Origin of the sequence: Luteibacter sp. 22Crub2.1 (genome assembly GCF_900167995.1) — a bacterium.
GTDB classification, from domain to species: domain Bacteria; phylum Pseudomonadota; class Gammaproteobacteria; order Xanthomonadales; family Rhodanobacteraceae; genus Luteibacter; species Luteibacter mycovicinus.
Map to the genome: position 1 here is coordinate 1 of NZ_FUYT01000023.1, position 57,350 is coordinate 57,350.

The 57,350-nt window shown below is 64.8% G+C and carries 53 protein-coding genes and 4 tRNA genes (1 of these 57 running past the window's edge); 23 read left to right on the plus strand and 34 right to left on the minus strand.

Features of this window, described 5'->3' with window-relative positions; all coding sequences use genetic code 11:
• From B5X73_RS19215 to B5X73_RS19255, 11 genes are all read right to left on the minus strand, one after another.
• The coding region (locus B5X73_RS19215) for a hypothetical protein (protein ID WP_139382848.1) at positions 1–677 on the minus strand (677 nt) is incomplete at its 3' end.
• Positions 674–1,108: a hypothetical protein gene (locus tag B5X73_RS19220; RefSeq protein WP_079522930.1), complete on the minus strand. Its 435-nt coding sequence runs from the start codon at positions 1,106–1,108 to the stop codon at positions 674–676. The genes B5X73_RS19215 and B5X73_RS19220, both read right to left, overlap by 4 nt.
• Before the next feature lie 341 nt (positions 1,109–1,449).
• Positions 1,450–1,911 carry a hypothetical protein gene (locus B5X73_RS20795; RefSeq protein ID WP_139382849.1) on the minus strand — a complete coding sequence of 154 codons (462 nt, stop codon included), beginning with the start codon at positions 1,909–1,911 and terminating at the stop codon, positions 1,450–1,452.
• An 11-nt stretch (positions 1,912–1,922) separates the two neighbouring features.
• A complete protein-coding gene (locus tag B5X73_RS20800) occupies positions 1,923–2,324 on the minus strand; it encodes a hypothetical protein (protein WP_139382850.1) in 402 nt (133 codons plus the stop codon).
• Between the two features lie 4 nt (positions 2,325–2,328).
• Positions 2,329–3,861 carry an RHS repeat protein gene (locus tag B5X73_RS19225; protein WP_079522931.1) on the minus strand — a complete coding sequence of 511 codons (1,533 nt, stop codon included), beginning with the start codon at positions 3,859–3,861 and terminating at the stop codon, positions 2,329–2,331.
• 76 nt (positions 3,862–3,937) lie between these two features.
• The gene (locus B5X73_RS19230) at positions 3,938–4,696 is read right to left on the minus strand and encodes a glycosyltransferase family 9 protein (protein WP_139382851.1); all 759 of its coding nucleotides are present in this window, start codon (positions 4,694–4,696) and stop codon (positions 3,938–3,940) included.
• A gap of 79 nt (positions 4,697–4,775) precedes the next feature.
• Positions 4,776–5,117: a hypothetical protein gene (locus tag B5X73_RS19235; RefSeq protein ID WP_079522933.1), complete on the minus strand. Its 342-nt coding sequence runs from the start codon at positions 5,115–5,117 to the stop codon at positions 4,776–4,778.
• Positions 5,118–5,181: 64 nt separating this feature from the next.
• Positions 5,182–5,529, minus strand: coding sequence for a hypothetical protein (locus B5X73_RS19240; RefSeq protein ID WP_139382852.1), 348 nt, complete (start codon positions 5,527–5,529; stop codon positions 5,182–5,184).
• Positions 5,530–5,714: 185 nt separating this feature from the next.
• Entirely contained in the window at positions 5,715–7,424 is a 1,710-nt protein-coding gene (gene recJ, locus B5X73_RS19245; protein WP_079522935.1) for a single-stranded-DNA-specific exonuclease RecJ, read from the minus strand.
• The gene (locus tag B5X73_RS19250; protein ID WP_079522936.1) at positions 7,421–8,395 is read right to left on the minus strand and encodes a hypothetical protein; all 975 of its coding nucleotides are present in this window, start codon (positions 8,393–8,395) and stop codon (positions 7,421–7,423) included. Before B5X73_RS19250 ends, recJ begins: the two co-directional genes overlap by 4 nt.
• A 2-nt stretch (positions 8,396–8,397) precedes the next feature.
• On the minus strand, positions 8,398–10,287 hold the full coding sequence (locus B5X73_RS19255) for an ABC-F family ATP-binding cassette domain-containing protein (protein ID WP_036114395.1): 1,890 nt from the start codon (positions 10,285–10,287) through the stop codon (positions 8,398–8,400).
• 233 nt (positions 10,288–10,520) lie between these two features.
• On the opposite strand from B5X73_RS19255, the gene B5X73_RS19260 reads away from it, so the two are divergent.
• The 6 genes from B5X73_RS19260 (at position 10,521) to B5X73_RS19285 (ending at position 14,861) form a co-directional block, all read left to right on the plus strand.
• A complete protein-coding gene (locus B5X73_RS19260) occupies positions 10,521–10,805 on the plus strand; it encodes a hypothetical protein (RefSeq protein WP_254857342.1) in 285 nt (94 codons plus the stop codon).
• Positions 10,806–10,877: 72 nt separating this feature from the next.
• Positions 10,878–11,915, plus strand: coding sequence for an agmatine deiminase family protein (locus B5X73_RS19265; RefSeq protein WP_079522965.1), 1,038 nt, complete (start codon positions 10,878–10,880; stop codon positions 11,913–11,915).
• A 10-nt stretch (positions 11,916–11,925) separates the two neighbouring features.
• On the plus strand, positions 11,926–12,816 hold the full coding sequence (locus B5X73_RS19270; RefSeq protein WP_079522938.1) for a carbon-nitrogen hydrolase: 891 nt from the start codon (positions 11,926–11,928) through the stop codon (positions 12,814–12,816).
• Positions 12,817–12,840: 24 nt separating this feature from the next.
• Positions 12,841–14,076, plus strand: a complete 1,236-nt coding sequence (locus B5X73_RS19275) for a TraB/GumN family protein (protein ID WP_079522939.1) — start codon at positions 12,841–12,843, stop codon at positions 14,074–14,076.
• 96 nt (positions 14,077–14,172) lie between these two features.
• Positions 14,173–14,493 (plus strand): c-type cytochrome, encoded by a 321-nt coding sequence (locus B5X73_RS19280; RefSeq protein WP_036114406.1) that lies wholly within the window; start codon positions 14,173–14,175, stop codon positions 14,491–14,493.
• Positions 14,494–14,510: 17 nt separating this feature from the next.
• Positions 14,511–14,861: a c-type cytochrome gene (locus tag B5X73_RS19285; RefSeq protein ID WP_036114408.1), complete on the plus strand. Its 351-nt coding sequence runs from the start codon at positions 14,511–14,513 to the stop codon at positions 14,859–14,861.
• Between the two features lie 78 nt (positions 14,862–14,939).
• Here the strand turns inward: B5X73_RS19285 and B5X73_RS19290 are convergent, their stop codons facing one another.
• Positions 14,940–15,533, minus strand: coding sequence for an NfuA family Fe-S biogenesis protein (locus B5X73_RS19290; protein ID WP_036114409.1), 594 nt, complete (start codon positions 15,531–15,533; stop codon positions 14,940–14,942).
• Positions 15,534–15,672: 139 nt separating this feature from the next.
• Here B5X73_RS19290 and B5X73_RS19295 point away from each other — a divergent pair, with 139 nt between their 5' ends.
• Positions 15,673–16,014 carry a 4a-hydroxytetrahydrobiopterin dehydratase gene (locus tag B5X73_RS19295; RefSeq protein WP_079522940.1) on the plus strand — a complete coding sequence of 114 codons (342 nt, stop codon included), beginning with the start codon at positions 15,673–15,675 and terminating at the stop codon, positions 16,012–16,014.
• A 1-nt stretch (position 16,015) separates the two neighbouring features.
• Entirely contained in the window at positions 16,016–17,491 is a 1,476-nt protein-coding gene (locus B5X73_RS19300) for a CPBP family glutamic-type intramembrane protease (RefSeq protein WP_139382853.1), read from the plus strand.
• Here B5X73_RS19300 and B5X73_RS19305 read toward each other — a convergent pair whose 3' ends face one another.
• A complete protein-coding gene (locus B5X73_RS19305) occupies positions 17,492–18,439 on the minus strand; it encodes an RluA family pseudouridine synthase (RefSeq protein ID WP_079522942.1) in 948 nt (315 codons plus the stop codon). It abuts the gene before it with no gap.
• Between the two features lie 349 nt (positions 18,440–18,788).
• Here B5X73_RS19305 and B5X73_RS19310 point away from each other — a divergent pair, with 349 nt between their 5' ends.
• A complete protein-coding gene (locus B5X73_RS19310) occupies positions 18,789–22,319 on the plus strand; it encodes an Rne/Rng family ribonuclease (RefSeq protein WP_079522943.1) in 3,531 nt (1,176 codons plus the stop codon).
• Positions 22,320–22,434: 115 nt separating this feature from the next.
• Here B5X73_RS19310 and B5X73_RS19315 read toward each other — a convergent pair whose 3' ends face one another.
• Positions 22,435–23,088 (minus strand): response regulator, encoded by a 654-nt coding sequence (locus B5X73_RS19315; protein WP_036114414.1) that lies wholly within the window; start codon positions 23,086–23,088, stop codon positions 22,435–22,437.
• Positions 23,089–23,486: 398 nt separating this feature from the next.
• Here B5X73_RS19315 and B5X73_RS21110 point away from each other — a divergent pair, with 398 nt between their 5' ends.
• The gene (locus tag B5X73_RS21110) at positions 23,487–23,633 is read left to right on the plus strand and encodes a hypothetical protein (protein WP_176167897.1); all 147 of its coding nucleotides are present in this window, start codon (positions 23,487–23,489) and stop codon (positions 23,631–23,633) included.
• A gap of 6 nt (positions 23,634–23,639) precedes the next feature.
• On the opposite strand, the gene B5X73_RS19320 is transcribed toward B5X73_RS21110, so the two are convergent.
• Positions 23,640–23,849, minus strand: coding sequence for a hypothetical protein (locus tag B5X73_RS19320; protein ID WP_036114417.1), 210 nt, complete (start codon positions 23,847–23,849; stop codon positions 23,640–23,642).
• A gap of 108 nt (positions 23,850–23,957) precedes the next feature.
• Entirely contained in the window at positions 23,958–24,620 is a 663-nt protein-coding gene (locus B5X73_RS19325) for a TetR/AcrR family transcriptional regulator (RefSeq protein WP_051943770.1), read from the minus strand.
• Between the two features lie 116 nt (positions 24,621–24,736).
• Between B5X73_RS19325 and B5X73_RS19330 the strand changes: the two genes are divergently transcribed.
• A complete protein-coding gene (locus B5X73_RS19330; protein ID WP_217699796.1) occupies positions 24,737–26,314 on the plus strand; it encodes an MDR family MFS transporter in 1,578 nt (525 codons plus the stop codon).
• 86 nt (positions 26,315–26,400) lie between these two features.
• A complete protein-coding gene (locus B5X73_RS19335) occupies positions 26,401–26,751 on the plus strand; it encodes a hypothetical protein (protein ID WP_079522945.1) in 351 nt (116 codons plus the stop codon).
• A 59-nt stretch (positions 26,752–26,810) separates the two neighbouring features.
• On the opposite strand, the gene B5X73_RS19340 is transcribed toward B5X73_RS19335, so the two are convergent.
• Positions 26,811–26,886 (minus strand) — tRNA-Gly (locus tag B5X73_RS19340).
• Between the two features lie 50 nt (positions 26,887–26,936).
• Positions 26,937–27,200, minus strand: a complete 264-nt coding sequence (locus tag B5X73_RS19345; protein WP_079522946.1) for a hypothetical protein — start codon at positions 27,198–27,200, stop codon at positions 26,937–26,939.
• A 185-nt stretch (positions 27,201–27,385) separates the two neighbouring features.
• On the opposite strand from B5X73_RS19345, the gene B5X73_RS19350 reads away from it, so the two are divergent.
• On the plus strand, positions 27,386–27,934 hold the full coding sequence (locus B5X73_RS19350) for a hypothetical protein (RefSeq protein ID WP_139382854.1): 549 nt from the start codon (positions 27,386–27,388) through the stop codon (positions 27,932–27,934).
• 100 nt (positions 27,935–28,034) lie between these two features.
• Positions 28,035–28,331, plus strand: coding sequence for a hypothetical protein (locus B5X73_RS19355; protein WP_079522948.1), 297 nt, complete (start codon positions 28,035–28,037; stop codon positions 28,329–28,331).
• A gap of 56 nt (positions 28,332–28,387) precedes the next feature.
• Here B5X73_RS19355 and B5X73_RS19360 read toward each other — a convergent pair.
• From B5X73_RS19360 to serC, 10 genes are all read right to left on the minus strand, one after another.
• A tRNA-Leu gene (locus tag B5X73_RS19360) sits at positions 28,388–28,474 on the minus strand.
• Between the two features lie 52 nt (positions 28,475–28,526).
• Positions 28,527–28,600, minus strand: a tRNA-Cys gene (locus B5X73_RS19365).
• Positions 28,601–28,678: 78 nt separating this feature from the next.
• A tRNA-Gly gene (locus B5X73_RS19370) sits at positions 28,679–28,754 on the minus strand.
• A 38-nt stretch (positions 28,755–28,792) separates the two neighbouring features.
• Positions 28,793–29,407, minus strand: a complete 615-nt coding sequence (gene pgsA, locus B5X73_RS19375; RefSeq protein ID WP_079522949.1) for a CDP-diacylglycerol--glycerol-3-phosphate 3-phosphatidyltransferase — start codon at positions 29,405–29,407, stop codon at positions 28,793–28,795.
• Between the two features lie 49 nt (positions 29,408–29,456).
• The gene (gene uvrC / locus B5X73_RS19380) at positions 29,457–31,280 is read right to left on the minus strand and encodes an excinuclease ABC subunit UvrC (protein WP_079522967.1); all 1,824 of its coding nucleotides are present in this window, start codon (positions 31,278–31,280) and stop codon (positions 29,457–29,459) included.
• 279 nt (positions 31,281–31,559) lie between these two features.
• Positions 31,560–32,345, minus strand: a complete 786-nt coding sequence (kdsB, locus tag B5X73_RS19385; RefSeq protein WP_079522950.1) for a 3-deoxy-manno-octulosonate cytidylyltransferase — start codon at positions 32,343–32,345, stop codon at positions 31,560–31,562.
• 56 nt (positions 32,346–32,401) lie between these two features.
• A complete protein-coding gene (aroA, locus tag B5X73_RS19390) occupies positions 32,402–33,706 on the minus strand; it encodes a 3-phosphoshikimate 1-carboxyvinyltransferase (protein WP_079522951.1) in 1,305 nt (434 codons plus the stop codon).
• Entirely contained in the window at positions 33,703–34,815 is a 1,113-nt protein-coding gene (hisC, locus tag B5X73_RS19395; RefSeq protein WP_079522952.1) for a histidinol-phosphate transaminase, read from the minus strand. The genes aroA and hisC overlap by 4 nt, the downstream gene beginning before the upstream one ends.
• Positions 34,812–35,912 (minus strand): prephenate dehydratase, encoded by a 1,101-nt coding sequence (gene pheA, locus B5X73_RS19400; protein WP_079522953.1) that lies wholly within the window; start codon positions 35,910–35,912, stop codon positions 34,812–34,814. The genes hisC and pheA overlap by 4 nt, the downstream gene beginning before the upstream one ends.
• Positions 35,913–35,992: 80 nt before the next feature.
• Positions 35,993–37,078 carry a 3-phosphoserine/phosphohydroxythreonine transaminase gene (serC, locus tag B5X73_RS19405; protein WP_079522954.1) on the minus strand — a complete coding sequence of 362 codons (1,086 nt, stop codon included), beginning with the start codon at positions 37,076–37,078 and terminating at the stop codon, positions 35,993–35,995.
• A 167-nt stretch (positions 37,079–37,245) separates the two neighbouring features.
• Here serC and B5X73_RS19410 point away from each other — a divergent pair, with 167 nt between their 5' ends.
• The gene (locus B5X73_RS19410; protein ID WP_079522955.1) at positions 37,246–43,539 is read left to right on the plus strand and encodes a Tc toxin subunit A-related protein; all 6,294 of its coding nucleotides are present in this window, start codon (positions 37,246–37,248) and stop codon (positions 43,537–43,539) included.
• Here the strand turns inward: B5X73_RS19410 and B5X73_RS19415 are convergent.
• Positions 43,529–44,302 carry an FHA domain-containing protein gene (locus B5X73_RS19415; protein ID WP_079522956.1) on the minus strand — a complete coding sequence of 258 codons (774 nt, stop codon included), beginning with the start codon at positions 44,300–44,302 and terminating at the stop codon, positions 43,529–43,531. The two genes, B5X73_RS19410 and B5X73_RS19415, sit on opposite strands and share 11 nt — an antisense overlap.
• 126 nt (positions 44,303–44,428) lie before the next feature.
• On the opposite strand from B5X73_RS19415, the gene B5X73_RS19420 reads away from it, so the two are divergent.
• A complete protein-coding gene (locus tag B5X73_RS19420; RefSeq protein WP_036114590.1) occupies positions 44,429–44,704 on the plus strand; it encodes a polyhydroxyalkanoic acid system family protein in 276 nt (91 codons plus the stop codon).
• An 88-nt stretch (positions 44,705–44,792) separates the two neighbouring features.
• Positions 44,793–45,011 carry a translation initiation factor IF-1 gene (gene infA, locus B5X73_RS19425; RefSeq protein ID WP_019466733.1) on the plus strand — a complete coding sequence of 73 codons (219 nt, stop codon included), beginning with the start codon at positions 44,793–44,795 and terminating at the stop codon, positions 45,009–45,011.
• 86 nt (positions 45,012–45,097) lie between these two features.
• Here infA and B5X73_RS19430 read toward each other — a convergent pair whose 3' ends face one another.
• From B5X73_RS19430 to clpS, 3 genes are all read right to left on the minus strand, one after another.
• Positions 45,098–45,697: an ATP-dependent Clp protease proteolytic subunit gene (locus tag B5X73_RS19430; RefSeq protein ID WP_079522957.1), complete on the minus strand. Its 600-nt coding sequence runs from the start codon at positions 45,695–45,697 to the stop codon at positions 45,098–45,100.
• Positions 45,698–45,803: 106 nt separating this feature from the next.
• On the minus strand, positions 45,804–48,071 hold the full coding sequence (gene clpA, locus B5X73_RS19435; protein WP_079522958.1) for an ATP-dependent Clp protease ATP-binding subunit ClpA: 2,268 nt from the start codon (positions 48,069–48,071) through the stop codon (positions 45,804–45,806).
• A gap of 80 nt (positions 48,072–48,151) precedes the next feature.
• Entirely contained in the window at positions 48,152–48,484 is a 333-nt protein-coding gene (gene clpS / locus B5X73_RS19440; protein ID WP_079522959.1) for an ATP-dependent Clp protease adapter ClpS, read from the minus strand.
• A gap of 123 nt (positions 48,485–48,607) precedes the next feature.
• Here clpS and B5X73_RS19445 point away from each other — a divergent pair, with 123 nt between their 5' ends.
• From B5X73_RS19445 to hflD, 3 genes are all read left to right on the plus strand, one after another.
• Positions 48,608–49,096, plus strand: a complete 489-nt coding sequence (locus B5X73_RS19445; RefSeq protein ID WP_079522968.1) for an NUDIX hydrolase — start codon at positions 48,608–48,610, stop codon at positions 49,094–49,096.
• Positions 49,093–50,187 carry a tRNA 2-thiouridine(34) synthase MnmA gene (mnmA, locus tag B5X73_RS19450; RefSeq protein ID WP_079522960.1) on the plus strand — a complete coding sequence of 365 codons (1,095 nt, stop codon included), beginning with the start codon at positions 49,093–49,095 and terminating at the stop codon, positions 50,185–50,187. Before B5X73_RS19445 ends, mnmA begins: the two co-directional genes overlap by 4 nt.
• Positions 50,188–50,269: 82 nt before the next feature.
• A complete protein-coding gene (gene hflD, locus B5X73_RS19455; protein ID WP_079522961.1) occupies positions 50,270–50,896 on the plus strand; it encodes a high frequency lysogenization protein HflD in 627 nt (208 codons plus the stop codon).
• 3 nt (positions 50,897–50,899) lie between these two features.
• On the opposite strand, the gene B5X73_RS19460 is transcribed toward hflD, so the two are convergent.
• A complete protein-coding gene (locus B5X73_RS19460; protein WP_079522969.1) occupies positions 50,900–51,829 on the minus strand; it encodes a LysR family transcriptional regulator in 930 nt (309 codons plus the stop codon).
• Between the two features lie 230 nt (positions 51,830–52,059).
• On the opposite strand from B5X73_RS19460, the gene acnA reads away from it, so the two are divergent.
• Positions 52,060–54,807 carry an aconitate hydratase AcnA gene (gene acnA / locus B5X73_RS19465; protein ID WP_079522962.1) on the plus strand — a complete coding sequence of 916 codons (2,748 nt, stop codon included), beginning with the start codon at positions 52,060–52,062 and terminating at the stop codon, positions 54,805–54,807.
• Between the two features lie 79 nt (positions 54,808–54,886).
• On the opposite strand, the gene B5X73_RS19470 is transcribed toward acnA, so the two are convergent.
• Positions 54,887–55,321, minus strand: a complete 435-nt coding sequence (locus B5X73_RS19470) for a hypothetical protein (RefSeq protein WP_079522963.1) — start codon at positions 55,319–55,321, stop codon at positions 54,887–54,889.
• A gap of 122 nt (positions 55,322–55,443) precedes the next feature.
• Between B5X73_RS19470 and B5X73_RS19475 the strand changes: the two genes are divergently transcribed.
• Both B5X73_RS19475 and B5X73_RS19480 read left to right on the plus strand, forming a co-directional pair.
• Positions 55,444–57,141 carry an AMP-binding protein gene (locus B5X73_RS19475; protein ID WP_079522964.1) on the plus strand — a complete coding sequence of 566 codons (1,698 nt, stop codon included), beginning with the start codon at positions 55,444–55,446 and terminating at the stop codon, positions 57,139–57,141.
• A 162-nt stretch (positions 57,142–57,303) separates the two neighbouring features.
• Positions 57,304–57,350, plus strand: part of the annotated coding region (locus tag B5X73_RS19480; RefSeq protein ID WP_079522970.1) for a transposase (this coding region is incomplete at its 3' end). The annotated region continues 233 nt past the right edge of the window; 47 of its 280 annotated nt are in view.

Consider the following 57,350-nt stretch of genomic DNA (forward strand, 5'->3'; position numbering starts at 1 on the left):
TCCACCACGGAATTGAGGGTATCGATGGTGCGATACGTGCTCTTCACATGGTCGATATTGCGCTGACTATCCAGCGCCCATGTCACCGGGTTGACCAAGTCGGATGCCCACACGGCCAGGCTTACGACGCCGGTCACGGCATGGGCAGCTCCCAGCGAGAAGCCTTCCGCCAAGCCGATCTGGTCGGACACGTATTTCCCGATTGCCCCGCCGACGCTCCCACCGTTCTGCATAGACCAGTCGCGCAGGCTGCCCCGGGCATGGTCGAGCGACGTCTCCGCCTTATCGATCCATTGGCCGGCCCCCGCGACCGCGTCGTCAAGGAGTTGACGGCTCTGTCGATAGTTTTGAACCAACCGATCGCCCACGCTACCGAAGAAGCTCGCATCCGCCTCGCGATTGGCCGTGACGGTCACACCCTCCAGGTTGACCGTGTTGAAGTCCGTCGCCGCGGGTGTGAGCAAGGTCGGAGCGGTGATGTAGTCCGTACTGGCGGGCAACGGCCGCGCGTCCAGCGCTGCGCTGATCGCGTCCCGGGCGATGCTGATCTGCGATGCATCGTAATACGTCGTATAGATGCCTTCGCGGGTGGCGCTGTCGAAGATCGACTGCACCTGCTGCGCGACCGCACGCTGTTCCGGCGTGCCACCCATCGCGCGCTGTTGCACCTGGCTCATGCCCGCAACGAGTGGCCCAGATCCTTGGCGCTGTAGGCGCCGTTCACCGGCGTACCAAGGTCCGAGGTATCCGTGTAAGCGATCCAGTCCGCACGTGAGCCGTAGGCGACCTCGGCCAGGGTCTCGTCACTCACGCCGAAGGACGGATCACGCGACGCCAGCGATGCCACACCCTGGCGGTTGTACGCCCCCAGCAAATCCGTCGGATCGACACTGTGACCGGCCGGTCCCAGGTTGTCGTACGCCGTGCTGTCACCCACATCGCGACGCCATGCGTCCAGCGGGTTCTCCGCCTTGGCCGGCTGCGGCGTGGGCTGATTGAGCGCCTTGGCCGTTTGCGTGCCTATCGTGTTGCCCAGGGCGGATGCTGCGGTGTTGCTCCAGCTGCCCACGCGGTCGTCGCCGAGAGCGATGCTCGCTTCGCGCTGCAACGAGCCGGACAGCAGACTGCCAGCCAGGTCACGGCCGAAGTTGCCGGCGGAAAGAGGACGGCAATCGCGTCACCCAGCGGGAAGCCTTAACGAGTAGCCAGCCCACAACCGATCATATGACCCGCTTCGTTGCCGTCCGTCGCTAGCGCACCGACGGCGACACCGGCCTTGCAACTTGTGACCAAGCCGGGAAAGACCTCCTAACCCATGGCAGATGCTCCACTGACTACCCCGCCGTTGACGGCATTCCCCGCGATAGACATGGACGTTTGCCTTCTCGCCGATATCCGCCATCTCGCAACGTGATGGCGGGTCAACGATGCTCTCTTGTTAGCCTGCTATCAACGCTGATCGCCACAAAGCTCTGCGTTAACAGCAGAAAGCATTTCCTCGAGATTTCGCGGAGCGGAAGAGTCGACATACGATTGCGCAACAAAAAACGGATCGATCATCAGTGCAGAATTATTGAGGTCGAGAAACCTCCCTACAACATAACGAGCAAAATAGCGGGAACCTTGGATGTCGTTGACGTACCAGCACCCACGATAGCGCTGAACGAAGAATTCCCCGATAAAATATCCGGCATGAAGAATCAACCATGACCTATCCTCCTGATCCGATACGTCGACCTCACGAAGCGATTCACTAAGCATCGGAGCAAAAGCCACCGCATGCTTTAGTACTTCATGCGCTGGAGTGATGCCCATATTACCCACGAACTCAACCAGCGAAGGAAGTAGGGCGCCATAAAATTCATCAAACCCAGCTTCTCTCTGTTGAAGAAGCGAATCTTCTTCCGTCACATGCATGATCCTCAGTGATGAATTACATACGGAATATTTTGTTTCGTTAAGTACTGAGCTAGTTCTGGGGACGGCGGCGCATCGAGGAAAATCCAATTAGGGCGATAGCCCGATAGATTCTGCTGCAGCCACGAATCCTTCAGCACCTGCTGCTTAATCTGAGAACTGAGCGGCACTGTGTTCTGAACAGGTTGACCATCAACAGTCGTCCATTGCTTATACGTCTTAACCTCGTTTGCGAGAGTACCTCCGTCGCCCGTTGCTACTGGTGCGTCGACGAAGCGCCCGCCCGCACCAACTATCGTCTCACCACCCACTTCGGCAGCGGGTATTGCAAAATGCCCCTGCCCTGCTGATCCATAGAGCTCTTGAACATACTGTTCTCCAGCCTGCCAACGTTTCGCCCCGGACATACTTCTAACTTGGGACAGTGTATTCGTTGTTGGCGTGTGTGTTAGGCGTAGCGGCTGCGTAGCGTCTTCGGCCAGCGTATCGGCCGCAACGTTCCACACTGCAGCAGCCGCCAGCGTACTTGGCGCCGACGAACTGCCGCGTCATGACCAGCTTGCCGACGCTGTCGTACTGGTTCTCGGTAACGTCACCCTTCGCGTCGATGACGAACCGGAGGCGGTCGTTTTCGTAAACGTAACGCACGGTCTCCGGCGTCGACGACGACGTTGGCGTCGCGCCCGGTGTGGCCGTGCGATACGTGGTCTCGGTCAACAGCTGGTTCGTCGAGCTGTATGTACGGGTGATGGTGTTCCCGAGCTGATCCTGCTCGGAGGTACGATTGCCGAGGGCGTCGTACCCATAGGCGGTCTTGTTTCCGAGCGCATCGGTCACCGATGTGACGTTGTTGTTCGCGTCGTAAGTGTAGGTAGTGGTCTGCCGCTGGCCATTGACCGCCGGCGAAACGACAGCGACAAGGCGCCCACTCACATCGGACTTGTAGGTCCAGCCGCGCCCGCTGGCGTCGGTGATCGTCGTGGCGTTGAGCGTCACGCCCTGCTCGACAACGGTCGCGTAAGCGATGGTCTGGACCGACGCCTCGCTGCCCGACCCGGTGGTGATCGTGGTCACCCGCCAGATGCTGTCGGCACCCTGGGTGTAAGCATAGGCGACGGCGACGCCGTCGCTCTGCGTCAGCCGGGAGATTCGGTTGCTCGTCCCGTCGTACTCGTACGTCGAGGTGAAGCTGGAGGTACTGGCCTGGCTGTCGGAATCGAGCGATGTGGTGACGGTCGTCAGCCGGCCCAGGGCATCGTAGCCATAGGTCACGGCGGTGCGCGTGACGGCGGCACCCCCACCTGCGGGAACTTCCTTGGTCGACAGCGACGTTACCCGCCCCTGCGCGTCGTACCCGAACGTCAGCACATCGCCGTCAGCCGCGGTAATCGACGTCAGCAGCTGATTGGTGTACGCCAGCGTATAGCTACCACCGGTCAGCGGGTCGGAGGCGCTGACGAGCGTGCCATTGGCGTTGTACATCTCCTGCCGGCGGCTGTCCGTGTCGGTCCAGGTCCAGCGAACCGTCGAGGGATCCCATTTGAGTGCGTCGCGGGTGCCGGCCTCACCGGCCGCTCGGTAGGACCCGATGGAAGAGTCATAGGTATAGGTGAGAACCGAGCCGTCCTCGGCCGTTCGCTTGATCGTGCTTCCGGCGGTATTGACGGTCCCCGTCAGGCCGAAGACGTTTCGACTGAAGCCCCAGAGCCAGCCCTGACCCGTGCCGCCGCCCTCGCTATTGTAAGTGCGCAGGTCGGACAGCGAGATGCCGTTGAACACCAGTGCGGAGTCCGCTCCCTGGAGCACCAGGTTGCCGTTGGCGGCATTAAGGTATTGCAGGTCCCGGCTTTGCCCCAGCCCTGCCGCCCCGCCCGATATCAAACCGAGCTGCGACAGCGAACCGTTAAGCAGGCCTAATCCATTACCCGAGACCACTGCGACCATGACTTTCCCCTGGACTGATCGTTGGCCCCCAGTTCCGGGGGCATCTTTCAGTCAATCCAGCGGGCGCGGAAAAAGTTTAGGGCGATGGAGAACTTTTTTTGTTCAGAGCGCCGTTGACGGCGGCCAGGGCATCGTCCGGCGAGATGGCATGCATCGGAGTACCGTGCACATGGACGCTCGAATCGTAGGGCTGGCGCGCCGGGTAGACCTCCCGATGGCGGTCGACGCAGTGGCGTGCACCGTTATACGGCCCATACGTAGCGGCGCTGGTGGCCGCATACAGGCCTACGACGGGCGTTTCCCAGGCATCGGCAAGATGAATATGGCCGCTATCGGGCCCGACCATGGCAACCGCCGTGGACAGCACCCGCGACATCCCGGCCAGATCGACCTGGCGCTCGTGGACGCCACTAGGCCATCGCATCTCGTCCCGGCCTGGTGCCGGCAAGACGATCACCGGCACCCCTGATCCGAGGAGCGCTTCGGCGAGCAGGGACCAGTATCGTTCGGGCCATTCCTTGAAGCGCTCCGCCGCATGAGGACACAGGACAATCGCCGCCTCCCTGCGAACCTCCGGGCCCAGACGCAAACGGGGTGGCGCCGACAGCCCGGCAGCACGTGCCATGGTGTCCCTCACATGCTCGCCATTTACCGGACCGTTGAAGTCGCCAAGCCAGCGGGTCGAACGCGGATCTGCAATCACCGCAAGTGAACCCTCTGCGAACAGAGGGGCGTAAGGGGCGTAACTGCGAAATACGCGCGCATTCGGGTCGGCCGCCGTCACGGCATAGGCGTGAATGGTCGACCCTAGCCTCGTAGACCGTTGCTCACGCACGTGCCATGTCCTTTCCCGTCGCGAAGATGGATGCAGTAGGCATCATAGGCGGGTATGACCGCCATCGCCGATGGCAAGATCAGCCCGCTTCGTTAAGCTCCAGAAACAACTCCTGCAACTCCCCGCCGATCGGCTTCCCGTCCACACAAAGCGTCACGTCGCCCTCGATCCCGGAAACCGGGCAACACCCGTCGACGATACCCAGCAGGTTCGCCGTCGTATCGATCATCGTGTGGCAGATCACCTGGAGGAAGACCTCCTTGTCGTCCTCGTCCAGCCCGTTGAACAGTTCGAGCGCGCGCACCCAGTGCGGATCCACCGCCATCTCCACGGGGGTGCTGCGGAACAGCTCGGAGTAGACCGCGAGGTTGTCGCGGACCACGGTGTTCTGGAGAGCGAGAACGAAACGCTCGGGGGACATGGGTGCCACCTGCTCGAAAGACGGGTTGGGGATGCACCCTATGTGTGGGAGGTGGAGCGCTGGCTCAATAGTGCTCCCGCCCCTCCCGCCTCGGCCGGCGTGAAGCCGGCACGTAGCCGGGCCAGATGGCGTCGTAGAAATACTTTTCCGCCTCGCTGGGCGGCCCGTAGGCCCGGACCGGCGGCGGGATCAGTTTCCGCAGTCGGGCTTCGTTGTGTTCGGCCCAGCGCATAACCATGCGCTGCATGAGGGAGACGCCCCGTAGCGTCGCGCCCTGCCCGCCGCGAGGCCCGTAGCGCCAGCGGACCACCCAGCGGCCATCCTTCGGGCTGACCCGTGCGAAGGCCCGCGAGGTCCCTTCCAGGATCGCGTACTGCCGTTCGCCCATCTGTACCCAGTTCACCTTGGCCATGGGGCCGAGATTAGGTGGGGGTAGTCTCAGATATGTGGACGGGACGGCAGGTTTGCCTGAGGTTGTTCGGGCAAGTCGTTGAGTGCGCGAGGTCCCGGGTCAGTCTGCCGGAACATGGCGACGTGCTCTTCCGGTCGACGCAGCCAGACGCAGCCAAAGGCAGGCAAATGGTCGCAACGTTGCCGTCAAATCGCCTCGAGATGCGTCACCAGCAACCGAACGCTCTCCCTGCCCTGCCAGTCGTTGACGGACAGTTCATAGGCGACACGCATCCGCGCCGGTGGCGGCGTACCGTCGTAGCAGTTGAACATCACCGCATCCAGCGGTGCACCGCCCTGCGTGTGGCGCAGCTGCAAACGCAGATGCCGGCTGCCCATCGGCTTCCATGACGCGCACTCGAAGCGCGCCTCGAACACCGGCGGCGGAAACGCCTGCCCCCACGGTCCGGCGTGCCGAAGCTGCTTCGCCAGATCGAGTGTGTGGTCACGGTAGTCGAGTTCACCATCGGTATGCACGAGTGCCTGCAGATGATCGTCGTCGAGATGCTTGCGGGCGATCGCGTCGAACGCGGCGGCGAAGCGCTCGAAGTCGCGCGCCTGCATGCTCAGGCCTGCCGCCATCGCATGGCCGCCGAAGCGCAGGATCAGACCCGGATGCTTCGCGTCGATCTCGGCCAGCGCATCGCGGATGTGGAACCCGGGAATCGATCGTGCCGACCCCCGCAGCTCATCCGTGTCGTCGCCGGCCGGCGCGAACGCCAGCACGGGGCGATGCAGCTTCTCTTTCAACTTCGAGGCGACGAGACCGACGATGCCGGGATGCCAGCCTTCGTCGAACAACGCCACGCCCACCGCATCGACATGTTTCGCCAGCGAGACCATCCGCTCGGCTTCGTCGACCATGCCCGCCTGCATCTCGCGGCGTTCCTGATTGATGGCCGAAAGCTGTTCCGCGTAACGACGCGCGATGCCGACGTCGTCGGTGAGCAGACAGGCGACACCGAGCGACATGTCTTCCAGTCGACCGGCGGCGTTGAGGCGCGGGCCGATGGCGAATGCGAGATCGGTTGCGGCGATGGTCGACAGCGATCGGCCACTGGCTTCGATCAGCGCCGTGACCCCCGCGCATGCCTTGCCCGCGCGCATGCGCTTCAGGCCGGCTTCGACCAGTACGCGGTTATTGAAATCCAGCGGCACCAGATCGGCCACCGTGCCGAGCGCGACAAGATCGAGCAGCGCGCTCAGGTCGGGTTCGCCGTTCGGAAACCGCCCGGCGTCGCGCATCGATGCGCGTAGCGCCAGCAGCAGGTAGAACATGACGCCGACGCCTGCCAGGGCCTTGCTCGGAAAGCCGTCGCCATCGAGGTTGGGATTCACCATCGCGTCGGCATCGGGAAGCGTGTCGCCCGGCAGGTGATGATCGGTGATCAGCACGCCGATGCCACGCGCTCGCGCGGCCGCGACACCGGCGACACTGGCCACGCCGTTATCGACGGTAACGATCAGGTCCGGTGACGGTTGCAACGATTCGACCAGCGCTTCGCTGAGGCCATAACCGTGGACGAAGCGATTGGGTACGACATGGGCGACGTGTTTCGCACCGAGCAGGTGGAGGCCGCGCACGGCGACCGCCGTGCCCGTCGCGCCATCGCAGTCGTAATCGCCGGCGACGACGATGCGCTTGTCGCTGGCGATGGCGTCCATCAGTACGGCGACGGCGCGATCCATGCCACCGAGCAGGCTGGGCGACAGGAGCCGTGCGAGGCGATGCTCGGCGCCGTCCGGGGTGCTTACGCCGCGTGCGGCGTAGATACGCTGGATCACGGGATGGATGTGCGCGGGCCAGCCGCTGGGTGCGGCGGTGGCGATGCGTTGTCGCCAGACGCGGGTCGTCATGCCTTGCGCCAGAAGCGCAGGCGGTGGTTCTTCTTCAGGACCATGCGGAGGCCGTCGGCGAAGGCGAGGCGGAGTTCGGTGCCTTCGGTCAGCTGGGTTTCCAGGGCGGGCCACCAGGTCTGGTCGAAGTCGTGGGGCTGGGTGTCCTGGAGGTCCAGCAGGGTGTAGGGGGGGAGTGCTGCGTGGGTTTTGCTGTCGCCAGCACCCTTCGCCAGCAGGCTGGCTCCTACAGGAGCCGGCTTGGCTCCTGTGGGGAAGGCACTGCGGGCCTGGACGTCTACGTTGGCTTTGTGGCCGAGGGCCCAGGGGAGGAGGTCGTCGCTGTAGATGCGGCTGAGGCCGCATTCGACCCAGTCGGGGAGGACGCCGGCGCCCCACAGCCAGACGCTGTTGACGGGCGGCAGGTGGCGCGAGGCACGCGAGCGGTTGACCGGGTGGTTGTGCAGGACGACCTGCGCTTCGTTGATCAGGGCGCGCCAGCGACGACCAGCCTCGCCTTTGGGCAGTTGCTCGAACAGGTCGGCGCCGAGGGCTTCTTCCGGCTCGGGGAAGGCGGGTACCTCGATATAGCTGGGCAGACGCAGCTGCCAGTGCTGTGCGTCACCGACGTGCAGGCTCATGCCTTCCGCTTCGAAGGTCTCGGCCAGCGCGGCGACGAGGCTCGCGGACTCCTCCACCGTGAGGCCGAGGTTGCCGCAGGCGAGCAGCCGCGCCCCGCTCAGTTCGGGCTGCACCCAGGCGGGATCGGCGGACAACCACAGCGCGTCGCCCGCGTCGCCCGCGACCGACTGACGGATGACCGCCGCAGCCGGAAGTGCGCCGCCGGGCCAGCGGAAGTGCTCGGCCATCGCGACCATATAACCGGGCAACGCCGCCGGCAACGTCGTGCCGCGCGCCATCCAGGCGGCGAACGGCGCGATGTGGGCGAGTTTGTCGCGTCCCGGCAACAGGACGTTGAGGACGGCGGCCATGCTTACTCCTCGATCTGTTCCAGGATGCCGAGCCATTCGAGCTCGAGGGTTTCCTTTTCGCCGCGCAACGCGGACTGCCGCTGGCTGAGCTTCATCATCTCCGCGGTCGGGCCGTCGTAGACCCTGGGGTCGGCGAGCTGGCTTTCGATCGCGGTGAGCTCCTTGTCCATCGTGGCGATGAGGGTCTCGATCTTCTTCACCCGGGCGCGCAGCGGCTTTTCCTTCTCGCGCTCTTCGGCGCTGAGCTTGCGCTTTTCCTTGGCCGAGGCCTGGATCGGCGCTTCCGGTGCGGCCGAGGCGACGGCGGCGGTCTTGCGCGTGGTGGCGCGCGTGCGCAGCCATTTGGCGTAATCGTCGAGATCGCCATCGAAGGCTTCGACGTCGCCGTCGGCCACGCGCCAGAACTCGTCGCAGACCATGCCGAGCAGATGGCGGTCATGGGACACCAGCACCAGCGCACCGTCGAAGCCGGACAGCGCATCGGCCAGCGCTTCGCGCATGTCGAGGTCGAGATGGTTGGTCGGTTCGTCGAGCAGCAGCAGGTTCGGCTTGTCCCACGCGATCAGCGCAAGCGCGAGACGCGCGCGCTCGCCACCGGAGAACGCATCTACCGGCTCGAAGACGCGGTCGGCGGGGAAGTTCCACGTACCCAGGTAATCGCGCAATGCCTGCTGACCGGCAGTGGGTGCCTTTTCCTGCAGGTGATCGAACGCGCTCCAGCCTTCGTGCAGGCTTTCGACCGTGTGCTGGGCGAAGTAGCCGATCTTCATGTCCTTGTGGAAGGACCGCTCGCCCTTCAACGGTTCCAGTTCGCCGACCAGCGACTTCACCATCGTGGATTTACCGGCGCCGTTCGGACCGAGCAGGCCGATGCGGTCGCCCGACTCGAGACCGAAGGCGACGTCGCGCAACACCACGTGATCGCCGTAGCCTGCGTCGATGTGATCGAGCTGAAGCATCGACGTGGGCAGACGATCCGGCGCGGGGAACGAGAAGCTGAAGCTGCGCTCGGCGCGCACCGCTTCGGTACCGGCCAGCTTTTCAAGGCGCTTCATGCGCGACTGCGCCTGCTTGGCCTTGCTGGCCTTGGCCTTGAAGCGGTCGATGAAGGATTGCAGGTGAGCGCGCTCGGCCTGTTCGCGCACATGCGCGATCTGCTGCTGACGCAGATGCTCGGCACGCTGGCGTTCGAAGGCGGTGTAGTTGCCGGTGTAGAGCTTGGCCGTGCCGTCATGCAGATGCATGGTGTGCGAGATCACGCCGTCGAGGAATTCGCGATCGTGCGAGATGATCAGCAGCGTGCCCGGGTAGCGGCGCAGCCATTCTTCCAGCCACAGCACCGCGTCCAGATCCAGATGGTTGGTCGGCTCATCGAGCAGCAGCAGGTCGGACGGCGCCATCAGCGCGCGGGCCAGGTTGAGGCGCACGCGCCAGCCGCCCGAGAAGGACGACACGGCGCGCTCGTGGGTTTCCGGACTGAAACCCAGGCCATGCATAAGGCGACCGGCGCGGGCACGTGCGTCGTAGCCGTTGAGTTCCTCAATACGGTGGTTGGCCACGGCGGCGGCCTCGTAGTCTTCGCGGTCATAGGCCTCGGCTTCGGCCTTGAGCGCCGCGGCGACCTCGACGTCGCCACCCAGCACGTAGTCGATGGCGGGATCGGGCAGCGACGGAGTCTCCTGTGAGACGGACGCCAGCCGGACCCTGGAAGGCATGTCCAGCTCGCCCACCTCCGGCTCCAGCTCGCCCTTGAGCGCGGCGAACAGGGTGGATTTGCCACAGCCGTTACGGCCGATGACACCCAGGCTCCATCCACTCTGGATGGTGAGGTCCATCTGCGACAGCAGGGTGCGGCTGCCCCGGCGAAGGGCAAGATTGCGAAACGAGATCATGGATTGGGAAGACTGGCGGCTAGCGACCGTCCATGATAACTGCCCCGCCCTGCCCGCGTCCGGAAACGCGACGCAGCACACAGCCGTGAAGGCGACGCGGCGCGCCCCATGGCGTGGGTGAAGGCGATCTGTTAAAACGACGTCCTGCGCCGCATGGGGAGCGCGACGGAGCCATCATGAACACCTTCAAGCCTGTTTTCACCGCGATCGCCCTGGCGCTCGTGTCCGCCGCCATGGTCCCGGCCGCTCACGCGGGCGACAGCCTGCTGGTCAACCGCGTTCAGCAGGAGCAGGCCATGAACCTGCCCAGGAAGGGCATGAGCATGGCCCAGGTGGAACGCCAGTTCGGCGCGCCGACGTCCAGACTCGACTCGCGCGGCGGCGGCAGCGCGAAGCAGCCGGTCATCAACCGCTGGATGTACCCGGGCTACATCGTCTATTTCGAGCGCAGCCACGTGGTCCACACGGTGCTGAATACGCCGGCCGGCAACAACCTGAATCCGCAAGTCGCCAGGTAACCGGCGGATTACAGCAGCAGTAACGAGGAAGCCCTACAATAGCCGGCTTCCTTTGCTGCCCCGTTGCCCGCCATGACCGACCGCACTTCGTATCGCCTGCCCGCCGAATGGGAGCCGCAGGCCGGCGTTCTGATCGCCTGGCCGCACGCGGATACCGACTGGGCCGACCGTCTGGCCGAGGTCGAGAGCACCTATGTGGCGCTGGCCGCCGCCGTGACCCGCTACGAACCGCTGCACGTCATCGTCGCCGATGGCGAGTTGCGTGAACGCGCGCGGCTGCTCACCGGGCAGGCCGGTGCCGACATGTCACGCCTGCACTTCATCGAACTGCCCTACGACGATACCTGGCTGCGCGACTCCGGCCCGATCACGCTGACCGGCCCCGACGGTGTGCTGCTCAACGATTACCGTTTCACCGGCTGGGGCGGCAAGTTCGGCGCCGAGCAGGACGACGCGCTGATCTCCGGCCTGCTCGAGCGTGGCGTGCTCTCCGGCCTGCCGCACAAGCGGATCGACTGGGCGCTGGAAGGCGGCGGTATCGAGAGCGACGGTCGGGGCACCATCCTCACCACGTGGAAGTGCCTCAACCAGCGTCACCCGGACCTGTCGCGCGAAACCATGACCGAAACGCTGGCCACCACGCTGCACGCCGACCGCGTGCTCTGGCTGGACCACGGTTACCTTGAAGGCGACGACACCGACGCCCATATCGACACGCTGGCCCGCTTCTCCGAAGACGGCGGCATCGTGTATCAGGCGTGCGACGACGCCAGCGATCCGCACTTCGAGGAACTGGGCCAGATGGCCTCGGAACTCGCCGAACTGCGCACCCCGGATGGCAAGCCGTACCCGTTGCACCCGCTGCCCTGGGCGCAGCCGATCCTCGACGATGGTCGTCGACTGGCCGCGTCCTATGCGAACTACCTGATCGTCAACGGCGCGGTGCTCGTGCCGGCGTATGGCGATCCGGCGGACGCGGAAGCGGCGCGGATCATCGGCCTCGCCCATCCGGGCCGTGAGATCGTCCAGGTACCTTGCCGTCCGTTGATCTGGCAGAACGGCAGCCTGCATTGCATCACCATGCAGCTGCCCGCCGCCATCGCCAAGTAAGGAAGAAGTCATGTCCCGCAAGACTCTCAAGGTCGCCCTCCTCCAGGAAACCGACCGCGGCAGCCGCGACGCCAACCTCGACGCGATCGAGCAGGCCCTGCGCGACGCGGCCGGAGCCGGCGTCGAACTGGTGCTGCTGCAGGAACTGCACAACGGCCCGTACTTCTGCCAGCACGAAAGCGTCGACCTGTTCGATCTCGCCGAGACCATTCCCGGCCCGAGCACCGAGCGCCTGGGCAAGCTTGCCGAAGAGCTCAAACTCGTCGTCGTCGCCTCGATCTTCGAGAAGCGCGCGACCGGCCTGTATCACAACACCGCGGTGGTCTTCGATCGCTCGGCCGTCATCGCGGGCAAGTACCGCAAGATGCACATCCCCGACGACCCGGCGTTCTACGAGAAGTTCTACTTCACGCCGGGCGACCTGGGTTTCGATCCGATCCAGACGTCGGTCGGCAAGCTCGGCGTGCTCGTCTGCTGGGACCAGTGGTATCCGGAAGCCGCGCGCCTGATGGCGCTGGCCGGCGCCGATATCCTGTTCTACCCGACCGCGATCGGCTGGGATCCGAAGGACTCCGACGAAGAAAAAGCGCGTCAGCGCGAGGCATGGATCACCGTGCAGCGCGGCCATGCCGTCGCCAACGGCCTGCCCCTGCTCTCGTGCAACCGCACGGGCTACGAGGCGGATCCAACCAGCGTCGGCAACGGCATCCAGTTCTGGGGCTCCAGCTTCGTCGCCGGTCCGCAGGGTGAGTTCCTCGCCCAGGCCGGTACGGACGGTCGTGAACTGCTGATCGTCGATGTCGACATGGAACGCAGCGAGCACGTGCGCCGCATCTGGCCGTTCCTGCGCGACCGTCGTATCGACGCCTATGCCGATCTCACCAAGCGCTTTCGCGATTAAGACATCCAACGGACACCCGAGCGCATGATTCCTGCCGAGAACGACGTCACCCTGCCCGCCGCCCTGGAAGGCCAACCCATCGAGCGCATGACGCGCGACGGCGTCGACTACGTCATTCTCGGCACCGCGCACGTGTCACGCGCCAGCGTGCAGGCGGTGGATGCGCTGCTGGAAACGGAGCACTTCGACGCGGTGGCGGTGGAACTGTGCGCCAGTCGTGCGCATGGCATCCGCGATCCGGAAGCGTTCAAGCAGATGGATCTGTTCCAGGTCATCCGTCAGGGCAAGGCCGGCATGGTCGCCGCGAGCCTCGTGCTCGGCGGCTTCCAGAAACGTCTCGCCGCGCAATACGGCATCGAGCCGGGCGCGGAAATGAAGGCCGCCATGGACGGCGCCGAAGCGCGCAACCTTCCGGTGTGGCTGGTGGATCGCGAAGTCGGCACCACGCTCAAGCGCGCCTGGCGCAGCGTCGGTTTCTTCCAGCGCTTCGGTCTCATGGCCGGCATGCTCGGCAGCGTGTTCGAGCGTGAGGAGATCGCCGAGGAAGACATCGAAAAACTGAAGCAGGCAGACCTGCTCGAAAGCGCGTTCAGCGACTTCGCCCAGGGCTCGGCACCGCTTTATCGCGCACTGATCGCCGAGCGCGACGAATACATGGCCGCGCGCCTGCGCGAAAACGGCCAGCAGATGGATGTCGCCGCGCCATCGCGCAAGGTGCTTGTCGTCATCGGTGCCGGCCACCTCAAGGGCATGAGCAGGCAGCTTGCCGATCAGCAGGGCGATGCCCGTTCGACGGCGGATGACCTCGCTGTCACGCCACCCGCCTCGCACTGGCCAAAGATCGTCGCCGTAGGCGTGGTGCTCGCGATCTTCGCTGCCATCGGCTTCGCCTTCTACCGCAGCCCGAGCCTGGGCGCCGACGCCGTGAAGAGCTGGATTCTGCTGACGGGCGGCCTTTCCGCGCTCGGCGCCCTGATCGCGGGCGGTCATCCGCTGTCGATCATCGCCGCGTTCATCGCCGGTCCGCTTAAGCCTTTCCGGCCCGGCATCCCGTCCGGCGCCTTCAGCGCCATGGCCGAAGCGTGGGTCCGCAAGCCGCGCGTGCTCGACTTCGAACACCTGCGTGACGACATCACGCACTGGACCGGCTGGTGGAAGAATCGGGTGGCCCGCACCCTGCTCAACTTCTTCCTGGTCTGCGTCGGCACCATCGCCGGCGAGTACATCGCGGGCTTCCACATCATCAAAAGTCTTCTCTGACGCGAACTTACGCCTGAGTTGTTCCCCGTTGCGACAGCCCTCTATACTTCGACCGCTGTTCAACCCCGGCCCCGCCCGGCACCCAGGGAACTCTTAATGAAGCGTCTGCATCTGGTTGGTCTGATCGCTGTAGCTCTGTGTGCCGCATCCGCGGCGCATGCCGAAGGGGATAAGGCCCGGGGACGGACGCTCGTCTACACCTGCAATGGCTGCCACGGCGTGCCCGGCTATGCCAACGCCTACCCCGAATACCATGTGCCGCACATCGTCGGCCAGAACGAGCAGTACATCGTCAACGCCCTGAAGGCGTACAAGAGTGGCGAGCGCACGCACCCGACGATGGGCGCCCAGGCGCAGAGCATGTCCGATCAGGAAATCGAGGACATCGCCGCCTACCTCTCCAGTATCGCCAAGTAAGCCGCCGAGGACGAATGATGATCCGTGGTTTCTCCCTGATTGCCATGGGCGCGCTGCTCGCGCTGACCGCCACCCAGACCTTCGCCGCCGGTGACCCGGCGCGCGGCAAAACCAAGATCGCGACCTGCGTCGCCTGCCATGGGCAGGACGGCAATTCCGTCGACCCGCAGTATCCCCGCCTGGCCGGCCAGTACGCCGACTATCTCGCGCAGGCCCTGCACGAGTACAAGGACGGACGCCGTGGCAACGCCATCATGAAGGGCTTCGCGGCCACGTTGTCCGATCAGGACATCGACGACGTGTCGGCGTATTTCGCGACGATGCCGTCGAAGCTGCAGGGGCTCGAGCACCACATCCAGGGCGACTGACCGCCCTGTAGGAGCGCGCCCTGCGCGCGATGCTTTTCATTCTCGCGCGTCATTCGCGCGCGGGGCGCGCTCCTACATTTAGCCGGCTGCTTTGGCGAAATAGGGGGCGTCGCCGGTTTCGTGATCGGTGACGTCGCGCACTTCCGTAATCTCCGGCACGCGCTCGCGCAGGGTCTTCTCCACGCCATTCTTCAGCGTGACGTCGACCATGCCGCAGCCGTGGCAACCGCCACCGAAACGCAGCACGACGATGCCGTCGGCGGTGACCTCGACGAGGGAGATGCGACCGCCGTGCGAGGCGATCTGCGGGGCGACTTCGGACTCGAGGACGTATTTGACCCGTTCGACCACGCCAGCACCCTCACCCGGGGCGTCGCCCTTGATGCGCGGCGCACGGATGTTGAGCTGGCTGCCGGTAGGCGTCATCTCGTAGTCGATGTTGGCTGGATCGAGCCAGCGCATGCTCTCGCCGTCGACGTAGAGATTGAAGCCGGTGCATTCGATCGTCCACTCGTCGCCGGTCAGCTCCGAGGCTTCGCAGAATTCGAGTTCGCACTGTGCGGCAGGCGTCCCGGCCTCGACGACGCGCAAGCGAACGCCGAGGCCATCATCACCCTGCTGGGCGATCAGGCGCTGGAAATGCGCCTGCGCGCGTTCCGTGATGTCGATCATGGGGGCTCCGGTATCGGGTCCGGCGTGGGGAGCGCCGGAATACAGCACCATTCTAGTACTGTTTCCTCCGGGATGCCGCCTTTTGACAATTCAGGCGCAAGCATCGACGCTTCGCGCTTTCCTCTGCCGGATGCCCGCCATGACCCTCTCCCCGCTCGCGACCCAGCATTGCCAGCCACGCAAAGGCCCGGAGAATGCGCTCGACCGGGCGACGCTCGACCAGCACCTTGCCGGTCTGCCGGGCTGGACGGTGACCGCGGACGGCAAGGCCATCGTGAAGGACTTTTCCTTCAAGGACTTCCATCACACGCTGGGCTTCATCAATGCGGTCGGATTCATGGCCAACCAGGAAGACCACCATCCGGACCTCGAAGCGGGCTACGGCCATTGCCAGGTGCTCTGGTCCACGCATGACGTCGGCGGCCTCTCACTCAACGACGTGATCTGCGCCGCACGCGTCGAGGCCCTGCTCGATCGCTGACGTGTCACCCCGCGCCTCCCGCTGGATGGTCGCGGCGACGCTCGTCGCGGCGGTCGCCTTGCTGTTCGCCCTCCCCCGGTACGCCGCCACGGTGGTACGCGGTGCGATCGAGCGTGAAAGCGCAAACGACCGCGTCGCGTTCGCCGAAGGCCGCTCGCCGTGGTCGTGGCGTTTTTCCGGCGTCGAGGACGTGGTGGCCGGTCGTGCGTTTGGCGGAGGCAGACTCGCGACGTCGCCTCCTGGACTGAGCGTCCAGGCGACAGACGCGGATGGCTTCGAGATTGGCCTGGTGTTGCGGCGTGATGCCGACCTCGTCCGCCTCGACACGTTCTACCTGGACGCCACGGCATCGGCGACGGGACGCTACGCGCTTGCGGTGAGGGAAACGCTGACGAGTCCGGGACGACATGCCGACCTCGGTACGCTGACGCCCGCGGAGCTTGGCCGGCCCGTGAGGCTCGACAGGCTGTCGTGGACTGACGATCAGGGCCGCGCCGTCGATCCACCGCGTCGGGCCGCCATGCTGCGCATTCGGGCTGTGTTGCCGGTGGGTGCGACGCTGAGTCTACGCAGCGCGCAGCTGGCGTTGGCGGAGGGGGCCTTCTTGCCACCTCCGGTGATGCTGCCCGATGACCTGTCGGCGGAGGGCTTGTTGGCACTCCGGGACCGGGAGCGTGCGGCGGATCCGCTGGTCGCGTTCGGTGGGGCTCCGGAACGCGTACGTGCCACGTCGGCGGGGTCCTACCCTTCACCCGCCTGGCCTGGCTGGGTGGAGGTCGGGATTTATCTGGCTCTGGTGTCGGCCGTCGGGTGGCGCCGCCAGGGCGATCGCGCACGTCGACCTGTCGACGACGGGGCCGTCTCCCACCCGGGCTGGCGAGCTCTGGCCGGCGCCGGGCTCGATGTGGCGCTCGTCCTGGCGGGCCCGTTGTGGTTTATCACTGGGCTGGGGCTCTCGTTGCGGCCGGCGCCGCCTGGCATCGCGGCGTTCGCTATCGGCGTGGGCTATGCCGTGGCGCTGGGCGCGCGGCGGCAGTTGCCGTCGTGGCACTGGGCAGGCGCGTGGCGCCAGGCGGGCTGGCCCTTGCTGGCTGTCGCGGTCGCCGGCGGCATCGCGCTTGCGGTGGGGCATTCGCCCGCATGGCCTCCTGCCGGGCGCACCCTCCTCTATATAGGGTGGGCGCTTTTTCAGCAGTGGCTGATTCTGGCCGTCGTGGCCGCCCTGCTCGACCGGGCGGTCCCCCGAGCGGTCGCCATCCTGCTGGCCGCCCTCGCCTTCGCGCTGCTGCACACACCCAACGGGCTGCTGATGCAGCTCTGCTTCGTCGCCGAACTGGGCTGGGCCTGGTGGTACCTGCGCCAGCGTGCCCTGTTGCCCGTCGCCGTGGCACATGCGCTAAGCGCCGTGATCCTCCAGGCCTGTGTCGCGGGCGGCCTGTTGCGGTCGCTCGAGGTCAGTGCGCGGTTCCTCGCCTGATCAGTCGCGCAGTTTGTCGAGGAACGCCTTCAGATCGTCGGGCAACGGCGCCGAAAAGTCGTAGTTCTTGCCGCCAAGGTCGAAGCTCATGCGCGCCGCGTGCAGGAACATCCGCTTCAGGCCCTTCGCGCGGAACCGCTTGTTGGCCTCCTCATCGCCGTATTTCGGATCGCCCGCGAGCGGATGGCCGACATATTGGGCGTGAACGCGGATCTGGTGGGTACGACCCGTACCCAGTGTCGCCTGCATCAGGCGCGAGGCCGGGTACTGCTCCAGTTCCTGGAAGAACGTAAGCGAGGGCTTGCCTGCGTCGTCGACCCGTACCATCCGCTCGCCGCCGTGCATCACCGACTTCAGCAGCGGCTGATTGACGTCGAACTTCGCCTTACGCGGCGTACCGGTCATCAGGCAGAGGTATTGCTTGACCACCTCGTTGTCGCGGATCAAGGCCTGCAGGCCAGTCAGACCCGGACGCGAGCGAGCCAGAACCAGGACGCCGCTGGTGTCGCGATCCAGCCGGTGGACCAGTTCGAGGTGCTCGTTCGGACGAGCCGCGCGCAGCAGCTCGATGGCTCCGTGGCTCACGCCGCTGCCGCCATGCGCCGCGATGCCCACGGGCTTGTCGATCACCAGAAAGTGTTTGTCTTCGAAAATGACCGAGTCGGCCACCGCACGGACCATGCCCGAGGGCGCCACCGTCTCATCGCGCTCCGCGACGCGTACCGGTGGAATCCGCAGCATATCGCCGGCGGCGAGGCGCGTTTCCGGCTTGGCCCGTTTGCCATTGATGCGAACCTGTCCGGTTCTCAGGATGCGGTAGACCAGGCTGCGCGGCACTCCCTTCAGGAGGGTCATCAGAGCGTTGTCCACGCGCTGACCGTCCCTTTCGGGTCCGATTTCGACGATGCGCACACCTTGGCCGCCGTCGAGGGAAGTTGCCGTCTGCATTGATAAAACTCGAAATTGATAGGATACTCGGCCAGCGCCAGGCTCCGCTGAAGACTTATCTCTCGCGGGGTGCCTGTACCGTCACGTAAGGCGAGTGTCGCGCGGGTCCGTCCGAGGGGGCGGAACGCGAAGACACCCCACATCGTAACGGTTCGGGTTGCGGTTGTCCGGCTAATCCGTAGGGACGCGGACCGGTTGCAAGGCGCTTATCACGAATCACGCCGGGTCCAGGTATCGGTCCCGGATCCCATGCCGCTTGAAGCCTCACCGCTGCGGCGCGATCCCCGGCAGGCCGCCAATCAGGCGCCACCGCGGCCCGCGGCCGCGCGGCAAGGCCGAGGAAATTACAATGAAGCGTATGCTTATCAACGCGACTCAGCGCGAAGAGTTGCGTGTGGCCATCGTCGATGGTCAGAACCTTTACGATCTCGATATCGAAATCCCGTCCCGCGAGCAGAAAAAGGCCAATATCTACAAAGGCCGTATCACTCGCGTCGAGCCCTCCCTCGAAGCCTGCTTCGTCGACTACGGCGCCGAGCGCCACGGGTTCCTTCCCCTGAAGGAAATCTCCCGCGACTACTTCAATCCGAATGCGGAAGGTAAGTCGAACATCCGCGATCTCCTCAAGGAAGGCCAGGAGATCATCGTCCAGGTCGAGAAGGAAGAACGCGGTAACAAGGGCGCCGCCCTCACCACGTTCATCAGCCTCGCCGGCCGGTACATGGTCCTGATGCCGAACAACCCCCGTGCCGGCGGCGTCTCGCGCCGCATCGAGGGTGAGGACCGCCAGGCCCTGAAGGAAGCCATGGAGCACCTGGAGGTGCCCGACGAAATGGGTCTCATCGTGCGCACCGCCGGCATGGGCCGCGACGCCGAAGAACTCCAGTGGGATCTGGACTACCTCCTGCAGCTCTGGAAGTCGATCTCCGGCGCCGCCAACTCGCAGAAGGCGCCGTTCCTGATCTACCAGGAATCGAAGCTGTTCATCCGCGCCCTGCGCGACTACCTGCGTAACGACATCGGCGAAATCCTCATCGACGAGGAGTCGCTGTATCAGGACGCCCGCGATTTCGTCCAGCAGGTGATGCCGAACAACCTGCGCAAGCTCAAGCTTTACCAGGATCCGACCCCGCTGTTCTCGCGGTACCAGATCGAAACCCAGATCGAGAGCATCTTCGAGCGTAACGTGCGCCTGCCCTCGGGCGGCTCCATCGTCATCGACCAGACCGAAGCCCTGATCGCCATCGACATCAACTCGTCGAAGGCCACCAAGGGCAGCGACATCGAAGAGACGGCGTTCAACACCAACCTCGAAGCCGCCACCGAGATCGCCCGTCAGCTGCGCATCCGCGATGCCGGCGGCCTGATCGTCATCGACTTCATCGACATGGACAGCCCTCGCCATCAGCGCGAGGTCGAAGAGCGCCTGAAGGACGCCCTCAAGGCGGACCGCGCCCGCGTCCAGATCGGTCGTATCTCGCGCTTCGGCCTGCTGGAGATGTCCCGCCAGCGCCTGCGCCCGAGCCTCGGCGAAGCCACCCAGAACGTTTGCCCGCGTTGCGAAGGCCACGGCCACATCCGCAGCGTGGAGTCGCTGGCGCTGTCGACCCTGCGCCTGATCGAAGAACACGCGATGAAGGAAAACACCGGGCAGGTCCTGGTGCAGGCGCCGTCCGCGGTCGCCAACTTCATGCTCAACGAGAAGCGCGCCAGCGTCGTCGAGATCGAGCTGCGCCACAGCGTCCACGTGGTCGTGGTCGCCGACGAAAAACTGGAAACCCCGCACCTCGAGATCACCCGCATCCGCGAAGCGGACATGGGCGAGCACAGCAAGCCGAGCTACGAGCGCACCACCCCGGTGGTCGCCCAGGCCCTGCCGAAGATGGGCCAGGCCCTCGGCAGCGGCGAGCAGCCGCTGGTGACCGGCGTCGTGCCGGCGTCGCCCGCCCCCATTCGTGAGGAAGTGGCCGAGCCGGTCCCCGTCGCCGCACCCGTGCCGCGCGTTTCCGCCCCGGCCGCTCCGACCGGCGGCTTCTTCTCGCGCCTGTTCGGCAGCCTGTTCGGGGGCGGCAACGCCCAGCCGGCAGCGGCGCCGCAGCCGGCCGCACCCGCCCGCCGCGAGGAATCGCGCTCCGGCGGCCGCAACGACCGCAACGATCGCGGCAACCGCCGTGACCGCGACGATCGTCGTGGCAACGAAGGCCGCGGTCGCAATAACGAACAGCGCCAGTCGCAGGGTCAGCGCAAGGAGCGCGACGCCGCGCCGGTGCAGGGCAAGGGCCAGCAGCAGCCCAAGGGCGGCAAGCAGGCTCAGGTCCGCGACGAGAAAGCTCCGCGCCAGAAAGACAACGCCCAGCAGCAGGGTCGCCAGGGTGGCCGTCAGGAACAGCCGCAGGGCGGCGAGAGCACCGGCCGCCGCGAGAGGCAGCCGCGTGGCGAGCGCCAGCCGCAGGGCGAGAAGGTCGAGAAGGCGGCGAACGTCAACGTCGCTCCGGTCGCGGCTCCGCGCAACCCGGCCGAGAAGCCGGTGACCGCGCCGGTCCTCAACGATGACGAAAAGCTGATTCTCGACGCCGAGGCACTGGGTGTCGACGCGACCGCCACGGGTGAAGTCAACGGCGACGCGCCGTCGACCGATGCCGGCAAGGACACCGAGGGTGGCCAGCGCCGTCGTCGCGGCCGTCGTGGTGGCCGCCGCCGTCGTCGCCAGGAAGAAGGCACGGCAGCCGGTGGCGTCGAAGGCGCCGCGGGTGCCGACGACCTCGACGACGAAGACGGTGACGACGAAGGCCAGGCCGATACCGGCCGCTCCAGCCCCAGCGTCCCGCCGATGCTCGACACCGCCGCGGCCGCCGAGAACGCGTTCGCGGTCGAGGCTCCCCGCCACGAGGCGACTCGCCCTGCTCCGTCGGCTCCGTCTGCTCCGGCAGCCTCGGCTGCGGGCAACGCGGACGATGAGAACGTGCCGTCGGCACTGACGCTGTCGTCGCTGCCGAAGTTGCCGCCGATCCCGGGTCAGTCCCCGGCGCCCGCGCCGTCGCGCTCCGTCGTCGACCCGGCCACCCCGGCCGACTCGGCACAGACCCGGACGACCGAGCGTCGCCAGACCGAGTCGGATGCTCCGCTGAACTCCGCCCCGACCACGGGCTCGGCTCCGGTGCCCGCCGCTGCGGCGCCGGCTCAGCACGCCGCTCCGGTCGTCGCAGCGGAAGACGCCATCCAGCCCGCGGCCTCGCCCGCGAGCCAGCCGTCGGTGCTCGACGCCCCGGCACGCGGCATGCTGCCGACCGAAGCTGACGAGGCCCGCGCAGGCGTCAAGGCGACGACGCCGGGCCCGGCGGCTGTGACGGAGGCCGCCGCATCGGCTCCGGCTAAGGCTCCGGCGCCGGCAGAAACGCCGACCTCGGCTCCCGTGAAGACGTCGGTCGAAGCTGTTGCCCCGGCGGAAGTTCCGGCTCCTGCTTCTGCTCCCGCGCCGGTGGCGGTGGCGGCACCGGCACCGGCACCGGCACCGGCGCCTGCTCCGGTTCCGACGCCAGCTCCGGCCGCGACACCTGTTCCGGCTCCGGCTCCGACTCCGGCGCCAGCTCAGGCTCCGACGCCAGCCCCTACCCCGACGGCCAGCGCACCGGTCGCCGAGAGCCCGCCGGTCAAGGCCGACGAGGATGCGATCGAGCACGGAAAAGCGCCTTCGGCACTGCCTGCGGATCCGACGGCGGTCACCCCGAAGTCGCCTGAGGCTTCCAACGTGTCGCCGGTGTCGCACACCCCGCCTACCGCACCCAAGCCTGCGTCGACGCCGCTGCCGGCCCAGGGCGACCTGCTGACGCGTCCGCGTCAGGAGCCGTCCTCCGGCGATACGCCACGCGACGACGCGTAAGCCTGCGGGGAGGCTTCGGCCTCCCCGAAAGCTGAGTGACTCGTCGTTCCAAACGAAAAACGCCGGGCTGAGAAGCCCGGCGTTTTTCGTTACAGCGAGCCGATCGTGTGACCGATCAGGTGCCGACCTGGTGATTGTGCGTATCGAGCAGGCCGTGTACGGTCATGAGGTGGGCCAGCCCGACCACGTGCTCCACGTGCAGCTTCTCCATCAGGCGCTGCTTGTAGGTCGATACGGTCTTCGGACTGAGGTTCAGACGCTCGCCGATGGACGTGAGCGGCATGCCGCGCACCAGCATCATCGATACCTCCATCTCACGCGTAGACAGCGTGTCGAACGGCGAATCCGAGCCGTCGAGGGTCGCAAGGGCCAGCTGCTGCGCCACCGTTGGCGCAAGGTAGCGACGGCCGGATGCGACCTGACGCACGGCGCTGAGCAGCTCGTCCGACGAGCAACCCTTGGTGAGATACCCCAGCGCACCCGCGTCGAGCAGGCGCTTGGGAAAGCGCGCGTCGTCCACCACCGTGAGAATCACGATGTTGGTGCGCAACTTCGCACGGATCACCCGCTCAGTCAGTTCCACGCCGCTCATACCGGGCATGTGGACGTCGACAAGCGCGATATCCGGCGACTGGGAACGGATAAGACGCAGGCCTTCCTCCGCTGAACCGGCTTCACCCCTGATACGGATGTCCGCCTGCTGCTGCAGGATCATCCGAAAGCCGGTCCTGACCAGTTCGTGGTCGTCGACCAAAACAACATTAATCATTCTTTGCCCTCCCTGGGCCGACTGTACTTCTATGCGCGCGGTGTGGCCCGCACGCTGCCTGCGAATGCATACAATGCCAGATGTGCAGGCGAGACAACCAGCGTGACGGTATGATCATGGAATGCCTTCGAGGCCTGTAGCGGTAATCTCCCACCGTCGTGAGGCGATGCGACCCGATGGTCGTGTAGGCGTCGTCCGCGCTGATCTATAGGGTTTCGCCTACACGCAAAGATGCGCGATAACGGTGACGCGATTATTGCCGGAAGAAGCGCACTGGGACGGAATGGACGTGGCCGCCCCTGGCTCCACTTATCCGAGGCGACATACCCGTCACGCGGGGCGCACGCCACCGTCAACGGGATGGCGCGAAGCTGGTCGCTCACTCGAGGAGATTGACCATGGCTAATGAGAAAAATCGCCCGCCGCAGCATCCTGGACAGAACGATGCGCCGTCAGAGAAGCGCGGTCCGACGCAGCAGCCCGAGACCGATTCTTCCGGCGACCCGGTCGATGACACGGGCGAAGACAATCAGAGCAGTAAGTAGTCGCTCTTAGCGCAGCGCGTCGATGCGGTGATCGCTGGACTTCAGATCAGCCCGCAACCGGCGCGCCGCGCGATTGGCGGCACGCTTCCTCAACAGGACAATGCCCGCAAGAATGAGAATAACCGGTCCCCATCGCCCTCCGGCTGCCTGCGCGAGCAACCTGCCTGCCGCCAGTGAACCGATCGTATTGACGTGTGAACCCGTCGTGCTGGCCATGATGCCTTCCCCGTTTCATCGGTGCGCTGACTGCGCTGACACACAGACTTACCGCTGCGACATGGCAGGCGCGTGAAGCCAGCGACTAGGCGGTATTTACCTCTGCATTCAGCCTGGCGGCGTGGCGATGCCAGCTGACAATACGGCGATCGCATGACGGGTAATGACCTCGGCGTCGATGTGCCCGCGCAGCGGATCGTCTTTCCATTTGCGAATCGCGGACATCGGCAGCACGGTCAGGCTCAGCACTGTGGTCATCAGCAACGCCGGATCGAGCCCCTTGCTCAGACGGCCCTCTTCCTGCCAGCGTCGAATCGTGTCGATCACGACGATCTGGCGCGAGTCGCCCAGACGTTTCTGCATGTGTTGCTTGAACAGATCGTTGTCGCTCAGCATCTCGCCGAAAAACACCGGGCCCATCCACGGCGAGTCGCCGGCAATCGTGACGAAGCGCCGGGCAAGTTCGCTGAATGCGGCGACGGGATCCTCCGCGTTGTCGAGAAAGATGCCTTCGAGTCGCTTCCGCATCGGAGCGATGCGCTCGTCGAACAGGACGTCGAATAACTGCTCACGGGTCTTGAAGTAGTAATGCACCGCGGCCGAGGTCATGCCCGCCGCCCGTGCGATGCCGGCCAGCGTGGTTTCGGCGTAACCCTTACGAGCAATCAGTTCCAGCGCGATGTCGACCAGACGCTGACGCTGATCGGGGCCATCGGGCTGAAGCGGTGGCCGGCCGGGCCGACGGCCACGGCGGGGAGCGGAAGTAACCAAGCAAACTCCTGACATCGTCGACGACGACCTGAATACCACGACCGCCGGACCGATTGACCATCCACGGTGTCGCATTTATATTAACTTACCCATTAATTAAATTCACTGGACGCCTCGTGACCGCCTCCTCCACTCCGGAAACGGCCAGCTCACCCACTTCATCGCCGTCCCTGCGCGTCCTGTTCCCCGCCCTGATGCTGGTCATGCTGCTGGCAGCGCTGGACCAGACCATCGTGTCGACGGCGCTGCCGACCATCGTCACGGAACTGGGCGGTTTCAACCAGCTGTCCTGGGTGGTCACCGCCTACCTGCTGAGTTCGACCGTCGTGGTCCCGCTCTACGGTAAATTCGGCGACCTGTTCGGGCGCAAGATCGTCCTTCAGACAGCCATCGCCCTCTTCCTGCTGGGCTCGGTCCTGTGCGGGCTCGCCCAGAACATGGATCAGCTGATCGCCATGCGCGCTCTGCAGGGCCTCGGCGGCGGCGGCTTGCTGGTGGTCGCCATGGCGTCGATCGGCGATGTGATCCCACCGGCCGAGCGCGGCAAGTACCAGGGCCTCTTCGGTGGCGTATACGGGCTGGCCACCGTGCTCGGGCCTCTGGTCGGCGGCTTCATGGTCGACCACCTCTCGTGGCGCTGGATCTTCTACGTGAACCTGCCGCTGGGTCTGATCGCCGTTGCGGTGATCGCCGCGGCGTTTCATCCGCACGTTCGACACGTAAAGCACACCATCGACTACTGGGGCGCCGGCTGGCTCACCCTCGCCTTGAGCTGCCTGATCCTGTTCACCACCGAGGGCGGCACGATCCTGCCCTGGAACGCGGCGGAACTGTGGTTCATCCTCACCTTTGCCGTCGTCGGCGTCGTCGGCTTCATCTACGAGGAGTCGATCGCCAGCGAACCGATCATCCCGCTCGGCCTGTTCCGTCACCGCACGTTCCTGCTCAGCTGCATCATCGGTCTCTTCGTGGGTGCCGCCCTGTTCGGGTCGACCACCTTCATGCCCCTGTACCTGCAGGTCGTGAAGGGGGTCTCGCCCACCGGCGCGGGCATGCAGCTGCTTCCGCTGATGGGCGGCGTGCTGGTCAGCTCCATCGTCAGCGGACGCGTGATCAGTCGCATCGGCCGCTACCGGATCTTCCCGATCGTCGGCACCTTCATCGCCACGGTCGCACTGACCCTGCTCGGCACCCTGCACAACGACAGCCCCATCGCCCTGCTGTATGCCTACGCCGGCCTGCTCGGTCTGGGCCTCGGCATGGTCCTTCAGGTCCTCATCCTCGCCACTCAGAACAGCGTCGACATGAAGCACATGGGCGTAGCGACGTCCGGCGTCACACTGTTTCGGTCGATCGGCGGCTCCGTCGGCGTGTCCGTGTTCGGCGCGGTGTTCAGTAACGGGTTGCAGTCGCGGCTGGCCGACATGATGCCCGCCGGCGTGCCCGCGCCGCATTCGCTGCGCCCGGACGCCGTCAATGCACTGCCACCCGACGTCCACGCCCGCTATCTCGAGGCGTTCGGCGCGTCGCTGCATACCGTGTACGACGTGGGCGCGTGCGTTATCGCGGTCGCGTTCTTCTTCGCCTGGTGGATGAAGGACATGCCGCTACGTCGCGCCTCCCACCCGGCTGCGCCGGTCGCGACGGGCAAGCCGGCCGCCGCCGAGGAGCGGGTGGCCGAAGCGGAAGCCTGAACGTCAGCGTGCGCACATTCGGCATGGCCCATCAAGCGCGCGGCCGCTCGGCCGTTACATCAGGCGACCCTCCGGCTGGACATCATGTGAAACGCCATCGCGTATCGGGCATCGCCCTGCTTTCTCTGCTACTGCTCGCCGGCTGCGGGAGCAACGACCTCCATCTTGCCGGCAAGGGCGCCGATCCGGCGGACATCACGTTGTCCGGCAAACGCGGAACGGTCACCTGGCAGTGGGGACCGAAGTCGTTTGCGGAAGCCGTCACGGCGATCAGCCGAACGACCACGCATGGGCCCACGGGTGTGTCCGGCACCGTCGACCTGACGCTTGCGGGTGGCAAACACGTTTTCCTCGTCGGGGACCACAGCACCTTCGCCTGCCGGCATGGCTGCACGGAACTGCACATGCCGGCCCTGTGGGTCGTGGCCGAGGACTAGCTTCCCGCTCCGGCTCGGACACAAAAAAAGCCCCGGTTTTCACCGGGGCTTTAAAAATCTGGAGCGGGAAACGAGACTCGAACTCGCGACCCCGACCTTGGCAAGGTCGTGCTCTACCAACTGAGCTATTCCCGCATCGAGCCGGCAATTCTATGGAAGATGCCGGGGCATTGCAAGCCCTTCTATCAGGAGACCCGGACGGACATCCACGATCCGGAAATCTTCTCCTGCAGCACTTCGACCGGGCGACCATGGCCGCTCAGCTCGCGAGCACGCGTGAACGCGAAATCGACCGCCGCGCCTTCGGAGCCGAACAACTCTTTCGCGGAGCCCGGGAGCAAGACCCACCACGAGCGGTGATTCATCGAAGGGTAGAAGACGTACACACGTATAGGCTTGACGTGCTCCGTCACCGGTCCTTTGTGCGCGGCATAGCTGGAACCGAGCATGGGTTACCTCCGTAATTCTTACGTGTCGCACATGAGGTGTTATGCGTATGTGACCCGCCGAACTTTCCTGCGCGCTCCCGGTCGAGAACTCATGCATGGCAAGGGAGCATCAGGTGAAGCCGATCGAATGGCGTCGCGTTTTCAGGAACGGACTCAGCCTGGGCCTGGTATTCGCCGGACACCTCATGCTGCTGCTCTGCCTGATTGCATATCGTGCTGAGCGCATCGAATCGAATGCGGTCACGGAAGACAAATCGTCTTCGGTCCTGCACGCGTCGCTGGATCTTCGGCGGGACTTTCCCGTCTCTCCGCCGAGCATGCACATCGCCGCTCCGCTACCCGTCAAGCGCACGTCGCGCCACGCGCCCGCGGTGCACGTGAACCGCGAAGACGCGCCAGCCCCTGCTGCTGAAACCGACCTGCCTGAGGAACACGAGATGGAAGCGGACGCGCGGTCGGGTACAAGCACGGACAGTCAGCCTTATGGCGATCCGGGCATCACGCATGCCTTGTCTTCCGACAGCACGAAACATGCGCCCGCCTTGCCCGGCTATGCGGACGGTTCCAAAGTACGCGGCGTCGATCTTGCGCCACCATCCAGCATCCGGAAGTCCATCGAACGTATCGGCGACTTCCTGACATGCAGCCAGATCCAGATGAAGCGGCAGACGGCCGGCTACGGATTGGATCGACGGTTGGCGCAGGCTTATGAGGCGAAGGGGTGCACGCTTTGAAGCGCTGACCGCTGATAGCGTGACGTGGTCGCACAAACGAACCGATGCCACGACTGACGAGCTTCACAGCGCAATTTCGGGTCGGCACAATGCGTTCGATATGCGACTATCAGACGAAAAAGTGCTCACCCTCGCGGACCTGGCGAACGACGCACTAGCCCTGAACAAGGCGGCCCTGGCTGGCGACTACGACGAGGCGCGCTTTCGCGCTCAGATGATTACCGAGAAGGCCATGACAGCGGGTTACGACGCGCTTGCGTCGGCGGCGGCCACGGCGCACCGAAGCCTGGGCGCGGTGGGTACTACGCCGGAAATCGGCTTCGGCCACGGCATTCTCAATATCGCGGAGCAGATCGGCGTTCTGGTCGAAAGGCAATCCACCAGCCGCCTGCCGTGACGTTTACGGCCGGATGCACTGACGTCGCTGCGACGTGCGAAACCCTTGGGTATCCCTGGTGCCCGGAGTCGGACTCGAACCGACATACCCTTGCGGATGAGGGATTTTAAGTCCCTTGCGTCTACCGATTTCGCCATCCGGGCGTCACAAAGAAAAAAGGCGCAACCGCGTTAACGGATGCGCCCTGGAATGCGATGGAGGCCGAGGTCGGAATCGAACCGGCGTACGCGGATTTGCAGTCCGCTGCATGACCACTCTGCCACCCGGCCATCGCTTGCGCAGCGCGAAGAGTATCGCGTGGCGCTTAAAAAACAAAACCTCGGGTGACCGAGGCTTCGTAAAATCTTTGGAGCGGGAAACGAGACTCGAACTCGCGACCCCGACCTTGGCAAGGTCGTGCTCTACCAACTGAGCTATTCCCGCGTCGTTGTCCGGCTATTCTAAATCACGACGGCAATGTGTCAACCACCTTGCACGGGTTTTTTTTCACTTTCGTTCTCATCCTCCGCATCGCCGCGCAGCGCGGGCCATGCGGCGCGGAGGTAGTCCAGTCCCGACCAGATGGTCAGGATGCCCGCGATGACCAGCAGGGCCTCGCCGATGTGGTACAGGCGCAGGGTTTCGGCGTCGTGCTGCAGAAGAAGGACGACGAGGGCGACCATCTGCATGGCGGTCTTCAGCTTGCCCAGGAAGGCGACCTTCACCCGTGAGCGCGCACCGATTTCGGCCATCCACTCGCGCAAGGCCGATACGCTGATCTCACGCCCCACGATCACCGACGCCGTGACCGCGAGGAGGATGCCCTGCCAGCCGCCGGGGTGCGACTGCACCAGGAGGAACAGCGTCACCGCCACCATCAGCTTGTCCGCGACCGGATCGAGGAAGGCGCCGAAGGCCGAGGTCAGATTCATGCGACGTGCCAGATAGCCGTCGAGCCAGTCGGTGAAACCGGCCAGGACGAAAACCAGCGCAGCGGTCAGGCTCGCCCCGCGAAACGGCAGGTAGAAGACGACAACCATCACCGGCAACAGCAGCACGCGGAAGAGGGTCAGCCAGGTCGGGAGGTTGATGCGCATAGGTCAGCCAGTACGGGAGAGGTCGGTGCGAGCCGACATCTCCATTCGATCAGGGATGCAGCATGGCATAGATGCGTTCGGCGAGCCCGCGATCAATGCCCTTTACGCTCATCAGTTCTTCGACGCCTGCCGCTTCCACGCCGGCGAGCCCGCCGAAAGCCTTCAGCAGCGCCGCGCGACGACGTGCGCCGACACCGGCCACGTCTTCCAGCGTACTGCGTTCGCGGGCCGCCTCACGCCGGCGGCGATGCCCGCTGATCGCAAAACGGTGCGCTTCGTCACGAACCGCGGCAACCAGGTGCAGTGCGGGCGACGACGTGCCGGGATGCAGGGTCTTCCCACTTTCCGCGAGAACCAGCGTTTCTTCGCCCGCGCGGCGACCCGGCCCCTTGGCCACGCCCACGACGCGAATGCCTTCCACGCCCAGCTCGCGAAGGACGTCGACCGCCTGCGCCACCTGCCCCGTGCCACCGTCGATCAGCAGGATGTCAGGCCTGACGCCGCCTTCGACGACCTTCTTGAACCGGCGCGTCAGCGCCTGGTGCATGGCGGCGTAATCGTCGCCCGGGGTGATGCCTGCGATATTGAAACGACGGTAATGGGATTTTTCGGGACCTTCGGGGCCGAAGACCACGCACGAGGCCACGGTAGCCTCGCCCATCGTATGGCTGATATCGAAGCACTCGATGCGACGCGGCATCACGTCCAGCGCCAACACCTTCTGAAGATCGTCGAAGCGCGCCAGCAGGGTGTGCCGACTGGCGAGCCGCGACGTCAGCGCGGCGCCCGCGTTACGCTGGGCCATTTCCAGGAAGCGCGCACGCTCACCGCGCACGCTCGGCTTCAGCGAAACCGTGTAACCCGCATGCTCGGAGAGGACGGACGCGAGCACGTCGATGTCCTCGACGGTGTCGCTGAGAATCAGCTCACGCGGCACCTGCCGCTCGAGGTAGTACTGCGCGATGAACTGCGCGAGGACGTCGCCCAGCGACGCATCGGTGCCCAGTCGCGGGAAGAAATCGCGCGATCCCAGGCTGACGCCATTACGGAAGAACAGCACGCTGACACAGGCCATGCCGCCCTCCATGCTGCAGGCGATCACATCCATATCGGCGCTCGCGCCTTGCACGAAGTGCTGTGCCTGAAGGCGGCGGAGGGCCGCGACCTGATCGCGTAGCGTCGCCGCGCGCTCGAAGTTGAGCGACTGGCTGGCGGTTTCCATGGCCACGGCCAGTTCATCGATCACGGCACTGCTGCGACCTTCGAGGAACATCTCGGCGTGGCGCACGTCATTCGCGTAATCCGGCACGTCGATCAGGCGCACGCACGGCGCGCTGCAGCGGCCGATCTGATGCTGCAGACAGGGCCGGGAACGATTCCTGAAATAGCTGTCCTCGCACTGGCGCACCTTGAACAGCTTCTGCATGAGGCCGAGGCTCTCGCGCACGGCGAACGTGCTCGGATACGGCCCGAAATAACGGCCGGGGCCCGTCTTCGCGCCCCGATGGAAAGCCAGTCGCGGGTATTCGTCGGTGCTCGACAGGTAGATGTAGGGATAGCTCTTATCGTCGCGCAGGACGATGTTGTAGCGCGGCTTCAGCGACTTGATCAGCTGCGATTCGAGCAGCAGCGCCTCGCCCGCGGTGCGGGTCAGCGTTACTTCCGCGCGCGCGATCTGCGACACCATCGAGGCGATGCGCGGATCCATCGGCGGCTTGAGGAAATAGTTACTGGTCCGCTTTTTGAGATTGGCGGCCTTACCCACGTACAGCAGCTCGTCCTCCGCGTCGAAATAGCGGTAGACGCCAGGCGAGGTGGTGAGATGACGAACGAAGGCCTTGCCGTCGAACGGATGCGACTCGGTTTGCTCCATACCGGTCATTTTACCGCGTCCGTGTACGCCGGACGCGAAAACGCCGGCATGGGATGAATCATGCCGGCGCCGGACCTTCCGTGGGAGCGTCGCCGTCCTTAGGGGGAGAGCTTGGCGACAGGGATAGGTTACGTCGCCGCCCTACGCGGCGCGCCCGGCGGAGGCCGACGCCGGGCCTAGGCAAGCGCCTCAGCCCAGCGTCAGCGATCCCTTACACGCCGGCGCGACGGGATCGATGCCGACGCAATACCAAGGCCTCGGCGGGCAGATCGCGCCGGCTCAGGCCTTCAGCTGCGCCGCCACCCAGCGCTCGGCCCGCTCCAGATCCTCCGCCGTATCGATCCCGGGCGGGAACGGCTCCGGCGTCGGCCGGACCGAGATGGCATAGCCGTGCTCCAGCGCCCGCAGCTGCTCCAGGGATTCGATCCGCTCCAGCGGCGTACGCGGCAGAGCCGCCAGACGGCGCAGGAAGCCCGCGCGGTAGGCGTAGATCCCGATGTGGCGCAGGAACGGGGCATTAGGCGGCAGGACGCCGCGGTCCTTCGCGAACTCGTCCCGGGCCCAGGGGGCGGGCGCCCGGGTGAAATACAGCGCCCGGCCGTTCCCGGCCCGGACCACCTTGACGATGTTCGGGTCGAAGAACTCCTCGGCGTGCTCGATCGGGGTCGCCAGGGTGGCCATCGGCGCGTCGTCCCCGGCCAGGGTGGCCACCACGGCACGGATGCCCGCGGCGGGCGCGAACGGCTCGTCACCCTGCAGGTTCACCACGATGGTGTCTTCCGGCCAGCCGAAATGGCTGACCGTCTCCGCGATGCGGTCGCTGCCGGACGCGTGGTCGTCCCGCGTCATGCAGACCAGGATGTCGCCACAACCGCGCAACTCCTTCGCCACGCGCTCGTCGTCGGTGGCCACCACGACCTGGGCGGCACCCGCCTGCCCTGCCCGCGCCGCCACCCGACGAATCATGGACTCGCCGGCGATCTTGAGCAGGGGCTTGCCCGGCAGGCGGGTCGACCCGTAACGTGCGGGTACGACGACGACGAACGGGGGAATCTTCTCGGCCATGAGGGCTTCCGGTCTCGGGGAAACAGAAGCGTACCCCCTATGACCGTACGGCGGAATCAGACGACCGAGAGATTGAAGCCCAGACCGTTGGCCAGCTCCATGAACCCCGGGAATGACGTGGCGACATTCGTACAGTCGCCGATCGAGATCGGCGCGGAAGCGACGAGGCCGGCGATGGCGAAACTCATCGCGATGCGGTGGTCGCCGTGGCTGTCGACGTTGCCGCCACCGATCGTGCCACCACGGATCATCGCGCCGTCCGGCAGTTCGTCGATCAGCACGCCACAGGCCTTCAGGCCGTTGGCCATGCTGGCGATGCGGTCGGACTCCTTGACCCGGAGTTCGGCCGCGCCACGGATCGTGGTCATGCCCTCGGCGACCGCCGCCGCGACGAACAAGGCCGGGAACTCGTCGATCATGTCGGGCACGATATCGAGGGGCAGTGCCACCCCGTGAAGCTTCCGATAGCGCACGACGAGGTCGCCAATGTCTTCACCGCCGCTGCTGCGCTCGTTCTCGACCGCGATGTCCGCACCCATGAGTTCGAGCGCCGCCAGCAGGCCGGTACGACGTGGATTGAGGCCCACACCCTTGATCCGTACATGCGAACCCGGCACCACGCAGGCGGCGACGATGAAGAACGCCGCCGAGGAGAAGTCGGCCGGGACGTCCACATCGACCGCGGTCAGGCGGTGACCGCCTTCGAGCTTCGCCTTGCCCGGCGAATACTCGATGGGCCAGCCGAACGCCTTGAGCATGCTCTCGGTGTAGTCGCGGGTCGGATGCGGCTCGATAACCTCCGTCGTGCCTTCGGCGTACAGGCCGGCCAGCAACAACGCCGACTTGATCTGGGCGCTCGCCACGGGCGGCCGGTAGCTGATGCCCCGGAGCTTCGCGCCGGCATGGATGCGTAGCGGCGGTTTGCCGTCCTCGGTGTCGATGGTCGCGCCCATCAGAGCGAGCGGATCCGTTACGCGACGCATCGGCCGGCGCGACAGCGATTCATCGCCGACCAGCGTGCTGCCGAACGCCTGACCTGCAAGCAGGCCGGCAAGGAGGCGCATTCCGGTGCCTGCGTTTCCGCAATCCAGGTCCTCCGTCGTACCGCGCAGGCCATGCAGGCCCACGCCGTGCACGACACGCTCGCCCGGTGCCGGCGTGTCGAAGCGCACGCCGAGCTTGCCGAGGATCGCCGCCGTGGCGCGAGTGTCCTCACCTTCGAGGAAGCCACGGATATGGGTCACACCTTCAGCCAGGGCGCCGAACATCAAAGCGCGATGGGATACGGATTTGTCACCGGGTACGACGATATCGCCGTGCAGAGCGGTGCCTGCGCGGCTTTGCCAGTCCATGCGGCTCATGGCAGATTCTCCAGAAGACGTTGTAGTTCAGCGCGGCTGCCGATGCTGATGCGTACCGTGTCGGGCAGGCGATAGCCACCCATGGGGCGCACGATGACGGCGCGCTCGAAGAGGTGCGCCTCGAACGAGGCGGCGTCGCGACCGAGATCGACGAGCAGGAAGTTGGTCTGCGATGGGAGCACGCGCATGCCGCGCGCCGTGAGCTCCCCGGTCAGCCACGCGCGGTCGCGACGATTGACCTCGCGCACGCGGGCGCGATGCTCGTGATCGCCCAGCGCCGCTTCGGCCGCGGCGAGCGCCACGACATTCACGTTGAAGGACTCACGCAGGCGTTCGCACACCGCGGCCACGGACGGATGACTCAACATGTAGCCGATACGCAGCCCGGCCAGACCATGCGCCTTGGAGAAGGTGCGCGTCACGACCAGATTCGGGAAGCGACCCAGCAGGTGCAGCGCCGTGCTGAGGCCCGCCGCGTCGACGTACTCGTGGTAGGCCTCGTCGACCACTACGATCGTTTCGTCTGGCACGCGTTCGAGAAAGGCTTCGAGCGCGGCGTCGGTGAACCAGGTGCCAGTCGGGTTGTTCGGGTTGGCCAGATAGATCAGCCGCGTCGTCGGCGTGACCGCCGCGGCGATGGCATCGAGGTCATGACCGTACGGCGCGTCCGGATGATCGGCCGGCAACGCCGGCACGGCGATACCCGGCGCACCGGCGGCGGCGGCCGCTATGGGAAACACCGCGAAGCCGTACTGCGAGAACACCACCGGGTGATCCGCATCGGCGAAGCACTGCGCCAGCAACATCAGCAGTTCATGCGAACCGTTGCCCAGGGTGATGCCGGCCAGCGGGACGCCCAGTTCCGACGAGAGGCGCTCTTTGAGCGACTTGCCGCTGGGATCGGGATAGCGCCACATCTCCTCGAGCACGCGCGTCGCCGCCTGTGTGGCGAGGCGGCTCGGGCCGAGCGGATTCTCGTTGGAGCCGAGCTCGGAAATCACCGCACCGAAACGACGGCGCAGCGCGGGCAGGTCATGACCGGGATCGTAGGCACGCAGCGCCGACGTCGCCCGGTTGGCGAGCGCCGCCGCGTCGAACACGCCGGTCACGGCAAGGCGACCGGGTAGGAACCGAGCACGCGCACGTCGGCAGCCGCGGGCTTCATTTCCTCGAGGGCGGCCTTCATCGACTCGTCCTCGACATGGCCGGAGACGTCGATGAAGAACGCGTACTGCCACTTGCCCGTGTGCGCCGGGCGCGACTCGATGCGGTTCATGCTGATGCCGTGCTGCGCCAGCGGGCTGAGCACGTCGTACAACGCGCCCGGCTTGTCACGCACGGAAACCAGCAGCGACGTGCGATCGTTACCCGACGGCGGGAAGATCGAACGACCGATGACGAGAAAGCGCGTCGTGTTGTCCGAGCGGTCCTCGATGGGGCCGGCCACGGTCTTCAGACCGTACACACGCCCGGCCGTCTCGCCAGCGATGGCCGCGGACTCCGGCGACAGCTTTGCCGTGCGGGCCGCCTCGGCGTTGCTCGACACCGCGATGCGCTCGGCGTTGGGCAGGTTGACGCGCAACCAGCCCTGGCACTGCTGCAACGACTGCGGATGCGAATAGATGCGCTTGACGTCCTTCAGCTCGCCCGTGAGCGAGAGCAGGTTCTGGTGAACGCGTAGTTCCACTTCGCCACAGATGGTCGCCTTGGACACGAGGAACATGTCCAGCGTCATCTGGATCATGCCCTGGCCGGAATTTTCGACGGGGACGACGCCGAAATCGGCATTGCCCGCGGCGACTTCCTGAAAGACTTCCTCGATGCTGCCCAGGGGCAGACCGTAGGCGGCGTGACCGAAATGCTTGCGCACGGCCTGCTCGCTGAAGGTGCCCTCGGGACCGAGAAAGCCGATCTTCAGCGGCTGCTGCTGCGAGAGGCAGGACGACATGATCTCGCGGAACAGACGGACCAGCTCGGCGTTGGGCAGCGGGCCATCGTTACGGTCGATCACGCCCCGCAGGACCTGGGCCTCCCGTTCGGGTCGGTAATACTCCACCGCCGCCTTCAACGGGCCTTTGGCCCGGCCGACCTGCTGTGCCCAACGGGCGCGCTCGCTGATGAGCGACTGCAGTTGCTGGTCGATGCTGTCGATGCGCGTACGCGCTTCGACGAGCGTGGCTTGCTTATCGGTGGGGGTCTTGCTCATGGACTTCCAGGCAGCTAAGTGGTTGCAAATGAAACGGTTATCACCGCAAACAGCATGCTGCAGTGCGGTGACTCCCGACTTTAACCGTGCCGCGCCATAAAGTCCCGCATGAAATTCACGAGGATATCGACAGCCTCCTGCGGCACCGCGTTGTACAGCGACGCGCGCATGCCACCGACGGCCTTGTGCCCCTTGAGCGCCAGCAGGCTGGCTGCCTCGGATTCGGCGAGGAAAGCCGCATCCAGCGCGCTGTCATGCAGAGTGAATGGCACATTCATGCGCGAGCGAGCGCTCACTTCGACCGGGCTTCGATAAAAGCCGCCGGAGCCGTCGATCGCGTCATACAGCGTCGACGCCTTGCGCGCATTGCGTTCGCCCATCGCGACGAGACCGCCCTGCTCTTCCAGCCATTCGAACGTGAGCCCGGCGAGATACCAGCCCCAGGTGTTCGGCGTGTTGAGCATGGAGTCGTTCGCTGCGTGCTCCGCGTAGCGAAAAATCTTGGCCATCGGACGGCCCGCGCGTGCCAGCAGGTCGTCCCGCACGATCATCACCACCAGCCCCGACGGCCCGATGTTTTTCTGCGCGCCAGCGTAGATCATTCCAAAGCGCGAGACGTCCACCGGCTCGCTGAGGATGTTCGATGACATGTCCGCCACCAGGGGAACACCACCGGCATCCGGCACGTCATGAAATTCGACCCCATGGATCGTCTCGTTTGGCGTGTAGTGCAGGTAGGCCGCTCCCGGATCGAGATCCCACGTGTCACGTGCAGGCAGCGCAAGATAATTCGCCGATTCCGACGTCGCTGCCACGCGTGCCGTGATGTACGGCGAAGCCTCACGTACGGCCTTCTCGCCCCAGTGCCCTGTAACGACATAGTCGGCCGACGCGCCCACGGGTGCCAGGTTCATCGGTATCTGCGCGAAATGCTGGGTCGCCCCACCCTGCAGGAAAAGCACCTTGTACCCAGCCGGCACGCTCATCAGCCGGCGAAGACGCGCTTCGGCATCCGCTGCGAGGGTCATGAAGGCCTTGCCGCGATGCGAGAGCTCCATGACCGATGCCCCGGAGCCGTTCCAGTCCAGCATCTCCGCTTGCGCCCGTCGCAACACCGCTTCGGGAAGCGCTGCCGGACCGGCACTGAAATTCCATGCTCGCGACATTGTGAGTCCACTCAGAAGGAAGGCTTCGATTATGCCGAAAAGTGCCCTCGATCGCGCCTGACTTTGCGTCAGGACATCAGCGAATTTCACGACGGCTGAATGCTTGAAGGACTGTAATCCAGACCGTAAGCGGTACAGGATGCCGCCCTCGACGCAAGGAAGCGACCATGCCGATCCATGCCATCCCGAGCACCGGGATCTCCGCGAGTGACCTGGCCTCGGGCCTTAGCCGGCTCGGATTCATCTCCTGCCTGGACGTCGTCCGCCAGGGACGACACGCCTTTCTCGAACACGCCCGAACGATCGACACGCCAGCGGACGCCGACACCCCGACCGACGCCGATGCGCTCTACGACGCCGCACTGAGCCGCGCCTCATCGCTGGCCCAGTGGCATAACCGCCTCATTGCCCGCCAGTCCCCGACCACTCGCGCCCTCCGCAAGCTGGACGCGGGGGACGCGAGACAGCGAACCGTCGCAACCATCGGCGATGGCACGCAATACGACGACTGGTTCGCACGCGCCGGGAATTACGCCGCCACGGACTCCGTGGCCAGCCTGTTCTCGCCTGCGAGTTACCTCGTCGACCTCTATCGGCAGGCGAAAAAGCTGCACCTTGTGAGCAGCGTGTTTCACATCGACAAACGCCGACCGGATCTGGCGACGTTCGTACTCAGCCAGGCCAATATGGATGACGAGGTACCCAACCTGACCCTGGTCAATGAGATCCTCGCGACCGCCGTCGACGCCAAATGGAATCTCAAGGAAGAAAAGTCCCCGCCCTTCGAGCTTCCGTACGATGCCGACGCCGATCTCGTCGACGAGTGGATCCGAGCCCTCGGAACCACGGAGGCATTCATACTGGATGCTTTGTTCGATGATGTTGCCGACGCATTTGAACCGGCGGTGTCTTACAACGACAGCGCGCCCTGGCGCGCAACGCCGGAACTTTGCCGGGCGACGCTGCGCTGGGCCCCCGCGCGTATGGCAACCCTGGCCAAGGGCGCGACGCCCTGGCGAACGCCGACTCCCGAAAGGGTGACCGACCTGACGCGACAGACCGGGTTATCTGTCGGGCAAGTGCACGATCTCCTGGCGGTCGAGCCAGCGTTCGGACCCGACGGGTTGCGCACGAACCCGAAAACCTACGGCGCCTATTTCATCCACGATGGCAACAACCCCCTCCCGCCCGCCGCGTTCGAAATCGTGCATGACAAACCCGGCGACCCTGGCAAGATCGTCAACGGAGGCAGTGGCAACTGGGCCCGCATGCTCTGGTCGATCGCCATCCAGCGATCTCTCGGCATATCCTTCGAAGACATCGACTGGATAGGTCGACAAATCGATTATGACGTCACCGACCTCCGTGCACATGCGAGGCTCTACACGGCCTTCAGCCAGATTCGCGATCTCCACGGCCTTTCGGCAAACGCATTCGCCGGACTCGTCGGCGACCTGAACAGTTACGGTCGTCCGAGAGAAGCGTCGTTCCTGTGCACCGTCTATTCGCCTGCCATCCTTCCCATGCTCGGCAAGAAATACGATTTCCTGGCAAGTGCCGGCTTGGCAGAGAACACCCCCATGAAGTGCATTTGCGAGGCACTGGGCATGCTCCCGGACCAGGTCGAACGTTGCATACGAGAGGGCTTTGCGACGACCAGACAGGTCGAAGTCAATGTGCACCTGCTCAGTGGTCTCTACCGCGTCTCCCTTATCGCCAGGCTCGTCGGCCTGACCATGGGTGAAACCCTGGCGTTGTGGGCACAGATGGAAACGACTCTCGTCCAGCAGCTCTTCGAAACACGCGCATCCAATCTCGCGGAACGATCCATTCGCATCCTCAAATGCACTTACACCGTCGCCTGCTGGCTTCGCGAACAAAAAATGGACGTGGACACTCTCGTCCGCCTGACGGCGCGGACGCACGCGACGACCGCCGACGACAACATCCTGAAGTTTGTCGCCAATCTGCATCAGAGTGCACAGGAGGGAACCGACGCGGAAGGGCACGGTTTGAGTGACGCGCTAACGCAGGCCAGGATGATCTCGCAACTGTCCCGACACGTCGCCACGCATTTCGGCATGAAGGCCGAAGCGGCAGCAGCCATGCTCTCCTGGGTCGACGACGTGATCGAGGAAGCGGATCCGGAGCTGGCGGGATACGGTTCCGCGACGTTCTGGAAAGACGCATTCGCCAACCCGCAGACCAAGCATCCGCTGGGCCGCGACGACCTGCCTCCAAAGCTGGTCCAGTACGTGCGCGTGCTTACCCAGTTCGCCGAAGTCTGCTGCCGCTATGGCTTCGAGGAACAGGACATACGCCTCATCATCGCACCGAACGGATATAGCTCACCGATTTACAAGGGACAGACACCCGCACTGCGCCTGCCCACGCTTTTTCACCTGGCCTGGTACGCAGCATGGCGAGACGGCATTAAAGGGGATATCAGCCAGGCCAGACTGAAGCTCGTCGAGGCGGTACAGGCGAAGAAAGACGAATATGACGTCACCGAGTTCGCCATCCTGAACGCGTGGTCCGTGGACGATACGCAACACATCTTCACCGGCGTACTCAAGTCGAAAATAAGCACCGTGTCCGATATACGCTGTATTAAGGCGCGACTGGCTCAGTGCGACCTGCTGAGCATCGACCATCCGCAGCTAACCGTTTTCGAGTCGACGTTCGCGTTGATGGACTCAGCCGAGCCGACCTTCTCCGGTCGCGGCCAGCACGCGGCCATCGCGCGTGCCGCACTCAACCACGCGCCAGCCTCCGTGCAGCGCAGAGTCAGTGAGACCTGCGCCGAGCGTCTGCGCGACGCGCGGCTCGCCTGCTACATCCGACTGAACGACTGGGGCACACTGACCGGCCGCATCAACACGCCGGACGACCTCTACGAGTATCTCCTGCTCGATCCGCTCGTCACCGCGAAGCCCACCACTTCCCGGCTGGCCGAAGCGATCGCCAGCGTGCAGCTCTATATGCATCGCTGCAGGGAGGGCATGGAACCCGAAGTGATCGCATCGGCACTCGCCGAGCTGAAGCGGCCTGGAGGCTATTTTGACTACTGGGACGCCTATCACAAGCGCTACGGCACGTGGGCTGGCCTCCAGCGACTTCTCAGATACCCGGGCAGTTTTCTCGATCCCGCACTGCGATACCGAAAAACCGAAGCATTCAGCAAGCTGGAGAATTCGTTGGCTTCAGCCCGGCTGACCAAGGAGCACACCGAAACGGTGTTTCGCGAATTCGTCGCCGCGACGTGCGATCGTCTCGACATGCGGTACGACTCGGCGTTCCTCGTGGAGGACGGAAAAAATACTCACATATTCATGTTAGGTCACCTGGAACAGAACCCACGGCGGTACTTCTGGCAGCGCGTGGACAATCCCTACGTTTCGGCGTGGAAATGGTCTGACTGGCACGAAGTTACGTGTCAGCCGGGCAATAGGGAGCCGGTGAAACCCAGCATCTTCGTATATCGATCACGGCTTCACGTAGCGTGGTGGTGCGTCCGTCCCAGCAACGTGGCCAGCACGGATACGACACCCCTTTACGACGTAACCCTCATGATTGCCGTTCAGACGACGGATAGCGGATGGACGTCTTACACCTATGATGTGGCACAGGGAGCGAATTACACTTCCTTTACGGATGGGACCGTCAACGTCGGCGGAGATCACAGCTTCGGCATCGTAGCGGCCTTGTTCACGGGAGCGGTGATGAATCATTTTTTTGTCATTTCTCCCGACATGACGAAAAAACCCGAGGGCGAATGGCCTTCACATAATAATTTCTCACTCACCCTACGTGACGTCCCGGGGCGAATCCACGTACGGCAAACGCTTCATTACAGAGAGCTTGAAAATAGTAGGGACGACGACGGAGTCGTAGCAGACGACGAAGCCAATTCAACGAAAGTATCGAACTACTACGATGACTTTCCCCATGCCAGCCTTTTATTCGAGTATCCAGGAAAAGCTTCCGGCAAAGTGACGCTTGACCTGATCGATCTCTCTACCGTCATCGCCCATCGCTCGGTTTCCAGCCACCTCATTGCAGCGCTATCCCGGGGTATCGAGACGTTTCTGGCTTATCGTACTCAGCACGACATGCCGTCCGACTGGCCTGTCTGGCGTACGGGATATGGTTACTATTTGTGGGAGCTCTTCCTCCATGCCCCGCTACTCATCGCGAGCCGCCTGATCGACGAACAGGATTTCGACGAAGCCACTACCTGGCTAAGCCGGCTTTTTTCTTCGTCCGGGTATATTGGCACCGACGGTGCCCCGTTGCTCGACAGTGCCTACAAGCCGCTGTACTGGAATCCACTCCCGCTGCAAGACGACGTCAGCTGGGGTTCGACGGGGACGGAAAGCACCGATGACCCCGACATCATCGCGATGCTCGACCCCATGCACTACAAGCTGGCCATCTTCCAGCGCTGGCTGAAGCTCTACCTCGACCGCGGTGATCGCGCCTACCGGCAACAGACGCGCGATACGCTGACCGAAGCGAAGATGTGGTACGTGCAGGCGTCGCAACTGCTGGGTGAGCAGCCGTACTTTCACGTAGTGCCCGGATCGCTATGGCCCAACCCCTCGCTCTCGAAAGCGGCCACGTCGACCCTCGGCGCGCTGGATGTCCTCGAGGGCATGGTCGAACCCGGCGAGGAACTGCCCGCCGACCCGGGCCCTCGTGGCCAGATCGATCTCATCGACGGCGTGTTTCTCTCACCCCTGGACGACGACACCTTGCAGTGGTGGCCGCGCATCGCGATGCGCCTGCGTTATTTGCGTGCCGGTCTGTCACTCGACGGCCGACCGCTGGTCCTGCCTCTTTACGAAACACCGGTATCACCGCGCGAACTTCAGCAGCGGCGTCTCGCAGCCGGTGCGAATGGTGGTGACCTCGGGGGACCTGTCGCGACGATGCCGGTCTACCGATTCCTCTATGCCCTCGAACGCGCGCGCTCGATCGTTCGCGAGGTCATGCAGTTCGGCATGACCTTGCAGTCACTGATGGAACGAAAAGACGGCGATGCCATGGGCGCGTTGCGCGAGGACCAGGCGGTCGCTATCCAGGCGCTGATCAAAGACGACTACCTCGATCGTCAGCGGCAACTGCAGACGACCGAGCGAGGGCTGAAACAGAGCCGGGCTCGCGCCGAACAGCGACGGGACCACTATCAATCCCTGTTCGATCGCAACCTTCTGTCCGAGGAGACGGCGGCGCAGATCATTCGTTACGCATTGCCCCCGCTCTACCATCTGACGGCCGGCGCAGGCGCCGCCGCGGCATTCCTGGACACCGTACCGAATTCATACACCGCGGGAATGTCTTTCGGTGTCGGCGGCACCAAATGGTCGGCCATCGGCAACGCCGTCGTCCAGGGCATGCAGCTCGAAGCGGCCGGCATGGAGTCGGTGGCAGCCGGCCTTGAACAGAAAGCGGCCTACGCCGTACGCCGCGACGAATGGAACACGCAAAAAAAGCTGGCCGAAGGCGACATCGAACAAATCGATATCCAGTTGGAAATCAACGCCAGCGAACAGCGACAAGCCATCGATGCGAGCGAACTGCTCGACCTGCAATACGAGCATGCCAGGGCAACGCGCGACCTGCTCGCCACCCGTTTCAGTTCGCAGGAGCTGTTCGGCTGGCAGGCGAGCCGCGCCAGCACGCTGTATTACCAGTTGTACGACATGGCGCTTGGTCTGTGCGGTGAGGCGCAAAGTGCCTACACCTACGAAACGGGGCAGCCGGCGGGGTTCATCCTTCCCGGGGTCTGGGATGACCTGCATCAGGGCCTGCTGGCTGGAGAGGGATTGCTGCTTGGTCTGCAACGTATGGAACAGGCATTCCAGCAGCAGAACATCCGCCCACTGGAAGTGGAACGGACGGTATCCCTGGCGGCACTCGCCGACCAGCCACTGGCCGACCTGATCGCTGAGGTCATGGGGGCAGACGCGGGCGAGGGCATGAGCGTTCGCGCCAGTGGGGCGCTCAAGGTGGAGTACGGCGTGCAGGGACTCGATATCTCGTTCGCGCTCAAGGATGCAGGCATCGCGACGGATTACCCGACCTCGATGAACCTGGGCACCACACGGCGGATCAAGTCGATGGCACTGACCCTGCCCGCCCTCCTCGGCCCTTACGAGGATATCCGCGCACTGCTCAGCTATGGCGGCGCTTACGCCGGCGGCATGCCGCGTGGATGCCAGGCGGTGGCGATCTCGCGGGGGCTGGCCGACAGCGGGCAATTTGTCCTCGATTTCAGCGATGCGCGCTACCTTCCGTTCGAAGGCATCCCGGTCGACGACCCAGGCGAGATCCGCCTGAGTTTTCCCGACCCTGCCGACCGGCCGCAACGGGAGATGCTGCTGAGTATCACCGACGCCATCCTGCATGTGAGGTACACGATCCAGGAGGACGCTACGACACGACGGGTCAGAGCTTGACGAAGAGCACCAGCGCGATGCCGAGCGCGAGCAGCGCGGCGGTGAGGATCAGCCACCAGACGTCGCCGCGGGCGCCGCCGGATTCGTCGTTCGCCGCGTCGGCTTCGACCTCCGGCTCCGGCATGACGACGACAGGCTCTGCCGACCAGCCGGGGCCATCGACGACGAAGCGGTGTGCGGCCAGACCGATCTGGTCGCCGGGCTGCAACACGGCGCGGACGAGCTTGACGCCGTTGACGCGGACCGCATGCCGCGCGGGTACGCGGGACCCATCGAGAACCAGCTCACCGTCTTCCCACGCCAGCACGAGCAAGGCGGCGTCGTTGCCGGGCAACTCGAGCGGCAACGCCCCATGGGTGGCACCGAGTTCGAGCCGGTCGCCCACCGCGATCACGCGGCCGGACAACGGCCCCGCCACCGGGCGCAAGGCAACGGTGCACCGGGCGTCGGTCGGCTCGACGGTTTCGCGGGCATCGAGGTCGGCATCGTCCCGCAGCAACATGCGGCAGTCGCCAAGCGACAGGCTGTCGCCCGGACGCAGCAGCGCACGCTCGCGTACGGGACGGGCATTGACGTAGACACGGCCCGTCTCCGGGGCCACCTCGAGGACGAGGCCGCGGCGGTCGCGATGGATGGTGACGTGACGCGCGGCTACCTGGGTTTCGGACACGACCAGGTCGTTGTCCTCACCACGGCCGATCGTGAGCACGGGCCGTGACCAGTGGAAATCACCGCGAGCCGAGCTGACGAATTCGATGCGCATGGAGGAACCGGGACGTTGACGAAGCGACTTTAGCAGAGTGCGGTATCTGTTTGAACTTAAAGGTGTCGACGTAGCGTGATGCCGGTCCTGCTAGACTCCGTCGCTTTCCACGAACAGGAGACTCCCATGGCGAAGATCGACATCCGCCGCCCGCACGGCAGGACCGTGGCCGAGGCACGCGCCGTGGTCGAGAAAGTGGCCGCCCGCATGAGCGAGAAGTTCGGCACCGAAGGCAGCTGGAACGGCGACACCATGAGCTTCGCCCGGTCCGGCGTGAAGGGCGCCATCGCCGTCTCGGATACCGACGTGCACGTGACCGCCGAACTGGGCATGTTGCTCTCCCCGCTCAAGGGCACCATCGAGGAAGAAATCCGCAGGAAGCTGGACGAACACTTCGCCTGAGACCGCCCCGTGGGGTGACTCGGGCGGGCGGGCATGGCATACTAAGGGACTTATGCGGCCATTCCGGCCGTTCATCGACCCGGAACACATGGCAAAAGACGACGTCATCGAAATGGAAGGCACGGTCCAGGAGACCCTGCCCAACACCATGTTCCGCGTGCAGCTCGAGAACGGGCATGTCATTACTGCCCATATCTCCGGCCGTATGCGCAAGCATTACATCCGCATCCTCACCGGCGACAAGGTGAAGGTCGAGATGACCCCCTACGACCTGACCAAGGGTCGTATCACCTACCGTATGAAGTAAGCGCGTCTCGCGCTGCACCGGGTAGGTGCCGAAAAAAAGCCGCAGCTTTCGCCGCGGCTTTTTTGTTGTCGCGATTCCTGAGGGAATCAGTCGCGGCGCACGTCTTTGCGATGCTCGACGATGCGCGAGACCAGGCCGTACTTCACCGCGTCTTCGGCCGACATCCACAGATCGCGCTCGATGTCTTCGCGCACGCGCTCGATCGGCTGGCCGCTCTCTCGCGAGATGACGCCGGCGATGCGCTCGCGCGCCTTCATGATCTCCTTGGCCTGAATCGCGATGTCGCTGGCCTGACCACCCGCGCCGCCGCTGGGCTGATGGATGAGGAAGCGCGTCTGCGGCAGGCAGACGCGACGCTCGCGCGGCGCACCGAGGTACAGATGCGTGGCGGCGCTGCCGACCCAGCCGGTACCGATCATGTTGACCGGCGCGGTGATGAAGCGGACCACGTCGTGGATCACGTCACCCGACTCCAGGTGACCACCCGGCGACGAGACGATCATGTCGATCGGCACATCGGACTCGGCGTCCAGCGCCAGCAGGCGACGGACGGTGTCGGCGGCGACGGTATCGGTGATCGTGCCGAACACCAGCACGGTACGCGCACGGAAGGCTTTCTCTTCAAGGAACGTGCTGCCCTGACCCTGACCGGCGTTCGGCTTGGGCTCGGTTTCGTTGCTGAACATGTGCGTTATCTCCATGGGGCAGTATTCATTTCTGGCGGCAAAAAAGGGCGGCCCGCAGGCCGCCCTTTCTCTCAAGCCAGCATTGCTTTCAATCCATCATTACGACTTAAGCCGTCACAGCCGCCGGCTCAGCCGACTCAGTTTCCACGTGAAGCTCGTCGCCGTCCACCGACAGCGTCACCTTGCCGCCATCGGCCAGCTTGCCGAACAGCAGCTCGTCGGCCAGCGCACGCTTCACCTTGTCCTGGATCACGCGAGCCATCGGGCGGGCACCCATCTGCGGATCGAAGCCGTGTTCCGCCAGCCAGCGGCGGGCCTCCGGCGTCACGTCGACGCTCACCTTCTTCTCGGTCAGCTGGGCCTCGAGCTCGATCAGGAACTTGTCCACGACGCGCAGGATGTGGTCGAAGTCCAGTGCGTTGAACTGGATGACCGCGTCCAGACGGTTGCGGAATTCCGGCGTGAACATCCGACGGATGGTCTCCATGGCGTCCGTGGCGTGGTTCTGCTTGACGAAGCCGATGCCGCGACGCGAGGCCAGCTGCGCACCCGCGTTCGTGGTCATGACGATCACCACGTTCTTGAAGTTCGCCTCGCGACCGTTCGTATCCGTCAGCACACCGCGATCCATGACCTGGAGGAGGATGTTGTAGACGTCCGGGTGAGCCTTCTCGATTTCGTCCAGCAGCAGCACGCAGTGCGGATGCTTGGTGATCTGCTCGGTGAGCAGACCGCCCTGGTCGAAACCGACATAGCCCGGGGGCGCACCGACCAGGCGCGAGACCGAATGCGCCTCCATGTACTCGGACATGTCGAAGCGCACCATCTCAATGCCCAGCTGCATGGCGAGCTGCTTGGTCACCTCCGTCTTGCCGACACCCGTGGGGCCGGCGAGCAGGAAGCTGCCGATCGGCTTGGACGGATCGCCCAGCCCGGAACGCGCCATCTTGATCGACGAGGACAGGGCTTCGATCGCACCGTCCTGCCCGAACACGACCATTTTCAGGTTGCGCTCGAGATTGCGCAGCACGTCGCGATCCGAGGCCGAGACCTGCTTGGCCGGGATGCGCGCCATCTTGGCCACGATGTACTCGATTTCCGGCACGTCGACCTTGCCCGTACGCTCGTCTTCCGGGAGCAGCCGCTGACGGGCGCCGGCTTCATCGATGATGTCGATGGCCTTGTCCGGCAGCAGGCGATCCGGGATGTGCTTGACCGAGAGGTCCACGGCCGCGCGCAGGGCTTCACCGGTGTACTCCACCGAGTGATGCTCTTCGAAGCGGGTCTTCAGGCCCTTCAGAATCTCGATGGAGTCGGCCACGGTCGGCTCCACCACGTCGATCTTCTGGAAGCGACGCGCCAGCGCGCGATCCTTCTCGAACACGCCCCGGAATTCCTGGAACGTCGTCGAGCCGATGCAGCGCAGCTCGCCGGACGCAAGCATGGGCTTGATCAGGTTCGAGGCGTCCATCGTGCCGCCCGAGGCCGAGCCCGCACCGATGATGGTGTGGATCTCGTCGATGAAGAGGATCGCGTTGGGCTGCTTCTTCAGCTGACCGATGACCGCCTTCAGGCGCTTTTCGAAATCGCCGCGGTACTTGGTGCCGGCAACGAGGGCGCCCAGGTCCAGCGACCAGATCGTGCAGTCTTCCAGCACTTCCGGCACCTGCCCCTCGACGATGCGCTTGGCCAGACCTTCGGCCAGGGCGGTCTTGCCCACGCCGGCTTCGCCGACGTAGAGCGGGTTGTTCTTGCGACGGCGGCAGAGCACCTGGATCGTGCGCTCGACTTCGTCCTGGCGGCCGATCAGGGGGTCGATCTTGCCCTGAATCGCCAGTTCGTTGAGGTTGGCGGCGTATTCGCTCAGGGGGTTGCCCTTGCCTTCACCGCCTTCCTCGCCGTCGCGCTCCGGATTCTGAGCGGCCGCTGCCGACTCGTCGCCGATCTTGGCGATGCCGTGCGAGATGTAATTGACCACGTCCAGCCGGGTGATTTCCTGCTGATGCAGGAAGTACACAGCGTGGGAGTCCTTTTCGCCGAAGATCGCTACCAGCACGTTCGCGCCGGTGACTTCCTTACGACCCGACGACTGAACGTGGTAGACGGCGCGCTGGAGCACGCGCTGGAAACCCAGCGTGGGCTGCGTGTCACGCTCGTCACCGGCCGGCAGTACCGGCACCGTTTCAGCGATGATTCGCTGAAGATCGGCCGAAAGTCGCGGAAGATCGACGCCGCAGGCGCGCAGGGCGGCCAGGGCTGAGGTGTTTTCAGTGAGCGCGAGGAGCAGGTGCTCGACGGTCATGAATTCGTGGCGCTGCTCACGGGCCTGCTTGTAGCAGTGCCCGATGGTGACTTCGAGATCCTTGCTGAACATACGGACCGTCTCCGATAGCTGTGGGCGGCGGGGACCAGCCCCATGTTTCATTGCCGCATGAACACCAGATGGGGGAGCGCCTACATTTTTTCCATAGTGCACAAGAGCGGGTGCTGATTCGACCGTGAGTACTCGTTGACCTGAGTCACCTTGGTTTCTGCCACCTCTCGAGTGAACACGCCGCACACGCCCTTCCCTCGCGTATGCACGTGGAGCATCACCTGGACCGCCCGCTCCTGATCCATGCCGAAAAACGTACGTAAAACCTCGATCACGAAATCCATGGGGGTGAAATCGTCATTCAGCAAAACCACCTGGAAGAGCGGCGGTTTTGCCGTTTCCGGACGAACGCTCTCGATCGCCAGCCCGTGGCCGCGATCGCTTTCCTGATCGTGTTCGTGTTCCTGGGACATTAATTGACAACCTGTCGGTACGCGATTCGATTATATACACCGGAATTCCGTCGTCCTCCGGCTCGATTTCCACAGGTGATGGCACAATATGCCTTTTTCCAGAGCCCACCCGACCTTCAGCCGATGCCGCCGACTTCCAACCAGCCTGAAAACGTCTGGCGCCCCCGTGCCACGGTGGCGTGCGTCGTCGCGCGCGGCGATCGCTACCTGATCGTCGAAGAGGATGTCTTCGGCGAAGTCGCTTATAACCAGCCAGCCGGTCATCTGGATCCGGGCGAGAGCCTGCAGGCCGCGGCGATCCGCGAAACCCTGGAAGAAACCGGCCACACCATCGCGCTCGACGCTTTCCTCGGCGTCTGGCAGTGGGCCAGCCCGGAGCACGGCGAACAAGTGCTGCGTTTCGGTTTTGCGGGTCATGTCACCTCATACGATGAGCATCGCCCCCTGGATGAGGGGATTCGCAGGGCGATCTGGCTGCGACGCGACGAGATCGCGGCGCTGGGCTCGCGCCTGCGCAGCCCGCTCGTGCTCGAGACGATCGACGCCTGGCTGGACGGACGCCGCCTTCCGCTGGACGCCGTCACCAGCCGCCTGCCCGAGCCCTCCGCGTGAAGGTGATCCTTGGTGTTTCCGGCGGCGTGGACTCGTCGGTGGCGGCCCTCCTGCTCCAGCAGGCCGGACACGAGGTCGAAGGCATGTTCATGCAGAACTGGGAGGAGGACGACCGCTCCGGCCCCTGCACCACCGACGACGACCGCAAGGATGCCGTGGCCGTCTGCGGCCGGCTGGGCATTCCGTTTCACGCAAGAAATTTCGCCGGCGAGTACTGGGACGGCGTCTTTGCCTACTTCCTCGCCGAGTACGCGGCGGGCCGCACGCCCAACCCCGACGTGCTGTGCAATCGCGAGATCAAGTTCAAGACCTTCCTCGAGCACGCGCAGGCCCTCGGCGCGGAGAAGATCGCGACGGGCCACTACGCGCGCGTGGATTTTCACGAAGGGCGCTACCGGTTGCTCCGCGCGGTGGATGCCGCCAAGGACCAGAGCTACTTCCTGCACGCGCTTGGGCAGAAGCAGCTCGCCGCCACGCTGTTCCCGGTCGGCGAGATCGAGAAGCCGCTGGTGCGCGAGATGGCACGCGAAGCCGCGCTGCCCACGCATGCGAAGAAAGACTCCACCGGCATCTGCTTCATCGGCGAGCGCGACTTCCGCGCCTTCCTGTCCGCCTACCTGCCGGCCAGGCCGGGTCCGATGGTCGATCCCGACGGGCGCGTCATCGGTGAGCATCAGGGCGTGATGTATTACACGCTGGGCCAGCGCAATGGCCTCGGCATCGGCGGCCGCGCCGACGCGCCCAACGAGCCCTGGTACGTGGTCGGCAAGGACGTCGCGACCAACACGCTGATCGTCGCCCAGGGCGGCGAGAACCGCTGGCTGCAGTCCACCCGGCTCACGGCCACCGATCTGACGTGGGTGGCAGGCGAGCCGCCCGCTCCCGCCTTCCGCTGCACGGCGAAGACGCGCTACCGGCAGGCCGACCAGGCCTGCGCCGTCGAGATCCGTGGCGACACCTTATATGTGTCGTTCGACGAGCCCCAGCGCGCCGTCACCCCCGGTCAGTCCGTGGTGCTCTACGACGGCGAGGCCTGCCTCGGCGGCGCGGTGATCGCCGCCACGGACGCCACCTACGGCGGCCTGGCATGACCCGGCGTCTCTACACGCCCCCTCTACGCTGTAGGAGCGCGCCTTGCGCGCGATCCCCTCTCATTTTTTCCAGGTTTTACCCATGAACGAAGAACGCGTCCTCGCCCTCGCGGGGGTTTTCCAGGGTGCCTCACTGGCCCAGCAACTGGCTACCGAAGGCCGTTGCGAAGATGCCGCATTCGAGGCGAGCGTGGGTAGCGTGTTCCGTATCGACGCGGATTCCGTCGCGTCCGTCTATGGCGGCGTCAGCGGCGTCCGCCGTGGCCTGCGCACCCTCGTGGCACAGTTCGAGGACGAGACCCGCGATATCGCGGTGATGCGGATGGCGATCACCGTGCTGCGGCTGGAGCGCTCTCTGTCGCGCCATCGCGGTCTGCTCGATCGCGTGCGCGAGGGCATCGTCGCCACGCAGCGGCAGGTGGAGCATTTCGGGATCGAGCACCCGAATGTCGCGGCGCGGCTGGCGGAGGTCTATTCGACCACGCTGTCGACGCTCAAGCCGCGCGTCATGGTGACCGGCAATCCGACGCACCTTCAGCAGAAGGCGAACGTGGATCGCGTGCGGGCGTCGTTGCTGGCGGCTGTGCGGTCGGCGGTGCTGTACCACCAGATCGGCGGGCGGCAGTGGCACCTGCTGATCTATCGTAAGCAGTGCGCGATGCTGGCGAGGGGGTTGCTGACGGGCTCCACGCTGGACGACGGGGGTTAAGGTCTACGAAGCGGCCGCATCCAGGCCCGGAATCGACCCGGCCAGCTCCCGCAACAAATCCCCGAACCGGTCCAGATCCTCACGCCACGGCGTGGCACTCCGCCAGTAAAGCGCGATATGACGGCCCGGTCGTGCCCCTTCCACCTGCGCCAGCACCACGTTGCGGATCGACCCCAGCCGCTCGTGCGCAAGAATCGGCACCAGCGTGTAGCCACCACGCATCGCCACCAGCGACGCCAGGCTTTCCAGGCTCAGGTCCTGAATCCGCTCCGGCCGCGCCGCGCCGGCCATGCCCAGGTCCGACACGCCGTTGCCGTGGCTCTCGGCCATCAGGGTGGCATCGGCGGCATCCAGCTCGGTGAGCGCCACGGAGGGCCGCCCGGCCAGCGGATGCGACGCGTTCAGCATCAGCTCGTACGGTTCGAAGAACAGCGCTGCGGATTCGAGTCCGGTGGCGGTCGTGCTCGGCGGCGCCAGCACGGCATCGAGCTCGCCTTCGTGAAGACGGCGCAGCAGCCCGCGTGGCTTGCCCTCGGAGATCGTCAGCCGCGCGCCCGGAAAACGCTGGGGGAACGGCTCGATGAAATGCGGCAGCAGGTAGGGTCCCAGGGTGGACGGCACGCCGAGGCGCAATTCGCCGCCAAACGCCACATCCCCGGCACGCGCGGCGTGCTCCAGGTGTTCGGCCGAACCCAGCACGGCCTCGATATAACCCAGCAGGCGCTGGCCGCCGACGGTCGGAACGACCCGCCGGCCGCCGCGCTCGAACAAGGGGACGCCGAGGGCCTGCTCGACCTTCTGTACCTGATGCGAGAGCCCCGACGGGCTGATGTACATGGCCCGCGCGGCGCTGGTGAAGCTGCCTTCGCGCGCCACCGCCTGGACCAGCGCGAGGTCGCGCAGCGACACCGACGACAGGGCCATCGAAATCATCGAACGCTGCGTGCCATCAAATACGTTTGCGCCCATCCGCTTACCGCTCCATCCTTTCGCCGCCGAATCATCGCCCGGCCCTGCCCCGAAGCCCGCCATTCTAGCCCGACGCCAGACTCGTGGCGGTCGCACAGGGGCCGCGGACTGCGCGATAATCGACGCTTTGGCGGAACCCCTGCGGGGTTTCTCCAGGCCTCCCCAGCTAAAGAACGTCACGCCAGGAGTACAGCATGAAAGATTCGTTCTCGGTACGAGACAGCATCGAAGTCAACGGCAAGCGCCACACGATCGCCAGCCTCGCCAAGTTCGGCGCGCAGCACGACATCAAGCGCCTGCCGTACTCCATGAAGATCCTGCTGGAAAACCTGCTCCGCCAGGAAGACGGCGTGAACGTCACCTCGAAGGAAATCGAGGCCGTGGCCAAATGGGACGCCAAGGCCGAGCCGGACACCGAGATCTCCTTCATGCCCGCCCGCGTGGTGCTGCAGGACTTCACCGGCGTGCCCTGCGTGGTCGATCTGGCCGCCATGCGTGACGCCGTCGCCAAGCTCGGCGGCGACCCGAACAAGATCAACCCGCTGGCGCCGGCCGAACTGGTCATCGACCATTCGGTGCAGGTCGACGCGTTCGGTTCGGAAAGCGCGCTGGAAGAGAACGTCGCCATCGAATTCGAGCGCAACCAGGAGCGTTACTCGTTCCTGCGCTGGGGCCAGAAGGCCTTCAACAACTTCAAGGTCGTGCCGCCGCGCACGGGCATCGTCCACCAGGTCAACCTGGAGAACCTCGCCCGCGTCGTCTTCACCAATGAAGTCGACGGCGAGTCGTTCGCCTATCCGGATACCGTCTTCGGTACCGATTCGCACACCACGATGATCAACGGCATCGGCGTTCTGGGCTGGGGCGTGGGCGGTATCGAAGCCGAAGCCGCCATGCTCGGCCAGCCGTCGTCCATGCTGATCCCGCAGGTCGTCGGTTTCCGCCTGAAGGGCAAGCTGCCGGAAGGCGTCACCGCCACCGACCTCGTCCTGACCGTGACCCAGATGCTCCGCAAGCTCGGCGTCGTCGGCAAGTTCGTCGAGTTCTTCGGCAGCGGCCTGCAGAACCTGCCGCTGGCCGACCGCGCGACCATCGCCAACATGGCGCCGGAATACGGCGCGACCTGCGGCATCTTCCCGATCGACCAGGAAGCTCTGAACTACATGCGCCTGTCGGGCCGCGACGAGGCGCAGATCGCGCTGGTCGAGACCTATGCCAAGGCCCAGAACCTCTGGCACGACGCCAACACGCCGGAAGCCGAGTTCACCACCGTGCTCGAACTCGACCTGGCCGACGTGCGTCCGTCGATGGCCGGCCCGAAGCGTCCGCAGGACCGCGTACTGCTCGAAGGCGTGCAGCAGAGCTTCCTCGACGTGGTCGGCCCGCTCACAGCCAACCGCAAGCCGAAGAGCCACGGCGAAGCCAGCTTCAGCAATGAAGGCGGCGGCACCGCGGTCGGCAACGAAGCCAACAACGTCGGCGAAGACGGCGGCGTGCTGGTCGAGAAGGACGGCAAGTCGTTCCGCATCAACGACGGCTCCGTCGTGATCGCCGCGATCACCTCGTGCACCAACACGTCCAACCCGGCCGTCATGCTGGCCGCCGGCCTCGTGGCGAAGAAGGCGGCCGCGCGCGGCCTGACCTCCAAGCCGTGGGTGAAGCCCTCGCTCGGCCCGGGCTCGCTCGTCGTCACCGAATACCTGAAGAAGACCGGTCTGCTCGAAGAGCTGGAAAAGGTCAATTTCTACGTGGTCGGCTACGGCTGCACCACCTGCATCGGCAACTCCGGTCCGCTGCCGGCCGAGATCAGCAAGGGCATCGCCGAGGGTGACCTCGCCGTGGCGTCCGTGCTGTCGGGCAACCGCAACTTCGAAGGCCGCGTGCATCCCGAAGTCAAGATGAACTACCTGGCGTCGCCGCCGCTGGTGGTCGCGTACGCCCTCGCCGGCACGCTCAACATCGACCTGACCAGGGATCCCATCGCCAACGGCAGCGACGGTCAGCCCGTGTACCTCAAGGACATCTGGCCGAGCAACCAGGAAATCTCCGACGCCATCGCGGGCGCCATCAATCCGCAGATGTTCAAGGACAGCTACGCCGACGTCTTCAAGGGCGACAGCCGCTGGAACCAGATCGCCTCGCCGGATGGCCAGACCTACGCGTGGGATGACTCCACCTACATCAAGAACCCGCCTTACTTCGACGGCATGTCCGCCGAAGCCGGCACCATCGAAGACATTCACGGCGCGCGCGCCATGGGCATCTTCGGCGACTCGATCACCACCGACCACATCTCGCCGGCCGGCTCGATCAAGAAGGACAGCCCGGCGGGCCGTTTCCTGATCTCGCGTGGCGTCGAGCCGAAGGACTTCAACTCCTACGGTTCGCGTCGCGGCAACGACGACGTGATGGTGCGCGGCACCTTCGCCAACATCCGCATCAAGAACCTCATGCTCGACGGCGTCGAGGGTGGCTTCACCCGGTACATCCCGACCGGCGAAGAAATGGCGATCTACGACGCCGCCATGAAGTACAAGGCCGACGGTACGCCGCTGGTCGTGCTCGCCGGCAAGGAATACGGCACCGGCTCGTCGCGTGACTGGGCGGCCAAGGGCACGCTGCTGCTGGGCGTCAAGGCGGTGATCACCGAGAGCTTCGAGCGTATCCACCGCTCCAACCTGGTCGGCATGGGCGTGCTGCCCTGCCAGTTCCAGGACGGCGAGAACGCGCAGACGCTCGGTCTGAAGGGCGACGAAGTGTTCGACATCACCGGCCTGAATGGCGGTGAGTCGAAGACGGCGACGGTCAAGGCCGTGCGTCCGGACGGTTCCGTCAAGGAGTTCACCGTGAAGGTGCTGCTGCTGACCCCGAAGGAGCGCGAGTTCTTCCGCCACGGCGGCATCCTGCAGTACGTGCTGCGTCAGCTGGCCAAGGCCGCTTAAAGCACCGCCAGGAGGCTGGCTCCTGCCAGAGCAGGCATCGCGCCGCTCTTGCAGGAGCCAGCCCCGCTGGCGATCTCATCTACAACGCCCGCTTCCAGCTAGCCGTAAAACAGCGCCACTCCCCACCGTCCTTACGCCATCCCGTCTCGACGTCATACGCCCCCGCGTTATCCGGCAACACGCCGCTACCGGCGGTAAGCGTCACGGTGAACCTCGCCACGCTCCGCTCGCCACGCGGCTCGACCGTCACCGGCCCCATCAGCACGTGGATGCCCTGCCCGCGCAATGCGAACAGGCGAACCATGTTCGACAACGCCCGCTTGTCGAATTGTCCGGCGTTACCGTCGAAGTCATCGCTAAGCGCGGCGACCGTGTCGGACGCCTTGCCCGCTTCGGCTCCCGCCGCCGTCGTCGCGATGGCCTCACGAATCCGCTCGTCATCCGGGGTGCCATGACACCCGGCCAGCGCGATGACAAGGGTGAAAACGAAGGCGAGGATCGACGGCAATCTCATGGTTTCTCCGGTTGATTTCACGCTGCGTTGCGGCTTGCCGCTATACGCACGCGTATGCTCCAATGCCGCATCGTACGGGACGTGTGCCGTGCGACAGTCATTTTACGGAGCGCGTCCGATTCATGAGCATTGAACGTCCCTGGCTTGCCCACTACCCGGCCGGCATCCCCGCCGATATCGACGTCAACGCCTACCGCTCCGTGGCGGCCGTCTTCGAAGAATCCTTTAAGAAATTTCGTGACCGTCCCGCCTACAAAAACTTCGGCAAGGTTCTGACCTACGGGCAGATCGACGAACTCTCTACCGCGTTTGCCGGCTACCTTTCCGGCGAACTCGGTCTGGTCAAGGGCGATCGCATCGCGATCATGCTGCCCAACCTCCTGCAGTACCCCATCGTGCTGTTCGGAGCACTGCGCCTCGGCCTGACGGTAGTGAACACCAATCCGCTCTACACGGCGCGCGAACTCCATCACCAACTGGAAGACTCGGGCGCGAAGGCGCTGGTCGTCCTCGACAACTTCGCGGCGACGGTGCAGCAGGCCCTTGACGGCACCAAGGTGCATCACGTCATCACCACCGGCGTCGGCGACCTGATCGGTTTTCCCAAGGGCAACATCATCAACTTCGTCGTCAAGCACATCCGCAAGGAAGTGCCTGCGTACAAGTTGCCGTCGAGCATCCGCTTCAAGGACGCGCTCGAGCGCGGCAAGTCGCACGCTCTGCCGCCCGTGGAAGTCGGTCACGACGACATCGCCTTTCTGCAGTACACCGGCGGCACCACCGGCGTGGCCAAGGGCGCGATGCTCACCCACCGCAACATGGTGGCGAACATGCTGCAGGCGGATGCCTGGATCAGCGGCTCGGCCAAGGCCGGCGAAGAAGTCATCGTCACCGCGCTGCCGCTGTATCACATCTTTTCGTTGACGGCGAACGGCCTGGTCTTTACGCGCATGGGCGCGATGAACCTGCTGATCACCAACCCACGCGACATGAAGGGCTTCGTCGAGGAGCTCTCGAAAGAGCGCTTCACCGCCATCACCGGCGTGAACACGCTCTTCAACGGCCTGCTCAACACGCCGGGCTTCGCCGACCTCGACTTCTCGGCACTGCATCTCTCGCTCGGCGGCGGCATGGCCGTGCAGCGCGCGGTGGCGGAGCGCTGGAAGAAGACGACGGGCGTGACGCTGGCGGAAGCCTACGGTCTCACCGAGACGTCGCCGGCCGCCTGCATCAACCCGCTGGACCTGAAGGAATACAACGGCTCGATCGGCCTGCCCATCTCGTCCACCTACGTGCAGATCTGGTCCGATGACGGTGACGTGCTCGGCTTCGGCGAAGTGGGCGAACTCTGCATCAAGGGCCCGCAGGTGATGAAGGGCTACTGGAACCGTCCCGACGAAACCGCAAAGGTGCTCGACGCCAACGGCTGGCTGCGCACCGGCGACATCGCGAAGATGGACGAGAACGGCTACGTCTACATCGTCGATCGCAAGAAGGACATGATCCTGGTCTCCGGTTTCAACGTGTATCCGAACGAGATCGAAGACATCGTCGCGCGCCACCCCGGCGTGAACGAAGTGGCCGCCGTCGGTATCGACGACGAGCACTCGGGCGAAGTGGTGAAGCTCTTCGTCGTCCGCAAGGACCCCTCACTGACCGAAGCAGCCCTCAGCGAGTACTGCCGCGAGAACCTCACCGGTTACAAGCGTCCCAAGCAGATCGAGTTCCGCGACAGCCTGCCGAAGACGAATGTCGGCAAGATCCTCCGTCGCGAGTTGCGCGACGAGGACCGAAAGAAACGCGCTGCCGCGAAAGCCTGAAAAGTGTAGGAGCGCGCCCTGCGCGCGACGCGTTCCGGCGCTGCCTGGCAAGGTTACGCGCCAGCTCCCGGCCACCGCCTTGAAACATGTCGCGCGCGGGGCTGTAGTGGCCGGGTTTTTCAGGACCACCAAGTAGGAGCAAAATCTCCTGCGAGGTGAATCATGGCTCATAGAAAAATTCCGGCAGCGGTCAAAGCCGAGGCAATACG

Coding starts and splice junctions, on each gene's coding strand:
- B5X73_RS19445 (WP_079522968.1), top strand. CDS start 48,608: ATGCCGCCGACTTCCAACCAGCCTGAAAACGTCTGGCGCCCCCGTGCC.
- B5X73_RS19355 (WP_079522948.1), top strand. CDS start 28,035: ATGCGACTATCAGACGAAAAAGTGCTCACCCTCGCGGACCTGGCGAAC.
- clpA (WP_079522958.1), bottom strand. CDS start 48,071: ATGTTCAGCAAGGATCTCGAAGTCACCATCGGGCACTGCTACAAGCAG.
- B5X73_RS19265 (WP_079522965.1), top strand. CDS start 10,878: ATGACCGACCGCACTTCGTATCGCCTGCCCGCCGAATGGGAGCCGCAG.
- kdsB (WP_079522950.1), bottom strand. CDS start 32,345: ATGGCCGAGAAGATTCCCCCGTTCGTCGTCGTCGTACCCGCACGTTAC.
- B5X73_RS19295 (WP_079522940.1), top strand. CDS start 15,673: ATGACCCTCTCCCCGCTCGCGACCCAGCATTGCCAGCCACGCAAAGGC.
- B5X73_RS19475 (WP_079522964.1), top strand. CDS start 55,444: ATGAGCATTGAACGTCCCTGGCTTGCCCACTACCCGGCCGGCATCCCC.
- B5X73_RS19470 (WP_079522963.1), bottom strand. CDS start 55,321: ATGAGATTGCCGTCGATCCTCGCCTTCGTTTTCACCCTTGTCATCGCG.
- pgsA (WP_079522949.1), bottom strand. CDS start 29,407: ATGCGCATCAACCTCCCGACCTGGCTGACCCTCTTCCGCGTGCTGCTG.
- serC (WP_079522954.1), bottom strand. CDS start 37,078: ATGTCGCGAGCATGGAATTTCAGTGCCGGTCCGGCAGCGCTTCCCGAA.
- B5X73_RS19235 (WP_079522933.1), bottom strand. CDS start 5,117: ATGTCCCCCGAGCGTTTCGTTCTCGCTCTCCAGAACACCGTGGTCCGC.
- B5X73_RS19415 (WP_079522956.1), bottom strand. CDS start 44,302: ATGCGCATCGAATTCGTCAGCTCGGCTCGCGGTGATTTCCACTGGTCA.
- infA (WP_019466733.1), top strand. CDS start 44,793: ATGGCAAAAGACGACGTCATCGAAATGGAAGGCACGGTCCAGGAGACC.
- B5X73_RS19305 (WP_079522942.1), bottom strand. CDS start 18,439: ATGCAGACGGCAACTTCCCTCGACGGCGGCCAAGGTGTGCGCATCGTC.
- uvrC (WP_079522967.1), bottom strand. CDS start 31,280: ATGGAGCAAACCGAGTCGCATCCGTTCGACGGCAAGGCCTTCGTTCGT.
- B5X73_RS19225 (WP_079522931.1), bottom strand. CDS start 3,861: ATGGTCGCAGTGGTCTCGGGTAATGGATTAGGCCTGCTTAACGGTTCG.
- B5X73_RS19285 (WP_036114408.1), top strand. CDS start 14,511: ATGATCCGTGGTTTCTCCCTGATTGCCATGGGCGCGCTGCTCGCGCTG.
- B5X73_RS19290 (WP_036114409.1), bottom strand. CDS start 15,533: ATGATCGACATCACGGAACGCGCGCAGGCGCATTTCCAGCGCCTGATC.
- B5X73_RS19310 (WP_079522943.1), top strand. CDS start 18,789: ATGAAGCGTATGCTTATCAACGCGACTCAGCGCGAAGAGTTGCGTGTG.
- B5X73_RS19315 (WP_036114414.1), bottom strand. CDS start 23,088: ATGATTAATGTTGTTTTGGTCGACGACCACGAACTGGTCAGGACCGGC.
- B5X73_RS19350 (WP_139382854.1), top strand. CDS start 27,386: ATGCTGCTGCTCTGCCTGATTGCATATCGTGCTGAGCGCATCGAATCG.
- B5X73_RS19270 (WP_079522938.1), top strand. CDS start 11,926: ATGTCCCGCAAGACTCTCAAGGTCGCCCTCCTCCAGGAAACCGACCGC.
- B5X73_RS19280 (WP_036114406.1), top strand. CDS start 14,173: ATGAAGCGTCTGCATCTGGTTGGTCTGATCGCTGTAGCTCTGTGTGCC.
- B5X73_RS19250 (WP_079522936.1), bottom strand. CDS start 8,395: ATGGCCGCCGTCCTCAACGTCCTGTTGCCGGGACGCGACAAACTCGCC.
- clpS (WP_079522959.1), bottom strand. CDS start 48,484: ATGTCCCAGGAACACGAACACGATCAGGAAAGCGATCGCGGCCACGGG.
- hflD (WP_079522961.1), top strand. CDS start 50,270: ATGAACGAAGAACGCGTCCTCGCCCTCGCGGGGGTTTTCCAGGGTGCC.
- B5X73_RS20800 (WP_139382850.1), bottom strand. CDS start 2,324: ATGTCCGGGGCGAAACGTTGGCAGGCTGGAGAACAGTATGTTCAAGAG.
- B5X73_RS19410 (WP_079522955.1), top strand. CDS start 37,246: ATGCCGATCCATGCCATCCCGAGCACCGGGATCTCCGCGAGTGACCTG.
- B5X73_RS19420 (WP_036114590.1), top strand. CDS start 44,429: ATGGCGAAGATCGACATCCGCCGCCCGCACGGCAGGACCGTGGCCGAG.
- B5X73_RS19460 (WP_079522969.1), bottom strand. CDS start 51,829: ATGATTTCGATGGCCCTGTCGTCGGTGTCGCTGCGCGACCTCGCGCTG.
- acnA (WP_079522962.1), top strand. CDS start 52,060: ATGAAAGATTCGTTCTCGGTACGAGACAGCATCGAAGTCAACGGCAAG.
- B5X73_RS19345 (WP_079522946.1), bottom strand. CDS start 27,200: ATGCTCGGTTCCAGCTATGCCGCGCACAAAGGACCGGTGACGGAGCAC.
- B5X73_RS19320 (WP_036114417.1), bottom strand. CDS start 23,849: ATGGCCAGCACGACGGGTTCACACGTCAATACGATCGGTTCACTGGCG.
- pheA (WP_079522953.1), bottom strand. CDS start 35,912: ATGAGCAAGACCCCCACCGATAAGCAAGCCACGCTCGTCGAAGCGCGT.
- aroA (WP_079522951.1), bottom strand. CDS start 33,706: ATGAGCCGCATGGACTGGCAAAGCCGCGCAGGCACCGCTCTGCACGGC.
- B5X73_RS19430 (WP_079522957.1), bottom strand. CDS start 45,697: ATGTTCAGCAACGAAACCGAGCCCAAGCCGAACGCCGGTCAGGGTCAG.
- B5X73_RS19260 (WP_254857342.1), top strand. CDS start 10,521: ATGGTCCCGGCCGCTCACGCGGGCGACAGCCTGCTGGTCAACCGCGTT.
- B5X73_RS19255 (WP_036114395.1), bottom strand. CDS start 10,287: ATGATCTCGTTTCGCAATCTTGCCCTTCGCCGGGGCAGCCGCACCCTG.
- B5X73_RS19240 (WP_139382852.1), bottom strand. CDS start 5,529: ATGGCCAAGGTGAACTGGGTACAGATGGGCGAACGGCAGTACGCGATC.
- B5X73_RS21110 (WP_176167897.1), top strand. CDS start 23,487: ATGGCTAATGAGAAAAATCGCCCGCCGCAGCATCCTGGACAGAACGAT.
- B5X73_RS19275 (WP_079522939.1), top strand. CDS start 12,841: ATGATTCCTGCCGAGAACGACGTCACCCTGCCCGCCGCCCTGGAAGGC.
- recJ (WP_079522935.1), bottom strand. CDS start 7,424: ATGACGACCCGCGTCTGGCGACAACGCATCGCCACCGCCGCACCCAGC.